Origin of the sequence: Natronobacterium haloterrestre, from assembly GCF_900112205.1 — an archaeon.
In the GTDB taxonomy this organism is placed as follows: domain Archaea; phylum Halobacteriota; class Halobacteria; order Halobacteriales; family Natrialbaceae; genus Natronobacterium; species Natronobacterium haloterrestre.
Map to the genome: position 1 here is coordinate 57,672 of NZ_FOKW01000004.1, position 56,336 is coordinate 114,007.

At 66.9% G+C, this 56,336-nt stretch carries 56 protein-coding genes (2 of these 56 cut by a window edge); 25 read left to right on the forward strand and 31 right to left on the reverse strand.

What is annotated here, in order from left to right:
- The 4 genes from BM113_RS09220 to BM113_RS09235 form a co-directional block, all read right to left on the reverse strand.
- Nucleotides 1–261, reverse strand: the 5' portion of a protein-coding gene (locus BM113_RS09220; protein ID WP_089787324.1) for an LUD domain-containing protein. It extends 246 nt beyond the left edge of the window; 261 of the gene's 507 nt are visible here — the first part of the coding sequence; the start codon lies at nt 259–261; the stop codon falls past the left edge of the window.
- Nucleotides 262–499: 238 nt separating this feature from the next.
- Complete coding sequence (locus tag BM113_RS09225; RefSeq protein WP_089787325.1) at nt 500–1,054, reverse strand: GMP synthase subunit A; 555 nt, start codon at nt 1,052–1,054, stop codon at nt 500–502.
- Between the two features lie 74 nt (nt 1,055–1,128).
- Nucleotides 1,129–1,776 (reverse strand): class II aldolase/adducin family protein, encoded by a 648-nt coding sequence (locus tag BM113_RS09230; protein ID WP_089787327.1) that lies wholly within the window; start codon nt 1,774–1,776, stop codon nt 1,129–1,131.
- A complete protein-coding gene (locus BM113_RS09235; protein ID WP_089787329.1) occupies nt 1,773–2,474 on the reverse strand; it encodes an HAD family hydrolase in 702 nt (233 codons plus the stop codon). The genes BM113_RS09230 and BM113_RS09235 overlap by 4 nt, the downstream gene beginning before the upstream one ends.
- Before the next feature lie 152 nt (nt 2,475–2,626).
- Here BM113_RS09235 and BM113_RS22280 point away from each other — a divergent pair, with 152 nt between their 5' ends.
- Nucleotides 2,627–2,764 carry a hypothetical protein gene (locus tag BM113_RS22280; RefSeq protein ID WP_177209139.1) on the forward strand — a complete coding sequence of 46 codons (138 nt, stop codon included), beginning with the start codon at nt 2,627–2,629 and terminating at the stop codon, nt 2,762–2,764.
- A gap of 205 nt (nt 2,765–2,969) precedes the next feature.
- Here the strand turns inward: BM113_RS22280 and pan1 are convergent, their stop codons facing one another.
- Entirely contained in the window at nt 2,970–4,187 is a 1,218-nt protein-coding gene (pan1, locus tag BM113_RS09240; RefSeq protein ID WP_089787331.1) for a proteasome-activating nucleotidase Pan1, read from the reverse strand.
- A 72-nt stretch (nt 4,188–4,259) separates the two neighbouring features.
- Nucleotides 4,260–5,144 (reverse strand): alpha/beta hydrolase, encoded by an 885-nt coding sequence (locus tag BM113_RS09245; protein WP_245758011.1) that lies wholly within the window; start codon nt 5,142–5,144, stop codon nt 4,260–4,262.
- 165 nt (nt 5,145–5,309) lie between these two features.
- On the opposite strand from BM113_RS09245, the gene BM113_RS09250 reads away from it, so the two are divergent.
- The 3 genes from BM113_RS09250 to rad50 all read left to right on the forward strand — a co-directional run bounded on the left by BM113_RS09250 (nt 5,310) and on the right by rad50 (nt 9,704).
- Nucleotides 5,310–5,588 carry a MarR family transcriptional regulator gene (locus tag BM113_RS09250; RefSeq protein ID WP_007142490.1) on the forward strand — a complete coding sequence of 93 codons (279 nt, stop codon included), beginning with the start codon at nt 5,310–5,312 and terminating at the stop codon, nt 5,586–5,588.
- A gap of 94 nt (nt 5,589–5,682) precedes the next feature.
- Nucleotides 5,683–7,014 (forward strand): DNA double-strand break repair protein Mre11, encoded by a 1,332-nt coding sequence (gene mre11 / locus BM113_RS09255; protein WP_089787333.1) that lies wholly within the window; start codon nt 5,683–5,685, stop codon nt 7,012–7,014.
- Nucleotides 7,011–9,704, forward strand: coding sequence for a DNA double-strand break repair ATPase Rad50 (rad50, locus tag BM113_RS09260; RefSeq protein WP_089787335.1), 2,694 nt, complete (start codon nt 7,011–7,013; stop codon nt 9,702–9,704). The genes mre11 and rad50 overlap by 4 nt, the downstream gene beginning before the upstream one ends.
- 18 nt (nt 9,705–9,722) lie before the next feature.
- Here rad50 and BM113_RS09265 read toward each other — a convergent pair whose 3' ends face one another.
- From BM113_RS09265 to BM113_RS09320, 12 genes are all read right to left on the reverse strand, one after another.
- On the reverse strand, nt 9,723–10,256 hold the full coding sequence (locus tag BM113_RS09265; protein ID WP_089787337.1) for a DUF7346 family protein: 534 nt from the start codon (nt 10,254–10,256) through the stop codon (nt 9,723–9,725).
- Nucleotides 10,253–10,798, reverse strand: a complete 546-nt coding sequence (locus tag BM113_RS09270) for a DUF7322 domain-containing protein (protein ID WP_089787862.1) — start codon at nt 10,796–10,798, stop codon at nt 10,253–10,255. Before BM113_RS09270 ends, BM113_RS09265 begins: the two co-directional genes overlap by 4 nt.
- Before the next feature lie 45 nt (nt 10,799–10,843).
- Nucleotides 10,844–11,032, reverse strand: a complete 189-nt coding sequence (locus BM113_RS09275; protein ID WP_089787339.1) for a DUF7331 family protein — start codon at nt 11,030–11,032, stop codon at nt 10,844–10,846.
- Between the two features lie 294 nt (nt 11,033–11,326).
- On the reverse strand, nt 11,327–11,683 hold the full coding sequence (locus BM113_RS09280; RefSeq protein ID WP_089787341.1) for a hypothetical protein: 357 nt from the start codon (nt 11,681–11,683) through the stop codon (nt 11,327–11,329).
- A gap of 209 nt (nt 11,684–11,892) precedes the next feature.
- Complete coding sequence (gene ppk1, locus BM113_RS09285; protein ID WP_245758012.1) at nt 11,893–14,280, reverse strand: polyphosphate kinase 1; 2,388 nt, start codon at nt 14,278–14,280, stop codon at nt 11,893–11,895.
- 1 nt (nt 14,281) lies between these two features.
- The gene (locus tag BM113_RS09290) at nt 14,282–14,974 is read right to left on the reverse strand and encodes a metallophosphoesterase family protein (RefSeq protein ID WP_089787344.1); all 693 of its coding nucleotides are present in this window, start codon (nt 14,972–14,974) and stop codon (nt 14,282–14,284) included.
- 162 nt (nt 14,975–15,136) lie between these two features.
- Nucleotides 15,137–16,147 (reverse strand): phosphate uptake regulator PhoU, encoded by a 1,011-nt coding sequence (locus BM113_RS09295; protein WP_089787346.1) that lies wholly within the window; start codon nt 16,145–16,147, stop codon nt 15,137–15,139.
- Nucleotides 16,148–16,150: 3 nt separating this feature from the next.
- The gene (gene phoU, locus BM113_RS09300; RefSeq protein ID WP_089787348.1) at nt 16,151–16,819 is read right to left on the reverse strand and encodes a phosphate signaling complex protein PhoU; all 669 of its coding nucleotides are present in this window, start codon (nt 16,817–16,819) and stop codon (nt 16,151–16,153) included.
- 2 nt (nt 16,820–16,821) lie between these two features.
- A complete protein-coding gene (gene pstB, locus BM113_RS09305; RefSeq protein WP_089787350.1) occupies nt 16,822–17,688 on the reverse strand; it encodes a phosphate ABC transporter ATP-binding protein PstB in 867 nt (288 codons plus the stop codon).
- Between the two features lies 1 nt (nt 17,689).
- Nucleotides 17,690–19,459, reverse strand: coding sequence for a phosphate ABC transporter permease PstA (gene pstA / locus BM113_RS09310; RefSeq protein WP_089787352.1), 1,770 nt, complete (start codon nt 19,457–19,459; stop codon nt 17,690–17,692).
- Nucleotide 19,460: 1 nt separating this feature from the next.
- Nucleotides 19,461–20,435 carry a phosphate ABC transporter permease subunit PstC gene (gene pstC, locus BM113_RS09315; RefSeq protein ID WP_089787354.1) on the reverse strand — a complete coding sequence of 325 codons (975 nt, stop codon included), beginning with the start codon at nt 20,433–20,435 and terminating at the stop codon, nt 19,461–19,463.
- Nucleotides 20,436–20,609: 174 nt separating this feature from the next.
- Entirely contained in the window at nt 20,610–21,641 is a 1,032-nt protein-coding gene (locus BM113_RS09320; RefSeq protein WP_089787355.1) for a PstS family phosphate ABC transporter substrate-binding protein, read from the reverse strand.
- Between the two features lie 384 nt (nt 21,642–22,025).
- Between BM113_RS09320 and BM113_RS09325 the strand changes: the two genes are divergently transcribed.
- The 5 genes from BM113_RS09325 (at nt 22,026) to BM113_RS09345 (ending at nt 26,790) form a co-directional block, all read left to right on the forward strand.
- Nucleotides 22,026–23,021 (forward strand): phosphate signaling complex PhoU family protein, encoded by a 996-nt coding sequence (locus BM113_RS09325; RefSeq protein WP_089787357.1) that lies wholly within the window; start codon nt 22,026–22,028, stop codon nt 23,019–23,021.
- Between the two features lie 162 nt (nt 23,022–23,183).
- Entirely contained in the window at nt 23,184–24,446 is a 1,263-nt protein-coding gene (locus BM113_RS09330) for a hypothetical protein (protein ID WP_089787359.1), read from the forward strand.
- Between the two features lie 115 nt (nt 24,447–24,561).
- Complete coding sequence (locus BM113_RS09335) at nt 24,562–25,050, forward strand: SRPBCC family protein (RefSeq protein WP_089787361.1); 489 nt, start codon at nt 24,562–24,564, stop codon at nt 25,048–25,050.
- A gap of 64 nt (nt 25,051–25,114) precedes the next feature.
- On the forward strand, nt 25,115–25,741 hold the full coding sequence (locus BM113_RS09340) for a nitrous oxide reductase accessory protein NosL (RefSeq protein WP_089787363.1): 627 nt from the start codon (nt 25,115–25,117) through the stop codon (nt 25,739–25,741).
- A gap of 56 nt (nt 25,742–25,797) precedes the next feature.
- On the forward strand, nt 25,798–26,790 hold the full coding sequence (locus tag BM113_RS09345) for a DMT family transporter (protein WP_089787365.1): 993 nt from the start codon (nt 25,798–25,800) through the stop codon (nt 26,788–26,790).
- Nucleotides 26,791–26,838: 48 nt separating this feature from the next.
- Here the strand turns inward: BM113_RS09345 and udk are convergent, their stop codons facing one another.
- Nucleotides 26,839–27,588 (reverse strand): uridine kinase, encoded by a 750-nt coding sequence (gene udk / locus BM113_RS09350; RefSeq protein WP_089787367.1) that lies wholly within the window; start codon nt 27,586–27,588, stop codon nt 26,839–26,841.
- A 136-nt stretch (nt 27,589–27,724) separates the two neighbouring features.
- Between udk and BM113_RS09355 the strand changes: the two genes are divergently transcribed.
- Both BM113_RS09355 and msrA read left to right on the forward strand, forming a co-directional pair.
- A complete protein-coding gene (locus tag BM113_RS09355; RefSeq protein WP_089787369.1) occupies nt 27,725–28,423 on the forward strand; it encodes a 2,5-diamino-6-(ribosylamino)-4(3H)-pyrimidinone 5'-phosphate reductase in 699 nt (232 codons plus the stop codon).
- Nucleotides 28,424–28,478: 55 nt separating this feature from the next.
- Entirely contained in the window at nt 28,479–29,012 is a 534-nt protein-coding gene (msrA, locus tag BM113_RS09360; RefSeq protein ID WP_089787371.1) for a peptide-methionine (S)-S-oxide reductase MsrA, read from the forward strand.
- Between the two features lie 42 nt (nt 29,013–29,054).
- Here the strand turns inward: msrA and BM113_RS09365 are convergent, their stop codons facing one another.
- Entirely contained in the window at nt 29,055–29,429 is a 375-nt protein-coding gene (locus BM113_RS09365) for a winged helix-turn-helix transcriptional regulator (protein ID WP_089787373.1), read from the reverse strand.
- A 164-nt stretch (nt 29,430–29,593) separates the two neighbouring features.
- Between BM113_RS09365 and BM113_RS09370 the strand changes: the two genes are divergently transcribed.
- Both BM113_RS09370 and BM113_RS09375 read left to right on the forward strand, forming a co-directional pair.
- Nucleotides 29,594–30,622 (forward strand): NAD(P)/FAD-dependent oxidoreductase, encoded by a 1,029-nt coding sequence (locus BM113_RS09370; RefSeq protein ID WP_089787374.1) that lies wholly within the window; start codon nt 29,594–29,596, stop codon nt 30,620–30,622.
- 210 nt (nt 30,623–30,832) lie between these two features.
- Entirely contained in the window at nt 30,833–32,272 is a 1,440-nt protein-coding gene (locus BM113_RS09375) for a cupredoxin domain-containing protein (protein ID WP_089787376.1), read from the forward strand.
- Nucleotides 32,273–32,311: 39 nt separating this feature from the next.
- Here the strand turns inward: BM113_RS09375 and BM113_RS09380 are convergent, their stop codons facing one another.
- Nucleotides 32,312–34,177 (reverse strand): glycoside hydrolase family 15 protein, encoded by a 1,866-nt coding sequence (locus tag BM113_RS09380; protein ID WP_089787378.1) that lies wholly within the window; start codon nt 34,175–34,177, stop codon nt 32,312–32,314.
- 246 nt (nt 34,178–34,423) lie between these two features.
- Here BM113_RS09380 and BM113_RS09385 point away from each other — a divergent pair, with 246 nt between their 5' ends.
- From BM113_RS09385 to BM113_RS09420, 8 genes are all read left to right on the forward strand, one after another.
- Nucleotides 34,424–35,509 carry a guanosine monophosphate reductase gene (locus BM113_RS09385; RefSeq protein WP_089787380.1) on the forward strand — a complete coding sequence of 362 codons (1,086 nt, stop codon included), beginning with the start codon at nt 34,424–34,426 and terminating at the stop codon, nt 35,507–35,509.
- A gap of 322 nt (nt 35,510–35,831) precedes the next feature.
- Nucleotides 35,832–36,242 carry an urease subunit beta gene (locus tag BM113_RS09390; protein ID WP_089787381.1) on the forward strand — a complete coding sequence of 137 codons (411 nt, stop codon included), beginning with the start codon at nt 35,832–35,834 and terminating at the stop codon, nt 36,240–36,242.
- Nucleotides 36,239–37,945 carry an urease subunit alpha gene (ureC, locus tag BM113_RS09395; RefSeq protein ID WP_089787383.1) on the forward strand — a complete coding sequence of 569 codons (1,707 nt, stop codon included), beginning with the start codon at nt 36,239–36,241 and terminating at the stop codon, nt 37,943–37,945. The genes BM113_RS09390 and ureC overlap by 4 nt, the downstream gene beginning before the upstream one ends.
- 94 nt (nt 37,946–38,039) lie before the next feature.
- Nucleotides 38,040–38,420: an urease subunit gamma gene (locus tag BM113_RS09400; RefSeq protein ID WP_089787385.1), complete on the forward strand. Its 381-nt coding sequence runs from the start codon at nt 38,040–38,042 to the stop codon at nt 38,418–38,420.
- Complete coding sequence (gene ureG / locus BM113_RS09405; protein ID WP_089787387.1) at nt 38,420–39,040, forward strand: urease accessory protein UreG; 621 nt, start codon at nt 38,420–38,422, stop codon at nt 39,038–39,040. The genes BM113_RS09400 and ureG overlap by 1 nt, the downstream gene beginning before the upstream one ends.
- Nucleotides 39,037–39,975: an urease accessory protein UreD gene (locus BM113_RS09410; protein ID WP_089787389.1), complete on the forward strand. Its 939-nt coding sequence runs from the start codon at nt 39,037–39,039 to the stop codon at nt 39,973–39,975. Before ureG ends, BM113_RS09410 begins: the two co-directional genes overlap by 4 nt.
- On the forward strand, nt 39,975–40,580 hold the full coding sequence (gene ureE / locus BM113_RS09415; RefSeq protein ID WP_089787392.1) for an urease accessory protein UreE: 606 nt from the start codon (nt 39,975–39,977) through the stop codon (nt 40,578–40,580). Before BM113_RS09410 ends, ureE begins: the two co-directional genes overlap by 1 nt.
- Nucleotides 40,564–41,286, forward strand: a complete 723-nt coding sequence (locus BM113_RS09420; RefSeq protein WP_089787394.1) for an urease accessory protein UreF — start codon at nt 40,564–40,566, stop codon at nt 41,284–41,286. Before ureE ends, BM113_RS09420 begins: the two co-directional genes overlap by 17 nt.
- Before the next feature lie 73 nt (nt 41,287–41,359).
- Here BM113_RS09420 and BM113_RS09425 read toward each other — a convergent pair whose 3' ends face one another.
- Complete coding sequence (locus tag BM113_RS09425; RefSeq protein ID WP_089787396.1) at nt 41,360–41,785, reverse strand: winged helix-turn-helix domain-containing protein; 426 nt, start codon at nt 41,783–41,785, stop codon at nt 41,360–41,362.
- Between the two features lie 169 nt (nt 41,786–41,954).
- On the opposite strand from BM113_RS09425, the gene BM113_RS09430 reads away from it, so the two are divergent.
- The gene (locus BM113_RS09430) at nt 41,955–42,509 is read left to right on the forward strand and encodes a DUF8170 family protein (RefSeq protein ID WP_089787398.1); all 555 of its coding nucleotides are present in this window, start codon (nt 41,955–41,957) and stop codon (nt 42,507–42,509) included.
- A 36-nt stretch (nt 42,510–42,545) separates the two neighbouring features.
- On the opposite strand, the gene BM113_RS09435 is transcribed toward BM113_RS09430, so the two are convergent.
- The 6 genes from BM113_RS09435 to BM113_RS09460 all read right to left on the reverse strand — a co-directional run bounded on the left by BM113_RS09435 (nt 42,546) and on the right by BM113_RS09460 (nt 50,965).
- A complete protein-coding gene (locus tag BM113_RS09435; protein WP_089787400.1) occupies nt 42,546–43,520 on the reverse strand; it encodes an aldo/keto reductase in 975 nt (324 codons plus the stop codon).
- Between the two features lie 233 nt (nt 43,521–43,753).
- Nucleotides 43,754–44,233: a hypothetical protein gene (locus tag BM113_RS09440; RefSeq protein WP_089787402.1), complete on the reverse strand. Its 480-nt coding sequence runs from the start codon at nt 44,231–44,233 to the stop codon at nt 43,754–43,756.
- Entirely contained in the window at nt 44,230–46,704 is a 2,475-nt protein-coding gene (locus BM113_RS09445) for a penicillin acylase family protein (RefSeq protein ID WP_089787404.1), read from the reverse strand. Before BM113_RS09445 ends, BM113_RS09440 begins: the two co-directional genes overlap by 4 nt.
- A 91-nt stretch (nt 46,705–46,795) precedes the next feature.
- Entirely contained in the window at nt 46,796–47,989 is a 1,194-nt protein-coding gene (locus BM113_RS09450) for an ABC transporter permease (protein ID WP_394327715.1), read from the reverse strand.
- Nucleotides 47,979–50,003, reverse strand: coding sequence for an ABC transporter permease (locus BM113_RS09455; protein ID WP_089787406.1), 2,025 nt, complete (start codon nt 50,001–50,003; stop codon nt 47,979–47,981). Before BM113_RS09455 ends, BM113_RS09450 begins: the two co-directional genes overlap by 11 nt.
- Complete coding sequence (locus BM113_RS09460; RefSeq protein WP_089787408.1) at nt 50,000–50,965, reverse strand: ABC transporter ATP-binding protein; 966 nt, start codon at nt 50,963–50,965, stop codon at nt 50,000–50,002. Before BM113_RS09460 ends, BM113_RS09455 begins: the two co-directional genes overlap by 4 nt.
- Nucleotides 50,966–51,120: 155 nt before the next feature.
- Between BM113_RS09460 and BM113_RS09465 the strand changes: the two genes are divergently transcribed.
- Nucleotides 51,121–51,618 carry an SRPBCC family protein gene (locus BM113_RS09465; protein ID WP_089787410.1) on the forward strand — a complete coding sequence of 166 codons (498 nt, stop codon included), beginning with the start codon at nt 51,121–51,123 and terminating at the stop codon, nt 51,616–51,618.
- A gap of 72 nt (nt 51,619–51,690) precedes the next feature.
- A complete protein-coding gene (locus tag BM113_RS09470) occupies nt 51,691–52,041 on the forward strand; it encodes a winged helix-turn-helix transcriptional regulator (RefSeq protein ID WP_089787413.1) in 351 nt (116 codons plus the stop codon).
- A 47-nt stretch (nt 52,042–52,088) separates the two neighbouring features.
- On the opposite strand, the gene BM113_RS09475 is transcribed toward BM113_RS09470, so the two are convergent.
- The 3 genes from BM113_RS09475 to BM113_RS09485 form a co-directional block, all read right to left on the reverse strand.
- The gene (locus BM113_RS09475) at nt 52,089–53,552 is read right to left on the reverse strand and encodes a YjiH family protein (protein ID WP_089787415.1); all 1,464 of its coding nucleotides are present in this window, start codon (nt 53,550–53,552) and stop codon (nt 52,089–52,091) included.
- Between the two features lie 123 nt (nt 53,553–53,675).
- Nucleotides 53,676–54,122, reverse strand: coding sequence for a UPF0179 family protein (locus BM113_RS09480; protein WP_089787417.1), 447 nt, complete (start codon nt 54,120–54,122; stop codon nt 53,676–53,678).
- Nucleotides 54,123–54,260: 138 nt separating this feature from the next.
- Nucleotides 54,261–54,695, reverse strand: a complete 435-nt coding sequence (locus tag BM113_RS09485) for a DUF5820 family protein (RefSeq protein ID WP_089787419.1) — start codon at nt 54,693–54,695, stop codon at nt 54,261–54,263.
- Between the two features lie 676 nt (nt 54,696–55,371).
- Between BM113_RS09485 and BM113_RS09495 the strand changes: the two genes are divergently transcribed.
- A protein-coding gene (locus BM113_RS09495) for a PrkA family serine protein kinase (protein ID WP_089787423.1) crosses the window boundary here: on the forward strand, nt 55,372–56,336 show its beginning. Its footprint extends 1,108 nt past the window's final position; 965 of the gene's 2,073 nt are visible here — the first part of the coding sequence; it begins with the start codon at nt 55,372–55,374; its stop codon lies beyond the right edge, outside the window.

Here is a 56,336-nt window from a genome sequence, read left to right on the forward strand (position 1 = left end):
GATCGCGACCGTTCCGTGCTCCGCGACCGCGAACGCTGCCGGCGTCACGCCCGTCACGGCGTCCTCGAGTTCCGTGGGTGTCGGCTCCGCGGTCACGGCGTCGGGCAGCGAAACCCCCTCGAACGGGAGCGCGGTACCGACTGCGGGATCGTCGACCGCCGCGCCGATCCGCTCGCTCGCGGCACTGGCCGGCACGACCTCGCTCGTGACTTCGAGGGCCGCGAGCGAGCGTTCGAACCGACCGATCGTATCGGTCGTCATTACGAACCGAATGCCGGCGGACGAGCAAGACGCTGGTGGTCACTGCCGATGTTACCGCCGGAAGACGAAACCGAGAACCGAAACGAGAGAGCGAGGGCGAGAGTGAGAGAAAGTGAGAGCGAGGGCGAGGGCGAGGGCGAGAGTGAGAGAAAGTGAGAGCGAGGGCGAGGGCGAGGGCGAGAGTGAGAGAAAGTGAGAGCGAGGGCGAGGGCGAGAGTGAGAGAAAGAGAGTGCGTCCTCAGGCCGATTCGCAGATCTCGAGGAAGTTCTCGAAGATCTCGTCGCCTTCCTCGGTGTGGGCGACCTCGGGGTGCCACTGGACGCCGTAGAGGTCGCGATCGGTGTCGCTCATCGCTTCGACCCCGCAGACGTCGCTCGTGGCGGTCAACTCGAACCCGTCGGGGAGTTCCTTGACCTCGTCGGCGTGGCTCGCCCAGACCCGCGTTTCCGGATGCAGGGAGCCGGTCAGCGGGTCGTCCTCGTCGACGATGTCGACGGTGACGTCCGCGTAGCCGCCGTAGTCGCCGCCGCCGACCCGGCCGCCGAGTTCCTCGGCGATCAACTGCATGCCCAGACAGATCCCCAGCACGGGGACGTCGGCCTCGAGGTAGTCGGGGGAGTGGCCGATCCGATCCATATCCGGGCCGCCCGAGAGGACGACGCCGTCGGCGTCGACGTCTTCGGGTGGCGTCTCGTTGTCGATCAACTCCGTGTCGACGCCGAGGTCGCGAAGCGCCCGGCGCTCCAGATGCGTGAACTGTCCGTGGTTGTCCACCACGACGATTTTCGTCATTACGGGTCCATAGCCAGTCACCCGGTAAAAACGACCCGGAACGTGCTCTCGATCGATCGCGACCGCGGCGTCGGCTACTGCCCGTAGGACTCGAACTTCTCGAGGACCGTCTCGAGTTGCTCGTCAGAGAGCGTCTGTGGCTCCAGCCCTGCGGATCGGCTCTCGAGGTAGAGCCGAGCCAGGCTCTCGACGTGGTGGGTGTTCTCGAGGGCGGTCGGGAGGTCCGGCGCGGTGACGACGAGCCCGTGGTTCTCGATCAGCGCGGCGGTGGAGTCGGCCTCGTCCATCGCGGCGACGATGTTCGCCGCGAGGTCGTCGGTCCCGTAGGGCGCGTAGTCGGCGACGGGAACCCGCTTGCCGACGGCGACGATCATGTAGTGGATCGGCGGGAGCGGCTCATCGGCGACGGCCAGCGCGGTCGCCCACGGCGAGTGGGTGTGGACGATCGCGCCGACGTCCTCGCGCCGGTAGATGGCGCTGTGCATCGGCACCTCGCTGCTCGGGGCCATCTCGCCGGCCACTCGCTCGCCGTCGGTCCCGACCACCGGCACGTCCGCGAGATCGAAAGCGTCGTAGGGGACGCCGGTCGGGGTGATCGCGAAGGCGTCGGCGTCGTCGCCCTCGCCGCGGACGCTCAGGTTCCCCGTCCGGGCCGGCGTGAGATCGGCCAGTTCGGACGCGTGCTCGACGACGGCTCGTCGCTCGGCCTCGAGTCGTGTCATAGTACCCGCTCCGTTAGCTCCTCGAGGGTATCTATCCTGTGGTCGGGTTTCCGACGACCCGCGAGGTCCTCGTCGCCGACGTCGCCGTTGAACAGTACCGTCTCGATCCCGACCGCGTTCGCGCCGACGACGTCGGAGGCGACGGAGTTGCCGACCATCACGGCCTCCGAGGCCCGCCGGTCGAGTCGCGCCAGCGGCAGCGTGTACATGACCGAGTCGGGCTTCTCGCGGCCGACCTCCTCGGAGGTCAACAGCAGGTCGATGTCGTCGGCGATGCCCAGCCGCTCGAGTTTGCGCAACTGGATCCGCGTCGTGAGGTTCGTCACGATCGCCACGTCGATCCCGCGCTCCCGGAGCGTCTCGAGGGTCGGGATGGTTCCGGGGAACGGTTCCATCGCCTCCAGGAAGCCGTTCCAGTACGCGTCGCCGAGCGCGAGCGCGTCCGCCGGCTGCGGCCGGCCCGTGCGCTCCTCGAGCGCGTATTTGAAGTACAGCAGGCGTTCGTGCGAGGCTGCGGTGCCAGAGAGGTGACGCTTGACCTCGCGACGTCCGGTCTGGTAGAATTCCTCGAACCCCGCGTCGTCGAACTCGTAGCCGCGTTCCCGGGCCGCTTCCTTCGCGGCCTCCTTTCCGGCGCGGTTGCACGGCGGGTAGGGGTAGAGCGTGTCGTCGAGGTCGAAGAGGACGGCAGTCGCCATACGACGGTCGTCGGCCGCGACGGAAAAACGAGTGTCGGTCCCGGTGCTGGACTCGAGAGTTGAAGTCCCCAGGGGGCGTTCGAAGCGGAAACTCGGCGCGTGCGGTCCCCGGTTCCGGTACGTTTATGCGTCAGTCACCGGAGAATACGCGTATGCCAGTCGATCTGAGCGAGTTCGACCACCCGTCGTGGATCACCGCAGCGGGGATGGGCGTCGGCTATCTGCTGATCCTCGCGGTGCTGACGATCGCGCTGTTTCTCGTCCCCTGGCTGGTGTTCGGCGCGCTGTAGCGCCGTCCGATCCGGGACAAACCCTCGAACGTCGACCGTCGTCCCTTATTCGTCGTCGCCGCCAGCCCTTCTCGTCGTCTCCTTTGTCTTTCGCCACGCGTCCTCGCGGAATCAGGACTACGATCGTGGGTGCGTCGAAGAAGGGTAGATCCGAAACCGCGAACCGAACCGAGGTCGACCTCCCGTTATCGAGCGGTCTGGGTCCTTACGCGAACGTCTTCGAAACGTCCGCGGTGTCGTCGGAGTCGGCCTGGACCTTGTCCCAGGCGTCGTAGAAGTCCTCCATCCGGATCTCGGTGCGGTCGTCGCGGATGGCGAACATCCCCGCCTCGGTACAGACGGCCTTGATGTCGGCCCCCGAGGCTTCCTCGGCCTCCTCGGCCAGTTCCGCGAAGTCGACGTCGTCGCTGACGTTCATCCCGCGGGTGTGGATCTCGAAGATGATCTCGCGACCCTCCGCGTTCGGCTTGGGCACCTCGATGAGGCGATCGAACCGGCCGGGACGGAGGATGGCGCGATCGAGCATGTCGAATCGATTCGTGGCGGCGATGATCCGGATCTCGCCACGTTCCTCGAAGCCGTCCATTTCGCTCAGGAGTTGCATCATCGTCCGCTGGACCTCGGCGTCGCCTGAGGTCTTCGACTCCGTCCGCTTCGCGGCGATGGCGTCGATCTCGTCGATGAAGATCACGGCGGGCTCGTGCTCGCGGGCGACCTTGAACAGGTCACGGACGAGCTTCGCGCCCTCGCCGATGAACTTGTGGACCAGTTCCGAACCGGCCATCTTGATGAAGGTGGCGTCGGTCTGGTTCGCGACGGCCTTCGCGAGCATCGTCTTCCCGGTCCCCGGCGGGCCGTACAGCAGGACGCCGCTCGGCGGGTCGATCCCCACGTCGTCGAACATGTCGGGGTTCTTCAGCGGCATCTCGACGGTCTCGCGGACCTCCTGCATCTGGTCCTCGAGGCCGCCGATGTCCTCGTAGCTGACGTCCGGACTCTCGGTGACTTCCATCACGCGGGCGCGGACGTCCGTCTCGCTCGAGAGGCTCTTGACGATCGACAGGGAGTTGTTGACCGCCACCCGGTCGTCGGGATCGAGGTCTTCCCGCATCTCTTCGGTGACCTCGGTCAGCGCTTCCTGGTTGTTCCCGTGCTGTTTGATGATGACGCCCTCGTCCGTGATCTCCTGGACGGTGGCGACGAACAGCGGGGACTGTTTGAGCTTCTTGTTCTCGTGAGTCAGTCGCTCGAGCTTCTGTTGGTACTTGTTGTTCTCGGCGTTCGCGTCGAGGAGTTTGTCGCGCATCTCCTCGTTTTGGGCCTCGAGGACCTCCAGCCGTTCCTCGAGTGCCTGAATCTTTTCCTGTTGGGACGCCTCGTCCTCGTCGTACGGGAGGTCGACGTCGTCCACAGTGTCGGTCATCATCGTTGCTTTGGGTGTTGGCTCATAAGAGACTTCGGGTCGGGACACCCCGCGTGGCGGACTGACCGCCCACTATGGAGGTATACGTGTCCGTATCGCGGTGAATCCGGGGGGATTGACGGTCGTTTTTCCCGTCGGTTCCAGCGTCGTTTCTCGAGCGTGGCACGCCGGTTCGACCCGGACGGAGGGCGGAGGAGGAGGAAGAGGAGAGGAAGACCGCGACGCCTCGGAGTGTTCGACGACCCAGGGGACGACGACCTCGGCCAGCCGATCGTGTGCCTCGTCGTAGGGTATCGACGCGGGTCGGTCCCCGCGCTGGCCGTGATAGGAGCCGAACTGCGTGTGGTTCATCCCCCGTATCTCGTGGCTCTCCGCGGTCGGCGGGAGCTTCGCTCGACTCTCACGGTACGCCTCGCGGTCGAGAACGCCGTCCGCGCTTCCGGTCACGCTCAGGACGGCCATCGACCGGTCGCTCACGTCGGCGTCGCAGTAGGAGGCAAACAGCAGGAGGCCACGAACCTCGTTCGACGACGCGTACTCGCAGGCGGCGACGCCGCCGAGGGAGTGGCCGCCGACGAACCAGGTCCGCACCTCGGTCCGTTCCGTCCGGATATCGGCGGCGGCGTCCGTATCGAGCAGCGCGACGTTGAGCGGCATCTCCGGGACGACAACCGTTACGTTTGCCTCCGTCACGAGCGGGGCGAGGGAACTGTAGTAGGCGTCCGGCGCGACCCGTGCGCCCGGGTAGAAGACGAGGCCCACGCTCGAGGTCCCGTCAGCCGGCTCGAGCGTGGTCACCCCGTCCTCCCTCGTGACTGAGACCCGTGGATCGTCCTCGACCGCCTCGATCGACGACTGCGAGCCGTGGTACGGGACGGAGAAATAGGCCGCAACGCCGCCAACGACGAGCACGACTCCCACGAGTACGACGATCGCGACCCGTTTCCACGAAGGCATACGCGGAGAGGGACGCCCCTTCGTCAAAACAGTTCGCCCGCCGGGACGGTCCGAGAACCGACCGATCGCCGCGGCTGCTCGAGTTCGAGCCACGCTCGCTCAATAACCGACATGCATTAGACGAAACAGAAAATATTATCACTCCGTATTCGATATGGGTATACGATGAGTGCATCAGAGCCTGTTCGACAGGGGACCGACGACGCCGACGAGCGCGGAACCTGGGAGGACGTGCGCGACCTCCCGCCCAGCGCCAAACTGGTCGCGAAGGTGCTCGAGTACAACGACACGATGACCCAACAGCAGATCGCCGAGGAGACCCTGCTGCCCTCGCGGACGGTCCGCTACGCGCTGAACCGTCTCGACGAGGAGAACGTGGTCGACTCCCGATTTTCCTTTGCGGACGCTCGCAAGCGGCTCTACACGCTCGATATCGACTGTTAATTCTTCGCCCGGCCCGGAGCGTTCGCCTCGCTTTACTTTCAGTCCGGTCGCAGAACTCCTATAGGGGCCGGTCTCGAACGATCGGTAGAAATAGATGACGCGGGTGATACACACGGGCGACACCCACATCGGGTACCAGCAGTACAACGCGCCCGAGCGACGGCGGGACTTCCTCGAGGCCTTCGAGGCCGTGATCGAGGACGCGATCGAGGACGACGTCGACGCAGTGATCCACGCCGGCGACCTCTTTCACGACCGCCGGCCGACCCTGGTGGACCTCCAGGGTACCGTCGACGTCCTCCGTCGGCTCGCCGACGCCGACATCCCCTTCCTCGCCGTCGTCGGCAACCACGAGGGGAAACGGGACGCCCAGTGGCTCGACCTCTTCGCCGACCTCGGACTGGCAACCCGGCTCGGGGCCGAGCCCGAACTGGTCGGCGACGTCGCCGTCTACGGCCTGGACTTCGTCCCGCGGTCCCGCCGAGAGGACCTCGAGTACGAGTTCGCCGCCCCGCCCGAGGCGGCCGAGTACGCGACCCTCGTGAGCCACGGCCTGTTCGAGCCGTTCCCCCACGCCGACTGGGACACCGAACGGCTCCTCGAGGGGTCGACGGTCGAGTTCGACGCCGTCCTCCTGGGGGACAACCACCATCCCGACACCGCCGAGGTGAACGACACCTGGGTCACCTACTGTGGCTCGACCGAGCGGGCCAGCGCCAGCGAGCGGGAGGACCGGGGATACAACCTCGTGACGTTCGAGGACGACGCCGTCGGAATCAGCCGGCGCGGGCTCCCCTCGACCCGCGAGTTCGTCTTCGTCGACGTCTCCCTCGAGGAGGGCGAGGGGATCGACCGCGTCCAGGAGCGGGTCCGCCAGCACGACCTCGAGGACGCCGTCGTCATCGTGACGATCGAGGGCGAGGGGAAGCCGATCACCCCCGCAGCGATCGAGGAACTCGCGATCGACCGGGGCGCGCTGGTCGCCCGGGTCAACGACCGCCGCGAGTTGCCCGACGAGGACGAGGAGGTGTCGGTGAGCTTCGCCGATCCCGACGAGGCCGTCCGCGAGCGGGTCCGCGACCTCGGGCTGAGCGACGCCGCCCTGGAGATCGACGGGACGGTCCGCGACGGCGAGGTCGCGGACTCGAACGTCCGCGAGTCCGTCGAACGCCGGGTTCGGGAGTTGCTCGAGGACGACGAGTCGGCCTTCGCTCCCGCGCCGGATCGGGAGCCCGACGACGAGGAGGTGACGACGGTCGCGGACCAGTTGTCGGGCTCGGAGTCGGGATCCGCGGAGGGGGACGACGTCGAAGCCGACGCGGACTCCGAACCCGAACCCGCGGCCGCCTCGGGCGACGACCCGGACGACGACGCACCCTCGGGCGGCGAACCCGTCGAACACGCCTCGCTGGGTGATTTCGAATGAGGGTCGACCGCGTCCGCCTGCGTAACTTCAAGTGCTACGGCGACGCCGACCTCTCGCTCGAGCGCGGCGTCACCGTCGTCCACGGCGTCAACGGCAGCGGCAAGTCGACGCTGCTCGAGGCCGTCTTCTTCGCGCTGTACGGCTCGAAGGCCCTGGACGACCGCACGCTCGACGACGTGATCACCACGGGCGAAGAGGAGGCCGAGGTGGAACTGTGGTTCACCCACGACAGCCGGGAGTACCACGTCGAGCGCCGGCTCAAACTCCGGGGCGACCGCGCGACGACGACCAAGTGCGTCCTCGAGACCCCGTCGACGACGGTCGAGGGCGCCCGCGACGTCCGCCGCGAGGTCACCGAACTCCTGCGGATGGACGCCGAGGCGTTCGTCAACTGCGCGTACGTCCGCCAGGGCGAGGTGAACAAGCTCATCCACGCCTCGCCGGGCGACCGCCAGGACATGATCGACGACCTGCTCCAGTTGGGCGCGCTCGAGGACTACCGCGAGCGCGCCAGCGACGCCCGCCTCGGCGTCAAGTCGGTGCTGGACGGCCAGCGCGAGGTGCTGGAGGACGTCCGCAAACAGGTCGAGCGGAAAGAGGAGAAAGGGCTCCACGACCGTCTGAACGAACTCGAGTCCCAGCGCGGCGAGGTCGACGAGGAGATCGACCACTACGAGAGCCAGCGCGACCAGGCCCGGGAGACGCTCGAGGCCGCGACGGACGTCATCGAGCGCCACGCCGAGACCCGCGAGGAGATTTCGGACCTCGAGGAGGCGATCGAGGAGCTTCGATCGAAGATCTCCGAGACCGAACAGCAACGCGAGGACGCCAGGGAACGGATCCGCGAACTCGAGGCCGAGCGCGAGGAACTGGCCGAGGAGCGGGCCGACCTGCTCGCCGAGGTCGAGGCCGACGCCGACCTCGAGCCGAACGCGGCCACCGACGCCGTCGAGGAGTGCGTCGGGGACCTCGAGGCCCGCGACGAGGACCTGCGGGACGACCTCGAGGACGTCCGCGTCGCGATCACGGAGACCAACGGCGAGATCGAACGGCTCCGTGAGGAGGCCGACGACCTCGAGGCCCAGGCCGCCGAGGCCCGCGAGGAGGCAGGAGACCTCGCCGAGCGGATCGAACGCGACGAGAGCGACATCGAAGACCGCGAGGGGAAACTCGACGAACTCGAGGAGGAGATCGAGTCGATCCGCGACCGGTTCGAGACGGCACCGGTCGCGTTCGGCGAAGCTGGGGCCCACCTCGAGGACCTCGAGGCCGAACGCGAGGAACTGACCGAGGAGATCGGCGACGTCACCGCCGACATCCGGGCCGCCGAGAACGCCATCGAGGAGGGCGAGCGCCTGCTCGAGGAGGGGAAGTGTCCCGAGTGCGGACAGCCCGTCGAAGACTCGCCCCACGTCGACGTCCTGGAGGACAAACGCGAGGAACTCGCGGCCCTCGAGGATCGGCTCGCGGACCTCGAGGACGAACGCGACGACCTCGACGAGGGGATCGACCGCGCCGAGGACCTGCGCGAAGCCGAGCGCCGCGTCGACCGCCTCGAGGAGAACCGGGACAACGTCGAGCAGTTGCTCGCCGAGAAACGCGAGAGTCTCGCGGAGCGACGCGAGCAGCGCGAAGAACTGCTCGAGGACGCCGAGGAGTACGAAGCCGACGCCAGGGAGGCCCGCGAGGAGGCCGACGACCTCGAGGACGACGTCGAGGAGAAACGCGCCGAACTCGGCGAGATCAACGCCGAACGGAGCGAGATCAAGGAGTCGCTCGAGACGCTGCGTCGCGTCGTCGAGATCGACGACGAGCGCGACGACCTCGCCGGGGAGATCGAGAACTGCCGCGAGCGACGGCAAAACTGGCAGCAACTCAACGACGAGCGCCGCGAGACGCTCTCGAACAAGCGCGACCGCAAGCGTGATCTCGAGTCGGAGTTCGACGAGGAACGCGTCGAGACCGCACGGGAGGACAGGCGAAACGCCGAGGAGTACCTCGAACAGGTCGACGAGAAACTCGAGGAACTCGAGGAGCGGCGGACGAACCTCCAGAACGCGATCGGCGCGGTCGAACGCGAGATCGAGGAACTCGAGGAGGACCGCAAGCGCCTCGAGACCCTCGAGGAGCGCTGTGAGCGGCTCGAATCGCTGTACGACGAGGCCGAGACGCTCCAGACGACCTACGGCGAGTTGCGTTCCGAACTGCGCCAGCGCAACGTCGAAACCCTCGAGCGGCTGCTCAACGAGACGTTCGATCTGGTCTACCAGAACGACTCCTACGCGTCGATCGAACTGGACGGCGACTACCGGCTGACGGTCTACCAGAAGGACGGCGAGGCTCTGGAACCCGAGCAGCTCTCGGGCGGCGAGCGGGCGCTTTTCAACCTCAGCCTGCGGTGTGCGATCTACCGCCTGCTCGCGGAGGGCGTCGAGGGAACGGCCCCGATGCCGCCGCTGATCCTCGACGAGCCGACGGTTTTCCTCGACTCGGGACACGTCACGCAACTCGTCTCGCTGGTCGAGTCGATGCGGGACCTCGGTGTCGAACAGATCGTCGTCGTCAGTCACGACGAGGAACTGGTCGGTGCCGCGGACTCGCTGGTCCGGGTCGAGAAAGACGCCACGTCGAACCGCTCGCGCCTCGAGCGCGGGGAGCCGCCGGAGGCGGAACTGCTCGCCTCGGACTAAAAGGGACGGTGAACGCCGTTACTCGTCGTGAATCGTTTCTGGGCCGGGTTCGTCACCGTCGGGGTTCGGCTCCGCGTCTCCCCTCACAGCGTCGTCTGTGTCTTCGCCATCGGAGTCCGTACCCGGCCGAAGCACCTCGAGCGCGCGCCGACACTCCTCGGTGATGCGATACCCGCGCTCGGCGGCGACGCCCCCCTCGACTTCCGTCTCCTCGAGCAGTCCGGCGGCCGCGAGCACGGTCACGCGCCCGTGCAGGTCGCTCTCGCAGAGGGCGTACGAGTCGAGCAACTGCCGGACGCCCATCGGCCCGCGATCGGCGAGTTCGATCAGCAGACCCAGCGTCTCCTCGTCGTGCACGTTCGTGAGCAGGGTTCGGACGGACTCGTCGACCGTCGCGGCCGCCGTCTCGAGGCCGGACCGATCGACGAACTCGAGGCGGTCGTTCCGGATGTAACACTCGTCGCCGGTCGCGGGGTCGCGAACCAGACTCGCGCTCTCGGAGCGTTTCAGAAGCAGGTATCGGTTGCCGCGGTCGTCTCGAACTGTTTTCATGGGTCGTCGGATTGGGGTGCGTCGTCGGTGTCGCCCGTCTCGCTCGTTTCGCTCGTCTCGCTCGTCTCACTTGTCCCGGATCGGTGCTCGCCGCCGTTCGTCGCCCGTTCGGGTGCCCGACCGTCGATCGGCTCCTCGGCTCGATCGGGCGTCGGTCCCGAAGACTCGGGACCGTCGTACGACCGGTAGCGATGGACCGCAAAGCCCAGGAGGACGATGCCGCCGGCGACCAGCCAGCCGCCGTGGCTCGTCGGTCCCTCGAACAGCAACAGGAGAAGCCCGACCGACAGGGCGAGAAGCGCCGCGTTGACCACGAGCACGACGGCCCAGAACGTCTTCGCGAGTTCGGGCGGGACGTCCATCTCGTCGGTCGAGACTTCGGGGATCGGCGGCCCGATGTGCTCGTTCGACTCGTCGCTTGGCTCGGCATCGATGTCGGGGATCGTCAGGGAGTCGCCCTCCGGATCGCGAAACTCCGCCTCCGGATCGTACTCCTCTGGCTCGTCGGGTTCGTGGTCGCTCTCGCTCCGGTCGAATCCCACAGTCGCCACGAGGGCAACCGGGAAGAAAAGGATTCGCGTTCGAGTTCAGGCGAGGTCCTCGAGAGTTAGGGTCCGCGAGGTTTCCACCCATGCGAGCGGATTCTCGGCGTCGTAGAAGACGACGCCGTCCTCGGTCTCGTAGCACTCGATCGTCTCGGTTCCAGCGGGTGCACTACTCGGTTCGCCTCGATCCGTCGTTTCGTCGTCGTTCACACGGGTGGACACGTCGATCACCTCATGTCGTGTTATGTGTTACCACACTATATGTCTTGTTGCACCCGCAATCACCGCCGGTCGATCGCCAGTCGTCGCCAGGAACGGTGAAACGCCCGAATTTACGGCTTCACGGCGGGGCGACGGCCATGGTACCGACGGTGCCGAAGGACTCGGCACGAAATCGACACGCTATCGAAATCGTAAATAGCCGATCGGTCCCGTCAGCGATCGGCGTGAGACGCAAAGCGGCTGCCGGTGGGCGACGACGTGCGAGGGGTCCTCCGAGTACGAGACGGGTCGACTCCGTGCTCTCTATCGGCTACCCGACCGGTCCTCGTCCCCTGCCGCGTCGCGTTCCGTGAGCAGCGCATCGACGATGGCGCTTTTTCTGTGGCTGACGAGCAGGTGTTTGTAAACGTCGCTTTCGTTCCGGTCCCGGTCCCGATCCCTCCCGGGACCAGTACCCCCGAACGCGCATAACGGGCACCGCGGGCTCGAGTGCCCTTCGAGGTCGGTCTCCGGATCGGTCCGCTCGCGGCGGTCGTCTCGAGTGTCATCAGTAGCGGTGTCTCGGGGTTGCCGATGGGCAGGCGTCTGGTCGGCGACCGTGAGCGCGTCCGTCTCGACGTTCGGTCCGTCACGGCGGGACTGCGGGGGATCGGATGCCATCTCGAGTGAAGAGACGAAGTGCCGACACAAGGCCGTTGCTAGGAGGGGTATCGAACCCCATCGACCGCCCCGTACCGGTACGTAGCCGTTGGGTCCGGTCCCGGCCGGTCGACGTCGATCGGAACCCGACCGCTTCGCGGCGCGGCTATGACCGTGACCGGGGGTCCACAACGGGTTCGACTCCCCGCGAACCGGGAACCCCGCCCAGGTCAGTACGATTCGCCGTCGCGCGCCCGCTCCATGAACGTCTCGTGAACGTCGACGGATTGGCCGTCCGCCGACGTCGTGGCGCGGTGATAGCTCCCGTCGGCCGCCATGCACCACCTGTTTTCCGTATCCGCGAGCAGCGTGTCGATGATCGTCTCGAGTTGTGACTGTAACGCCGTATCGCGGATGGGTGCCACCGCTTCGACACGGTTGTCGAAGTTCCGCTCCATCCAGTCGGCCGATCCGATGTAGTAGCGTTCCTCGCCACCCGCATGGAAGTAGTAGATCCGGGAGTGTTCGAGGAAGCGGCTGACGACGCTGTGGACGTCGATCGTCTCGCTCACTCCCTCGAGGTTCGGTCGGAGTCGGCAGATGTCCCGGACGATCAGGTCGATCTCGACGCCGGCCATCGACGCCTCGTAGAGTTCTCGGACGAACGCCGGATCCTCGAGGCGGTTGAGTTTGAGGACGATCCGGGCCGGTTCGCCGTTGCGCGCTCGTCGAGCCTCGTCCCGGACGAGGTCGACGAACCGCTCGCGCATGTTGCCCGGCGCGACCAGTAGTTCCCGGTACTCCTGGTGCATCGAGTGTCCGGTGAAGTAGTTGAACAACCGAACCAGGTCCTGGCCGATGTCGCGGTCGGCCGTGAGCAAGCCGAGATCTTCGTAGCGTTTCGCGGTCTCCGAGTGGTAGTTTCCGGTCCCGACGTGGGAGTAGAGGCGGACGCCGTCGGCTTCCTCGCGAACGACAAGCGACGTCTTCGTGTGCGTTTTGTAGCCGATCGTCCCGTAGGCGACGTGGATGCCCTCCTCCTCGAGTTTCTTCGCCCACTCGAGGTTGTTCTTCTCGTCGAACCGTGCCTTGAGTTCGACCATGACGGCGACTTGCTTGCCGTTTCGCGCGGCCTCGATCAGGCTCTCGACGACCCGGGAATCGCTCGCGGTTCGGTAGATCGCTGCCTTGATCGCCAGCACGTCGGGATCGTTCGCCGCCTCCTCGAGGAACCGCTGGACGCTTCCCTCGAACGAGTGATACGGATGGTGGACGAGCACGTCCCGTTCCCTGATGGTCTCGAAAACGCCCTCGGCGTCGCTACGGTCGTCCAGCCGCGGGTGGGGCTGGGGGGTCCAGTCAGGCAGACTCAGTTCCTCTCCGTCGTCGCCGTCCGGACCCGCGTCCTCGGCCGCGGCTATCAGTTCGGTCACGTCCCGATAGTCAAGCGGACCGTCGAGGTGGAATATTTCCCGGCTCTCGAGGTCGAGTTCCCGAGTCAGTATCTCGAGGATCCGGTCGGGGGCGTCGGGTTCGATTTCGAGGCGAACGGCGGTCGCGAACCGTCGCTCTTCGAGGACCTCCTCGATCATCTCGATCAGGTCCTCGGCGACGTCCTCGTTGCGACGGACCTCCGCGTTGCGGGTCACGCGAAACAGTGCGGTGGCGACGATTTCGACGTCGGGGAAGAGGAGATCGAGGTTCGACCGAACCAGGCTCTCCAGGCGCACGTACCGGTCGTCGTCGCCGACGCGAACGAACCGGACCTGGTTTCGTGGGAGTTTTACCCGGGAAAACGTCGCCTCCGCGCCGGGGTGTTCACGCGTGAGAACCGCAAGCGAGAGGCTCTGGTTGGAGATGAAAGGAAACGGGTGGGCCGGATCGAACGTCAACGGTGTCAGGGTCGGCAACACCGAACGCTCGAAGTAGGTTCGGAGGTCGGACCGTTCGGTCGCCGAGAGGTCGTCGTACTCCACCACGCGGATCCCGGCATCGGCGAGGGCGGGTCGAACCTCCTCCCGGTAACACCGGCTCTGGCGCTCGAGGAGCGATCTGGCTTCCTCGAGGACGTCGATCCACTGTTCGATCGGCAACCGCCCGTCCGGCGTCTCGTCGGTGACGCCCGCGGCGATCTGCTGTTTCAGGCCGCCGACGCGCTTGCGGAAGAATTCGTCGAGGTTCCTCGTGAGGATTCCGAGGAACTTCACCCGCTCGAGCAGCGGGTTGGCGTCGTCGAGGGATTCGGACAGGACGCGCCGCTGGAACGCGAGTTCGCTGAGTTCCCGGTTGAGGTAGTAGCGCGGATCCGACAGGTCGACTTCGTCTGTGGAACCGTCGGACTCGAAGTCGGTGTCGGGGTCCCCTTCCGAATCGATCGCAGACTCGTTTTCGCACTCGAGGTCGAGGTCGGAGACAGGAACCCCATCCGGGTCCGAATCGGGATCGGGCCCGTTCCGTGATTCCGTCCGAGAACGAAAGTCGAACTCGAGGTCGCCAGTCGAGTCGGATTCCCCGGGATTCGAATCGTCGCCGTCCCCGTCGTCGGCCGTCTCTACGCTCGATCGATCGCTCCCGTCGCGGTCCCCGCTCCCGTCGGGCTCCGAATCGCCGTCGGTCATCTTACCCATCAGACTGACCGACGATTTTGTCCGCCGATCGATCCTGGTACTCGCTGCCGGGAACGCTGAGAAACTCGTCCCGACGGACGTCGTACGCGGTGAGACGGCCGCCGTAGACACAGCCGGTATCGAGGCCGACGGCCCACTCCCGTTCGATGGGGTCGGCGAGCACCGTGTGCCCGAAAAACACCCGCGGCGGTCCCTCGTACTCCTCGAACCAGAACGGGCCGTCGTACCCGTCACCGTCGGGCGATCGCATCGTCCGTACGTCGTCGCCGGCGTGTGCGACCAGGGCCCGATCCGGGTCGACACCACCGTGGACGACCAGCCCTCCGTCCCAGGAGATCGCCGTCGGAAGCGACGCGAGGTAGGTCCGATCCTCCTCGTCGAGTTCCGGCAGTTCGGTCTCGCCGGCGAGGAGTTTCTGTTCGTTGTTCCCACGGATGGACATGAGCCGCGGCGAAGACTCGACTCGCTCGAGCACGGCCGCGCTCTCGGGCCCCTTGCGGACCAGATCGCCGACGAACACCGCGAGGTCGTCGTCGTCCAGCGAGAGGGTCGACAGCAACCTCTCGAGCGCCTCGAGACAGCCGTGGACGTCACCGACGACGTACACGTCGTCGTAGTTCGCGAGGTCGATACGCTGGTGATCGAACGATAGGGTGCCGTCGGACGTCGGTGCCGTAGTCGTCACGTGTTCTCCCTCGGCGGTTCACACAGAATCAGATAAATCGTTTATATGATCCCAACGTAACGATATATAGCCGTACGCAGGACTGCGGACCTGACGCGTCTCGGATCGTTCTCTCAGGTCGCCTCGGTGCGAAAAAGCCGCTCGGTCTCGACCGCATCCGCGCTACTCGCCGATCGTCGATTCCGCCGTCGCCCGGGCGACGTTGCCGCCGATCTCGGCGGTCCGTTCCAGGCTCCGGAGCACGGCCCCGTAGAGGAACGCGTCCGGTCCGCCGCTATCGTACAATCGCCGGTCGACCTCCGACACCGACCGCCTGACGTCGGAACGGGCCGAAAGCGCTCGCTCCGTTTCGCCCGAAAGCGCCAGTTCGACGACGCGTCGCGCGTCGCCGCCGACCGTCTCGAGGCGATCGGCCAGCTCCGCCTCGGGTGGCGACGATTGCCGGGCCGGGACCTCCGCGATCCGTTCGGCGTGGTCCGCGACCCGTTCGAGCTGGCGGGCGATCCGGTACTGTCGGAAGGCGGCGGTCCGATCCGTTCCGAGGCGATCGATTTCGTGAACGTCCTCGAGTCCGCGGTGGAAGCCCCGACTCACGAACGCGAAGAGGCGGTCGACGTCGTCGTCGCGGCCGATCACCTGCCGGGCGAGGTCCTCGTCGCCGTCCCGGACGGCGCGGACGGCGTCCTCGTGCATCTCGAGGGCGAGCTGGCGGGCCTGGGCCACGGTCTGGGGGAGCGACACCTCGCCGACGTCGAGCACGCTCGAAGCCGTGATCGCGTCCGCCGCGACCGTCTCGATCTCCATCCCGACCAGCCGACCGATCGCCCGTTCCAGGGTGCGACGCGCGTCCGGTTCGAGCGCGTCCGCGTTCTCGATCGTGATCCGGTCGTAGCCGGCCAGGTAGGCCGCACGTGCACGCTGAAGAACTGATTCGTCGTCGATCGGTTCGGCATCGATGGTGACGGTCCGGTCCCGGCAGGAGACGGTTCCCGCGGCGGCCACGAGTCGGTCCTCGAGGGGGTAGAGGTACATCGAACTGCCGGACTCGAGGCCCTGTTCGGTGGCCCACTCCTTGGGCAGCGAAACCACGAACGTCGAGTTGCCGGCGATCTGGACTTTTCGCTCGACGGGGGCTCGGACGTCGTCGGTGTCCGGGATTCGGTTCGCGCTCATCGATCAGAAGATCAGTTCGTCGTCGTTCTCGACCATGTACAGCGTCCGTGCGGCGATGTTGACTGCGTGGTCGCCGACCCGCTCGAGGTCCCGAATCGTCAGCAACATCCGCTCGACGTCGTCGAGCAGTGCGTCGTCGGGGGCGATCACCGCCTCCGTCTCGAGCAGGTCCCGGACGACGACCTCGCTCGCCCGTTCACACAGGTCGTCTATGCGTTCGTCCTTCGCGGCGACGTCGTACGCCGCGTCGACGTCGTCGCTCGCGTAGGCAGCCATCGCCGCTTCGAGCATATCGACGGTTTCAGTCCCGATGTGGCGGATGTCGATGTCGGGATAGCGGTCGCGGTCCGCCCATCTGGTGTACTTGCCCAGATTCGTCGCGAGGTCGGCGATCCGCTCCAGGTCGGTGATGATCTTGAACGAGGCGGCGATAAAGCGCAGATCCCCTGCCACCGGCTGCTGGAGCGCGAGCAGGTCGATACAGTCGCCCTCGAGTTCGAGGTACAGTTCGTTGATCTCGTGGTCGCCGGTGATCACGTCCTCGGCGAGGGCCTCGTCTTTCGTCTCCAGGGCCTCGAGCGCTTTCCGAAGCCGCAGACAGACGACGTCGCTCATCTCGAGGACGTCCTCGCGGAGTCGCTCGAGTTGCTGTTGATAGTCGTTCCGTGACATGGTTATCCGAATTTACCGGTGATGTAGTCCTCGACACGGTCGTGGTCCGGGTTCTCGAAGACCTTCGCGGTGTCGTCGAACTCGACCAGTTCGCCGCCGGTGAGGAACACGGCTGTCCTGTCCGAGATGCGCGCGGCCTGTTGCATGTTGTGGGTGACGATGACGACCGTGTACTCCTCGGCGAGGTCGTCGATCAGATCCTCGACCTTCGCGGTCGCGATCGGGTCGAGCGCCGACGCCGGCTCGTCCATCAGGATGACTTCCGGGTCGGGCGCGATCGCACGGGCGATACAGAGCCGCTGTTGCTGGCCGCCCGAAAGGTCCAGTCCGCTCGAGTCGAGCTGGTCTTTCACCTCGTCCCAGAGGGCCGCACTGCGCAGGGCCCGTTCGACCGCCGCGTCGAGGTCGACCTCGCCGGCTCGGCCCTGGACGCGAAGGCCGTAGGCGACGTTGTCGTAGATCGACTTCGGGAACGGGTTCGGCTTCTGGAAGACCATGCCGATCTTCCGTCGCAGGGCGACCGGATCGATGCCCTGGTCGTAGACGTCCGTCCCGTGAAACCGCAATTCACCGTCGACCCGACAGGCATCGATCCCATCGTTCATTCGGTTGATACACCGAAGGAACGTCGACTTCCCACAGCCCGACGGACCGATTATCGCGGTGACGCGGTTTTCGGGAATCTCGATGTCGACGCCGTCGAGGGCCCGTTCCTGGCCGTAGTAGACGTCGAGGTCCCGTGCGGTCACGACCGTCCGTGGGGACTCCGTCGGTCCACGGTCCCGGGACTCGCCCGTCTCGATGGCGGTCGAAATGATCGTCTCCGTCTCTTCCTCGCTCGACGTGTCGGCTTTCCCGTTTGTAGCCATGTTACACACCTGATTCGTACTTGTTTCGCAGGATGATCGCGGTCGCGTTCATTCCAAGCAGGACGATCAACAGCGTCACGACGCCGGCCGCGAGGACGCCGTATCGGAACTCCGCTTGCGGGAAGTCGGACCAGACGAAGATCTGCATCGGCATCGCGCTGATCTTGCTCCAGATCCCGTTCGGTGGGCTGAAGACGGTGTGTGCCGCGCCGATCATGATCAGCGGCGCTGTCTCGCCGATCGCGCGGCCGAGCGCGAGGATCGTCCCCGTGAAGATGCCCGGCAGCGCCTCGGGGAGGACGACGTTCTTGGTCGTCTGCCACCGCGTTGCCCCCATCGCGTACGACCCCTGTCGGAGGTGATCGGGGACCGAGCGGATAGCCTCCTGGGCAGAGATGACGGTGATCGGAAGGATCAAAAGCGACAGCGTCAACGCTGCGGTGACCACCGAACCGAAGCCGAGGCCGAGCAGGTTGGCGAACAGGCCCAGACCGAGCAGCCCGTAGACCACCGAGGGGACGGCGGCCAGGTTCGCGATGTTGATCTGGATCAGGCGAGTGGTCGCGCCGACGACGCCCGATTCGACCGTGTACTCCTCGAGGAAGACCGCGCTTCCGACGCCGAGAACGAACGACAGCAGCGCCACGAAGGCGATGACCAGCACGGATCCGACGATCGCCGGATACAGCCCCGCTCGTTCCGGCATTCTCGAGGGACTGCTCGTGACGAACGAGGCGTCGAGCCACGGATCGGGTGCCGGGAAGCCGAAGCTCTCGGCGATGAGGGCTCCGGCGAGTGCGCCCCCGACGAGCAACACCGGCAGGAACAGCCCGACACGGCCGGTGTCGGAGGCGACTACTCGCCGCCCGAACATGACGGTCGGAACGCCGGATCCGAGCAGGACCAGCAGTGCGTGTTCGGACGAAACGCCGAGCGAACCGGCCGCGAGACTGCCGCCGCCGATCAGCGCGAACGCCGCGACGCCGGCGATTGCGGCAGTCTGCTTCGTCTCTCCGTCGCGCTGGGCGGTCAATCCGGCGATGATGGCCGAGACGGGGACGACCAACGTCCAGACGTAGATCAGCCAGGCGGTCGGGTAGACGTCGACAGGCCCGCGCAGGACGGACGCAGCGACGAAGCCGACGAGCGCCACCGGAACCGGAAGCAGTGAGACCGGGGAAGACGGGTTAACGCGACTGTAGGCGAGGACCCCGACCGCGGGGAGAACACCGAGCGTGTACGCCAGGAACCAGAGGCGTTCGTCGAAGACTGTAAAGAGGATGATCAACGAGAGCCCGAGGGCGGTGCCGCCGAGGACTCGCCCGACGAGGCCGAACCCAGTGCGGCCGATCGGCTCCCGACTGCCGACGAAGACGACGTATGCCGTCACCGGGGCGACGACGACGAACAGATACGCGACCTGCCAGGTGAGCCGCGGAATCGGGCGGACGAACGATTCGACGACGGAGAACGTCAGCGCCATCGCGACGAGTCCGCCGCCCAGTGCGAACGCCGTTCGCCGGATCAGCGATCTATCGTTCGCGCTGTAGAGACAGAAGCCGATAAGCGGGAGGACGAGCGTAACGTAGTAGGTCAACAGCCACTCCGGACTCGCATTGACGAGGTCGAAGGCGTCGATAGCGACGTAGATCAACAACACACCCAGTGCGACGATACCCGTAACCGACGCCCCCAGCGAGAGGTATTCGAAGACGGTTCCCTTGAGTCGGCTCACTCGGCCGAACGTCGGTTCTGATCGTTCGATCGACATATCAGTATTCCTCCCTGTATCGGTTCGCGACCAGGTCACTGACCACGTTCATTACCAGCGTGACCGCAAACAGCGTCAGTCCGAGCGCGAACATCGCATCGTACGGAAGCGACCCACCGGTGAGGTCGCCACCCGCGATCTGGACCATCGCGACCGTCATCGTCATCCCGGGATCGAGGAGCACGTCGCCGGGGTGAACGTACGGTATCCCCGCCAGGCCGTCTCGGACCGCGGGGAGGTTCGCCTGTGCACCCATGGCAACGACGACGACCATCGTCTCGCCGATCGCACGCGAAATCGCGAGGATGTACGAGGAGGCGATACCGGAGATCGCCGCCGGGACGACGATGCCGGTCGACACCTCGAACTTGGTCGCGCCGAGCCCGTAGCCGGCCTGTCTGAGCTCGTCAGGCACCGCACTCATCGCGTCCTCGCTGATAGAGGAGACCATCGGGATCGTCATGATGCCGACCATCAGCGACGCCGAGAGCGCGTTGAACGTACTGATCGAGGGAAATAGCGTCGCTTTCAGCGCCGGGGTGACGTAGACGAGCGCGAAGTAGCCGTACACGACGGTCGGAATCCCCGCCAGCACCTCGAGCATCGGCTTGAGGATCGACCGGGCACGGGGAGTGGCGTACTCGCTCAGGTAGATCGCCGTCAGCGTCCCGATCGGAAGCGCCACGAACGCCGCGGTCGCCGTCACGACGAGCGTCCCGACGAACAGGGGGACGGCCCCGAAGTCGGAGCCGCCTCCGGTCGGGTTCGGACTCCAGTGGAGTCCGGTGAGGAAATCGGCGATCGAAACCTCACTGAAGAACGCAACCGAGTCCGACAGCAACGTCAGGAAGATGGCGATCGTCGTCAGTACGGTGATGAGCGCACACACGACGAAGAACCCTCCGTACGTTCGATCTCTTATCCGCTCTATACCTTGCGACCGCTCGAGGTCGGGCGAGGCCGACGCATCGCTCACGGTCGTTCACCTCTGCCTCGAATCTGCATCGATTTCGCTGCGTTTCTAAACATACTCTTTCTCTCGATCATTTCCTAGAGTGGGTCAGCCAGTGATATTTCGAACCGACGTAGGCTCCGCCGGAAAAACGATGGATGGATACGAACCGTTCCCCGGGTCATCGACGGCAGGCGTTCACTGAGCCTGGCTGATCGCGTCCTCGAGCTTGTCTTCCTGCTCCTGCTTGACGTCTTGCGTAGCCGGGACGTACCCGACCTCCTCGGCGACGAGCTGTTCGTTGTCGGTCTGGTCGACGAAGTAGCGGGCGAACTCGGCGATGTGCTCCTCGGCGAGCGACGAAATCGAGGGGTAGGTGTAAATCTGGCGCGACAGTGGACTGTACTCGCCCGAGGCAGCCGTCTCGAGGTTCGGCTCGACGGGGCCGTTGCCGTTGTCGATCGCGACTGCGGTCACCGTATCGGGGTTCTGATAGTAGTACGCGAAGCCGAAGTACCCGATCGCGTACTCGTTGCCCTGAACACCCTGGACGATAGTGTTGTCCTGTTCCGTCGCCTGGTAGTCGTCGGTGTGACCGCGGTCCTCTCCCTGAACGTTCTCGACGAAGTAGTCGTACGTACCGGAGGTCTCGTCTGCACCGTACCGGTCGATCGGCTCGTCGGGCCACTCGTCGCGGACGTCGTTCCAGGTTTCGGCGGCGTCGGCCTCCCAGATCTGGGCGAGTTCCTCGACGGTCATCTCGGTCGCGAAGTCGTTGTCGTTGTTGATAACGACCGTCAGCGCGTCCGTCGCGGCGACCAGTTCGATGTACTCGACGCCGTTTTCGGCACAGTGGTCCTCCTCTTCGGGCTTGATCGGCCGGCTCGCGTTGTTGAAGTCAGTGTTGCCGGGACAGAAGTGGTTCTCGAAGCCACCGCCGGAGCCGGTCGAACTGATGTCGATCGAGACGTCGTCGTGTTCTCGCTCGAACTCCTCGGCAACTGCGCTCATCAGCGGGAAGACGGTACTCGAGCCCGCAATGTTGATTTCTCCCGAGAGGCCGCTGCCGCCGCCATTGCTCCCGGTGTCGGTCTCGGCACCGGATCCGTCGCCGTCTCCCGTCTCCTCTTCGGTACAGCCCGCAAGTGCGACGGCCCCCGCGCCGCCGGCCGCCGAAATGAATCGTCGTCGCGATACACCGATACCGGACTGGGACGTGTCGTCCGTCATCACCTGAGCACAATCAGGACACGTATAAAGAGGATGCTAATATCTATATACCCTGCCGGCTACGACAATAGAGTACTATTTTCGACAACGTAGTTATCGATATCGAAACCGATCGGCCGATATCCACCGTCGATCCCGTGTTTCGACGGGAAACGCACTCCTCGTGGCTTTTCCAGCCAATCCATGTCCCGCGGATGCACGTCTCGCTCGACAGTTAACGTCTCTTATGGGGCAGTACCTTCATGGATATACTAATATATACTCCTATATACTAGTATGATTAGTACGTTCGAAAACGGACCTCGATCGGGACAAACGCGGGATAAATGGACTCACTCAATAGATTCTGGTGGATTTATATCCTCCCTGGCGAAACGTTCGGCTATGGAGACTCGTAAGGTCCAGGTGACCGGGGGGTCGACGTACACGGTCTCGCTTCCGAAAGAATGGGCGACGGAAAACAGCGTCTCGAGCGGCGATACCGTCGAGATCTATTCCGAGGACGACACGCTGCTGGTCACGCCGCGAAGCGACGCCGACCACCAGGAAGGCACGCTCGACGTCTCCACGCTCGAGGGCCAACGCCTCACCCGGGCCGTGCTCACGATGTACGTCAGCGGGTTCGACGTGATCCGGCTCCAGGCCGGCCGGATCACGACGGAACAGCGCCGGGCGATCCGGTCGGCGATTCAGGGCCTGATCGGCGTCGAAGTCGTCGAGGAGACGACTGACGGCGTCGTCATCCAGGACCTGCTGGACTCGGCGGAGCTGTCGATCGTCAACGCCGTCACGCGGATGCGCCTGATCGCGACGTCGATGCTCGAGGACGCGGTGACGGCGCTGGTCGAGAACGACGACGACATCGCCCACGACGTCATCGAACGCGACGACGACGTCGACCGGCTCTGGCTCGTGGTCTCACGGATCTTCCGCGCGACGCTTCGCTCGCCCGGCGCGGCGGAGGAACTCGGGGTCTCCCGCGAGGACTGTTTCGACTTCCACTCTAGCGCCCGTCAACTCGAGCGCGTCGCGGACCACGCCGTCAAGATCAGCCAGCTCGCGCTGAAACTCGAGGAGATTCCCGAGGACGTCGCGGATGCACTGCTGGAACTCCACGCCGACGCCTCCGAAATCCTCGAGAAATCGATGGATGCGCTGTTCGCCGAGGAAAGCGGCGAAGCGACCGAACTGGGCCACGACGCGCTCGAGTCGGTGCTCGGGATCGACGAGCATACGCGCCACATCGACGACATGCTCCGCGAACAGGAGTCCGTCCAGGCCCAGTCGCTCGGGCTGATTCTCGATTCGCTCTCTCGAAGCGCCGACTACGGCGGGAACGTCGCCGAGACGGCCCTGCAGAAGGCAGCACCCAGCCCGTAGGCCCGCGCTCGAGGCCGGCGACCTCGTCCGTACGTCGCAGTCCCTCTCCCGAGCGGTCCGTACCGATACTCGTGGGGGCGTCCGACTAATTATAAATTTTCCAATATATTGAACACGGGTGAGCGGCGAGACTCGAGCACCGGCACCGCGCCGGAGATACCCATGAATCGCCGCGAACTGCTGTCGACGGTCGTTCGGTTCGGAAGCGCCTGTCTCGGCCTGCCGGGGCTCGCCTCCTCCGGGGACGCCGACCGGACCGTGCCGGGAGTCGACCGATCGCCGCCGGAGTACCCGCGGCTCAACCGAACCGGGATCGATGCGACCGTCGTCGAGCGGTCTCCGGAGTCGGTCGCCGTTCGGCTCCGGTCGTCAGACCCCGTGGACGTCGTCCCCGTCGCGTACGAACGCCGGTGTCAGACCGGGCGGGTCGTCGCCACCACGACGGGACCTCGGCTCCGATCGACCGACGGACTCGAGCGCACCCTCGCCTTCGAGTTCGACGGACGAGCGGGATCGATCGATGGCCTCCGCGACCGGCCGCTGCTGTACGAGATTCGGGTACGGCCGGCCGGCGAACCTGGCACCGACGATCGATATCTCTGTGAGTCCGATCCGCTCACGCGGCGCCCCTCGATTCCGTTTTTCCCGGGACTGCGCGATAGCCTGCCGAAGCCGACCGCGCCCGACCGCCTCCCGGGCTTCGCGCGATCCGAGCGGGAAGGGACCTACGTCGCGCGGTTTCGGTGGCGCGGAGTCGACGACGCCCCCCAGGAACTCGAGTACGCGATCGGCAAGTCCGCCTACCGCCGTGGTCGCCGCCGGGGAGGCAGGTACGTCCGGACGTTCCTCGAGTCGCGTTCGAACCCGTACGCCCGCCACCTCGTGGACCGGTTGCGGTCGATTTCGTCGTCCCGGGAGTCCGTGGGGGAGCACGGGAATAGCGACGAGACCGAGAGGGTGGGTTCCCGAGAGCCGTCGGAACGTCGTCACCTCGAGACCGCCGTCCGGTTCGTCCAGTCGCTCCCCTACGCCGCGGACGAGACGACGAAAGGCGTCCACGACTACCACCGGACCGTCGAGGAGACGCTCGTCGACGGCCGAGGCGACTGCAAGGACGGGACCTACCTGCTCGCGGGGCTACTCTCCCAGGCTCCTTTCGAGTACGAGACCGCCCTCGTCTTCATGCCGAACCACGTCGTCCTCGGGGTTGAGCGGTCGGCACTTCCGGATCCCTACGGTGACTGCGAGACGGTCGGGGAGAGTCCGTACGTCCCGATCGAGACGACCGCCGAACGACCGATCGGTCGCGTCCGTGATGATCCAATCGTCGCCATCTTCGGGCCAGGGTACGGGTTCGTCGATCCCGGTTCGGCCGGAGCCGTGCTCGAGGAACAGGCTCGGCTGTTCTCGGCTCACTACGGCTGACGCAGGCGGGTGAAACCGAACCCACTCGAGCCAAGACGGGGCGAGCGTCGCGGTCAGCCCTCAGCGAGCGGGACGCGGCCGTGACGTTTTCACCGTCCGCCGCGTATCGCCGTCCATGGCGACCTACGAGCGACGGACGACCGTCCGGGCCCCGCTCGAGGAGGTCTGGGAGTTTCACTCCCGGATCGACGGCCTCGAGGCGGTAACGGCCGACTGGATGAACCTCCGCGTCGAGGCCCTGCTGGGGCCGGACGGCGAGCCGGACCCGGACGTTCTCGAGGTGGGGACCGAGATCTCGCTTTCGATGCAACCGTTCGGCGTCGGGCCGCGCCAGCACTGGACCTCGCTCATTACCGAGCGCGAGCGGGGCGACGGCTCCGCGTACTTCCGGGACGAGATGGTTCATTCGCCGTTCGCGTTCGAACGCTGGGAGCACACCCACGCGTTCTACGCCGACGGCGATCGGACGGTCCTCCGCGACCGCGTCGAGTACGAACTTCCGCTGGGTGCGCTGGGAGAAGCCGCGTCCCCGCTGTCGGGCGTCGGTTTCGAGGCGATGTTCCGCGATCGTCACCGCCGGACGAAGGCCCACCTCGAGTCGTGACGGGCAGCGGGCCGTTCGACGGACGGACCACACCCGTTTTGTCCGGACGGGTCGTATGACGGGTATGATCGGGAACACGAGCGGAGCGGTCGATCGCCGTCGGCTGCTCGGCTTGCTCGCGGCCGGGACGACCGCCGGCGTCGCCGGCTGTCTCGGGGGCGACGGTGGGGGCGAGGATAGGGACGACTCCGCCGGCGATGACGAAGACGACGACCACGTCTACGACCGGAACGCGTTCTCCCACCCCGGCGAGGAGCCGGTCGAGTTCACCGAGAGCCAGCGCTGTCCGGTCTGTACCATGACGCCGCTGCAGTATCCCGACTGGCGGTGTCAACTCGCCCACGAGAACGGCGACGGCGTCGCCTTCGACACGCCCGGCTGTCTGTTCGCGTACTACGCGTTTCTGCCGATCGATTCGCCCGTAGTGGCCGGCTGGGTGACCGAATACGAGCAGCGCGAACTCGTCGACGCGACCGAAGCCTACTACGTGGTCGTCACCGACGACACCGCCGAGGAAGCCGACGACGACGTGATGAAACTCAACCCGCGGCCGTTCGCCGACCGCGAGGACGCCGTGGCCTACCTCGCGGAGTGGGAGGCCGAACCGCTGACGGAGGACGACGTGATCCGACTCGAGGACGTCGACCGGGAACACGCGGAGATCTACCGCGGGAACCGGCTCCCGAACTGACCGAGGGATAGGTCGGTTCCGGAAAGCGTTTGCCGTCCCGCGGGCGTTCTGCTGACGTGAGCGGAACCAGGGTCGGGATCGGATCGGATCTCGAGGCCACACCGTGCGTCGCGCTCGCTTTCGCGGTCTTCGCGGCGAGTACGAGCGCCATCCTCGTCCGCTGGAGCGGCGCCCCGAGTTCGGTGGCCGCGTTCTACCGAGTCCTGTTCACGACGGCAATGGTCGCACCCGTCGCCGTCCTGCGGTACCGCGGGGAGTTCGCCCGCCTTTCGGTCCCCGACTTCGGGTTCGCCGTCGTCGCCGGGGTCGCGCTCGCGATCCACTTCGCAGCCTGGTTCGAGAGCCTGAACCACACGAGCGTCGCCGCGAGCGTGACGCTCGTCCAGACCCAGCCGATCTTCGTCGCCGTCGGGGCCGCGCTCGTCCTCGGGGAGCGGGTCTCCCGGGAGACCGTCGTCGGCATCGCCGTCGCGATCGTCGGCGCGGCCGTCATGTCACTGGGTGACGCCGGCGAGGCACCGATCTCCGACGCGACGGTCTACGGCAACGCCCTGGCGCTGCTCGGCGCTATCACCGTCGCCGGCTACGTGCTCGCGGGCCGGTCGATCCGTCAGCGCGTCTCGCTGTTTCCGTACGTGACCGTCGTCTACACCGCCTGTGCGGCGACGCTGGCGGTCCTCGTCGGCGTCCAGGGTCACGACTTCGTCGCCTACCCGGCCCGCGAGTGGCTCCTCTTTTTCGGGATGGCCCTCGGACCCGGCGTCTTCGGCCACACCGTCGTCAACTGGGTGCTGAAACACCTCGAGTCGGTCGTGGTCAGCGTCGCCTGGCTCGGCGAGCCGGTGGGGTCGACGATCCTCGCGCTCGTCCTGCTCGCGGAGGTCCCCGACGCGATCACGCTGGTCGGCGGCGCGGTGGTCCTCGCGGGGATCTACGTGACGACGATCGAACGGGAGCGCCGGAAAGGAGTCGATCCCGGCGGCGAAGGGACGAGTGCGGGCGCTGAAACCGATGCGGAACCGGAGCCTGATCCGGAAACCGATCCCTGAGACGAACGAGCGGAGAGAAAAGACCGGACTACGGACGACCGACTGGGGTCAGTTCGTCGACGAACCGTCGATGATCGCGTCGCCCTCGCGGTCCTCGTCCCGCTCGCGGTCGCGGCCGAGGCCACGATCGAGGTCCAGTTCCAGTTCCGTTTCCCCTTCCAGTTCGCGCTCGCCACCCTCGTCGTCGGTCAGTTCGGCGTCGATCTTCTCGAGCAGCAACTCCAGGGCCGACCGGTTTGCCCCCTCGGGGATGATGACGTCCGCGTTCTTCTTCGTCGGTTCGACGAACTGCTCGTGCATCGGCTTGACCGTCTCCAGGTACTGGTCCATGACGCCCTCGAGGTCCCGGCCGCGGTCGACGACGTCGCGCTCGATCCGGCGCAGGATGCGGACGTCGGCGTCGGTCATCACGTAGATCCGCAGGTCGAGCATGTCGAGGATCTCCTCGTCGTACAGCGAGAAGATGCCCTCGACGACGATCACGTCCGTCGGCTCGACGGTCACGCGCTCGTCCTTGCGGTTGTGGATCTCGAAGTCGTACTGGGGCATCTCGATTGGCTGGCCCATCAACAGCGTGTCCAGTTGCTCGCGGAGCAGTTCCCACTCGAACGCGGAGGGGTGGTCGTAGTTGACCTCGGCGCGTTCCTCGTACTCGAGGTGGGAGAGGTCTTCGTAGTAGTTATCAAGCGGGATCCGGGTGACGGGTTCGCCGACCTCCTCGGCGAGCGTCCGCGCCACGGTGGTCTTGCCGGCCCCCGTGCCCCCGGCGATCCCGATGACGAACGACGGGATACTCATCACTCGAGCCTGGGTACGGGCCGTAATCAATCCCCTGAAACGCGGTCGGTCTCGCGGGTCGGGCGCGCGGGTCGGGCGCGCGGCCGTCGGAGCGCGAACGCGGTGCCTTCTTTATCGTTCGTGCGCAGCCCTCGGTATGCACGTCGTCGTCAACGCCGCCGTGAGTGCGGACGGCAAGCTCTCCTCGAGGCGGCGCGAACAGATCGCCATCAGCGGCGAGGCCGACTTCGACCGGGTCGACCGGCTCCGGGCCGACAGCGACGCCGTCGTCGTCGGGGTCGGGACCGTTCTCGCCGACGATCCGAGTCTCACGGTCAAGGACGCCGAGCGGCGGGAGCGGCGACGCGAAGCCGGCAAGCCCGGAAACCCCGCGCGAGTGGTCGTCGACTCGAGGGCTCGCACCCCGCCGGACGCCGAGGTCGTCAACGACGCGGCGACCACCTACGTCTGCGTGAGCGAGGCCGCACCGGTCGACCGCCGGCTGGCGCTGTCCGAGCGACCGGCCACGGAACTCGTGACCGCCGGGGAGGAGCGGGTCGACCTCCTGCCCGCCTTCGCGGCGTTGCAGGAGGCGGGGCTCGAACGGCTCATGGTCGAGGGCGGCGGCGAACTCATCTTCTCGCTGTTCGAGGCGGGGCTGGTCGACGAACTCCGGGCCTTCGTCGGGCCGAAAGTGATCGGCGGCCGCGACGCGCCGACGCTGGCCGACGGCGAGGGATTCGTCGAGGAGTTCCCCCGGCTCGCACTCGAGGACGTCGAACGGATCGACGAGGGCGTCCTGCTGAGCTGGCGGGTGGAGCCGGACACGACGACGAACGACGGGAGCGAACCCTGACCGCTTCCCGCGACGTCCCGTCACATCTTTCCTCGCCGGGCCCGTCCACTCGAGCATGGAACGCGCCACGTTCGGCGGCGGCTGTTTCTGGTGTGTCGAAGCGGCCTTCGAGGAACTCGAGGGCGTCGAATCGGTGACCTCCGGCTACGCCGGCGGCCACGTCGAGGACCCGACCTACGAGGAGGTCTGTTCCGGCAAGACCGGCCACGCGGAGGTCGTCCAGCTCGAGTACGACCCCGAGGCCGTCGCCTACGAGGACCTGCTCGAGGTCTTCTTCACGATCCACGACCCCACGACGAAGGACCGCGAGGGTCCCGACGTCGGCTCGCAGTACCGCTCCGCGATCTACGCTCACGACGAGGACCAACTCGAGACCGCCCGGCGGTTCGCCGAGGAACTCGAGAACGAGGGTCTCTACGAGGGGATCGTGACCGAGATCGAGCCGCTCGAGACGTTCTACGAGGCCGAGGAGTACCACCAGAACTACTTCGAGAAGAACCCCAACGACGCCTACTGTACGATGCACGCGGCCCCGAAAGTCGAGAAGGTCCGCGAGAAGTTCGACGGGAAGGTTACGGCAAGCGAGTAGTCGGGCCGTCGCGGCGTCGGTGCCGATCGGTCGTTCGACGAGTTACGCGAGCGACCCGTCCGGGTCGGACGCCTCCGAAAGGTGTTCTTTCCCCCACTCGGTCATCGCTTCGATCACCGGTTCGAGCGATTCGCCCAGGTCGGTCAGCGAGTACTCGACCCGGACCGGTTTCTCGTTGACGATCTCGCGGTCGACCAGTCGCTTCTCCTCGAGGTCGTCGAGCACCTCCGAGAGCACCTTGCTCGAGATGCCGCCGACTTCCTCCTGCAACGCGTTGAATCCGAGCGGGCCGTTCGCGAGCAGTCGCTGGACGATCACCGGGTGCCACTTCTTGCCGATCAGCGTCGCGGTGGCGGTGACGGGACACCAGTCCTCTCCCGCACACCAGACCTGAAGGTCGTCAGTCGGTTCAGTCATGGGTCACCCAACGGGGCTGACGGATTTAACGTTACCTCACGTAATCCACTTACCGAGCAATAGCTTCCGGCGAACCCGGTTACCGGTTCGTAACCCGGTGTGGCGCCGGTTGGCTCGAGTTTATCACTTACGAGCCGTAATCCGGTTACGAGAAGAAACCATCAATGACGACGCCATCCATCCCCGACGAGCGCCGGTACGAAGTCGCCGTGGTCGGCGGCGGACCGGCCGGACTGACGACCGCACTGTACGCGACCCGACTCGGCCACGAGACCGCGGTCTTCGACCGTGGCGGCGGTCGCGCCGCGATGATGCAGGAGACCCACAACGTCATCGGCGTTCCCGAGTCGGTCTCGGGCGCCGAGTTCCTCGAGACGGCCGTCGACCAGCTACGGTCGTACGGCGCGGACTACCGCCAGGAGTTCGTGACCGGCGTCGACCGGCGCGACGACGAGTTCGTGCTCGAGACGACGGAGGGGACGGCCGTCGCCGACCGAGTCGTGCTCGCGACCGGTTTCTCCGACGGTCGCCCGGAGCCGCCGCTACCCCGCACCGGCCGCGGCCTGCACTACTGCCTCCACTGTGACGCCTACATGTTCGTCGACGAGTCGGTCTACGTGATGGGCCACGGAGACAGCGCCGCCTACGTGGCGATGATCATGCTGAACTTCACCGACGACGTCGATCTGCTGTTGCGGGACGACGACCCGACCTGGAGCGACGAGACCGCGACGCTGCTCGAGAACCACCCCGTCGACGTCGTCCGCGAGGAGGTCACCGGCGTCCGGAACGGCGAGGACGGCTGGCTCGAGGCGCTCGAGTTCGCGGACGGCTCGGTAAGGGAGTACGCCGGCGGGTTCGCGATGTACGGCTCGGACTACAACGACGGGCTCGCGGCGTCGCTCGGCGCGGAACTGAACGACGACGGCACGGTTGCGGTGGACGACCACGGCCGCACGTCGGTCGACGGGCTCTACGCCGTCGGCGACCTGACGCCCGGCCACAATCAGATCCCCGTCGCGATGGGCCAGGGCGCGAAGGCGGGCATCGCGATCCACAAGAACCTCCGGGAGTTCCCGAAGTCGCTCGCGGAACTCGAGGCGGAAGGCGCGGTCGGTCCAGAGGACGTCCCCGCCATCGCACCTGATCTGCGACAGCGAGCGAACGCGCACGCGTCGGCGGAAGGCGACTGAGCAGATCCGACGGTCGCTTCAGCCAGTACGAAACCAGGTGATACACTCGGTAACGTCGAGTTAGGCCTCCGGGCGGACGGCAGACGTCGCGGAGCCCAGCGGGGGTCGGTGAGACCACCTACTAAAACGTTGTGTGAATGGGTAGCTATCGCGCAACAACGATTGTCGCCTTTCTTCCTCGGACCTCCTCACCGACCTCCGTGGTAGCAAATGACAGACGATAACGAATCGAACCGCGGCGTGGCACGACGGGCCCTGCTGGCGGCCGGCGGCACGGCGACAGTCGGGGCGCTGGCGGGACGAGCGGAAGCGAGAGGGAACCGACTGGACGAACACCGGGAGACCGACGGCGACGAACTCCGTGAACCCAGCCGGGAAGTCACGGCCCGACAGGAGCCGGGGAACGCCTTCTACTGGGTGTTGCCGGGTGAACGACGGTTGAGTCCGCAGGTCTTCGGCACCCCCGAGAACCCACGGCGCGGAAGCGCCCTGCTCGAGTCGCGGATCGAACAGGCAAAGGGGTTCCCCGAACCGCTCGGCGACGCGATCCCGCAGTTGCTCGAGGACCTCCCGCCGCTCGTGGCCGCGCCGGAGGCGGCCCGCGAACCCATCGAGGACGAGGACGAGAACGAGGACGGGATCGCCCAGGAGCGGTTCACCGAACCGACGCTGTACAGCGACGAGGCGGAAGTCACCAGCGGCGCGTTCGAGATCACCTATCGAGACCGACAGCCGTACGATCTCCCCGGCGGACCCGACGCCACGACGGATTCCGTCGAACTCGAGGCGCGGTTCACCGACCCGGCGGGCAACGAGTACGAACTCAGACAGGACCACGTCGTCCAGCCGCCGATCCCGGGCTACGAGACCGGCGGCGGCGTCCTGACGGGCGGTTGGCTCCACGGGATCTCGGGGACCGGCTCGCCGCTGTTGCCGGAGGTGTATACCCACGGCGCGTCGTGGGGGGTCGGCGACGTGGTGGTCAACGGAGAGGTGGCCACCGAGGACGGGTTCCGCCTCATCCACTTCATGACGACTCAGACGGTGCGCGACGAACGTTACCGGATGGTGCTGGACGAGGAGCTGCCGCTCGCGCCGGACGAGACGATCGCCGGCCGGATCCACCACACTCACGGCGTCGTCCTGCCGATCAGGCCGACGCCCGAGGGCCCGGTCTACGACCCGGTTCCGACGGCGATGGAGCTACCGAACGGCGAGACGCAGCCGTTCATCCACGCGATGTGGGAACAGGAGGAACTCGTCGACGCCCCGTTCCAGGACTGGGAGTATCCCGACGGGAGGGACGAACCCGACGAGCAGGACGGAGACGACGCGGGGGCCGACTTCCAACTGCTCGGCGATGCCTCCGCCTGGCAGGGTGTGGCTCCCGACGCCATCGCGGGCGAGGAGAACCCGACGCTCCGGCTCGAGGCGGGGACCGAGTACGAACTGACCTGGGAGAACGCCGACGGCCTCCAGCACAACTTCTCGATCGAAGACGAGGGCGGGTCGGACCTGCAGGCGTCGGAGTTGCTGGGCGAGGAAGGGGCGACCCAGACGGTCACGGTCACGGCGACCGCGGAGATGTCTGAGTACTACTGCCAGGTCCATCCCGGGACCATGCGGGGGTCGATCGAGGTCGAGGACTGAAGACAGAGGGCTGAAGCCGACCGCGACCGGAGAACCGGCTCACTCCTCGAGGTCCGGGACCGGCTCCCCGAGTCGGATCCCCATCGGCGCGGGCCCCGGGGTCTCGTATCCCCGGACGTAGCCGAGGTAGAGGGCGCTGTTGACGATCCCGATGTGGCTGAACGCCTGGGGGTAGTTCCCGAGATGGGCGCCGCTCTCGGGGTCGAGTTCCTCCGCGACGAGGCCGAGCGGGTTCGCGTACTCGAGCAACGTCCCGAACCGGGAGGTCGCTTCCGCGACCCGACCCGAGAGCGCGAGCGCGTCGATCAACCAGCAGGAACAGAGCACGAACGCTCCCTCCTCGCCCGGCAGGCCGTCGTCGCCGTCGTAGCGGGACACGAAGACGTCGTCCGCGACCAGTTCCGCCTCGATCGCCTCGATCGTCCCCTGGATCCGGTCGTCGTCGAACGGCAGGAAGCCGACGATCGGGAACAGCAGGGCCGTCGCGTCGAGGGCGTCGGACCCGTAGGACTGGACGAACGCACCGAGATCCTCGTCGTACCCGCGCTCGAGAACTTCGGTCCGGATCTCCGCGCGCGTTTCCCGCCAGGCGTCCAGCGGCGCGTCGAGGTCCCCGTCGGTCGCGATCGCGATTCCCCGGTCGAGCGCGGCCCAGCACAGGACCTTCGAGTGGACGAAGTGGCGGTCGCCGCCCCGGACCTCCCAGATGCCCGCGTCCGGCTCGGCCCAGACCTCGCGGACGTACTCGACGATGTCGCGGATCCGCGCCCACTCGTCGTCCGCGAGCGTTCGCCCGTGACGGCACATTTCGTCGACCGCGAGCAGAAGTTCGCCGTAGACGTCGTGTTGGCGTTGCTCGACGGCCCCGTTGCCGATCCGGACGGGTCGCGATCCGCGATACCCCTCGAGGTGGGTCAGTTCCCGCTCCTCGAGGTCGGACTCGCCGTGGAGGCCGTACAGGGGCTGGATCGCCGCCGGCTCGTCCGCCTGGCACAGGTCCATGAACCAGTCGAAGTAGTCGTTGGCCTCGTCGGCCGTACCGAGGTTCAGCAGCGCCTGGACGGTGAACCCGGCGTCGCGCAGCCAGTTGAACCGGTAGTCCCAGTTGCGGACGCCGCCGACGTCCTCGGGCAGTGACGCCGTCGGCGCGGCCGCGATCGCGCCGGACTCGGCGTGAGTCAGGAGCTTCAGGACGAGTTCGGAGCGAACGACCTCGTCGTGCCACGGGCCCGCGAACGTGCAGTCGTCCGCCCCGCAGGTGTGCGCCCAGTCGGTCCAGAACCGGATCGTCCCCTCGAGCGCGGCCTCCGGGTCGGTGCTCGCGTCCTCGGCTCCCGTACACCGCAGCAGGAACCAGGCGTCTTCCCCCGCCTCGAGCGACAGGTCGCCGGCGATCCGGCCGTCCTCGGTCGCGAGGTCGGTCGGCGCCTCGAGCAGGACCCGTTCCTCCGCGCCCGCGGCGAGAACCCCGACTCCATCCTCGACGGGTTCGATCGTCGGCTCCGCGCGCCCGTAGTCGAACCGCGGCTCGAGGTCGACCTCGAGTTCGGCCCGTCCCTCCGTGCAGGCGACCTTCCGGTAGAGTACCTTCTTCGGGTCGTCGACTCGACCGGCCGGCGGCATGAAGTCCGTCACCGTCGCCGTGCCGCCTTCGGTGCGGAAGGTCGTCTCGAGGACGTTCGTGTCGCCGACGTACCGACGTTCCGACTCGAAGGCGTCGGTGGGTGCCACCCGAAACCGGCCGCCGCGGTCGTGATCCAGGATCGCCGCGAAGATCGTCGGCGACTCGAGATGTGGAAACGGGAACCAGTCGATCGACCCGTCCGGCCCGACGAGCGCACACGTCTCGAGGTTCCCGACGACGCCGTAGGATTCGATCGGCGGGTACGCTTCGGAGTCAGTCATCGATACCACCCGGTACGACGGGGACGTCGAACGCGAAGCGATCGAGGGGCGGATCGGGACATGTCGTCGGGTTCGACGACGAACAGCAAAAAGGCGAACCCCTCCTGTGCCCGAACTGAACGTCCGGAAAGGCGAGAGCACGCAGTCGCCGCGCCGAGCCCTTTCGGTGTCCCGACCGGAACGACCGACCAATGGGGCAGAAATCCGACGAATTTATTTTCGTAGACAACCTCTTTTTTGAGGGTCATGAACGAACTCAGGACGGGACTCAGTTACGGAGACGTACTGCTGGTTCCGCAACGATCGCCCGTCGATAGCCGCAGCGACGTCGATCTCTCTACGAACCTCACGCCGAACATCGAACTCGAGACGCCGCTGGTTTCGGCGGCGATGGACACCGTTACGGAGAGCGAACTCGCGATCGCGATCGCCGAGAGCGGCGGGATCGGGACGATCCACCGGTTCCTCACGGTCGACGAGCAGGCCGCGGAAGTCGAGACGGTCGCCGACGTCGGTCACCCCGTCACGGCGGCCGTCGGCATCAACGAGGATTACGTCGACCGGACGGCGGCGCTGCTCGAGGCCGGCGCATCGGCGATCGTCGTCGACGTCGCCCACGGCCACCTCGAGCGGGCGCTCGATGCGACGGCGGAGCTCCGATCGGAGTTTCCGGATGCCGAACTGATCGCGGGCAACGTGGCGACGCCGGACGGCGTCGAGGACCTCTACGAAGCGGGTGCCGACAGCGTCAAGGTGGGGATCGGCCCGGGATCGCACTGTACGACCCGGAAGGTCGCAGGGGCAGGCGTCCCGCAGTTGACCGCGATCGACGACTGCGCCGAGGTCGCGCGGGATCTGGGCATTACCGTCGTCGCGGACGGCGGGATCCGGACCTCGGGGGACGCGGTCAAGGCCCTGATGGCCGGCGCGGACACGGTGATGATGGGCAGTCTCTTCGCGGGGACCGACGAGGCACCCAGCGAGATCGTCACGGTCGACGGCGTCAGGTACAAGCGATCCCGCGGGATGGCGACGACGGCGGCCGCCGAGGACCGCGACGACAAGCCCGAAAACGTCGACGCCGACGAGGGCGTCGAGGGGCTGACGCCGTACAAGGGACCCGCGGCGGACGTCGCCGAGGAGTTCTGTGCAGGTATCCGGTCCGGCCTCTCGTACTGCGGCGGGCACACGATCCCCGCGGCCCGCGAGAACGCGGAGTTCATCCGCGTCGCGGCCAGCGCCCAGGAACGCGAAGGTGCACACACCGACGACGAGTGGGAGACCGTCAGCGTCGATAGCGTCGGCGAGGCGGCGACGAACGCCGACGACTGACCGCGTTCACGGCCCTCCCGTTTCGCAGTGGCCGAGTCCCGAGTCGCCCCGTCCTGATCGAGCGTCCCGGTCGGGACCGCTGTCCCCGGCCACGCGCTCTCGAGGGTGTCCATTCGACCGACACACACGCCGATCAGGAGGAGTGACAGGAGGAATGCCGAGAAGGACGAGCTATTTCTGGACGGAATAACACGAATCGGAGATCCGCTGGGCAAGTATTGGCGCGCAGTGGAGTACTTACATCGTTCGTCTCCTTATCCCGGGTCATGATGACACATATCAGACTCGAGGGTGCCGACCGCCCGGTCGGCGCGGTGGTGGGATGACGAACCTCGTGCCGGGAGAACTTGACCCCGCAGGCGACCCGGTCCGGATCAACGAGGGGCGACCGACGGCGACCGTCACCGTCGAGAACACCGGCGATCGACCGGTCCAGGTCGGCTCGCACTTTCACTTCTTCGAGGTCAACCCCGGCCTCGAGTTCGACCGCGAGTCGGCCTACGGGATGCGACTGGACGTTCCCGCCGGAACGGCGGTCCGGTTCGAACCCGGCGTCGAACGCGACGTCGACCTCGTCGCGATCGGCGGCGACCGTATCGTCCGCGGGATGGCCGGCCTCGTCGAGGGCGAACTCGACGACGACGCCGTGAAAGAGCGAGCGCTGGAACGGGCTCGAGAACGGGGCTACATCGCGGAGTCGGAGCCTGATACGAGCGGAGGCGACCGTCCGTGAGCCGCGACCTCCCCCGGTCGGAGTACACCGACCTGTTCGGGGCTACCGAGGGCGACCGGCTACGGCTCGGCGATACGGACCTGTTCGCGAGGATCGAAAGCGACCACGCCGTCCCGGGCGAGGAGGCCGTCTTCGGCGGCGGGAAGACGATGCGGGACGGGATGGGAATGCAGTCCGGCGTTACGCAGGCCGAGGGAGCCCTCGACTGGGCCGTGACGAACGCCGTGATCGTCGACCCCGTCCTCGGCGTCCGCAAGGGCGACATCGGCGTCCGAAACGGGGAGATCGCCGGCGTCGGGAAGGCCGGCAACCCCGATACCATGGACGGCGTCGATATGGTGATCGGCCCGAGCACGGACACGATCCCCGGCGACGGGCTGATCGCGACGCCCGGCGCGCTCGACATTCACGTCCACTTCAACAGCCCGCAACTCGTCGATCACGCCCTCGGCTCCGGCGTGACGACGATGCTTGGCGGCGGCTTCGGCGGCGGCGCGACGACCTGCACGCCCGGACCCGAGAACGTCAAACGGTTCCTGCAAGCCGCCGAGGCGTGGCCCGTCAACGTCGGCCTCTACGGCAAGGGCAACAGCAGTCGGCCCGCGGCGCTACGCGAACAGATCGAGGCCGGCGCGTGCGGCATGAAACTCCACGAGGACTGGGGGTCGACGCCCGCCGCGATCGACACCTGCCTCGAGGTCGCCGACGAGGAAGACGTCCAGGTCTGTATCCACACGGACACGCTCAACGAGTCGGGCTTCGTCGAGCACACGTTCGATGCGATCGACGGGCGCGCGATCCACACGTTCCACATCGAGGGCGCCGGCGGCGGTCACGCGCCGGACGTCCTCGAGTTGATCGGCCACGAGCACATGCTGCCGTCCTCGACGAACCCGTCGATGCCCTACACCGAGAACACGTTCGACGAGCACCTGGACATGGTGATGGTCTGTCATCACCTCAACCCCGACGTCCCCGAGGACGTCGCGTTCGCCGAGTCCCGGATCCGGGCGGAGACCATCGGCGCGGAGGACGTGCTCCACGACACCGGCGCGATCAGCATGATGACCTCCGACTCCCAGGCGATGGGACGCATGGCGGAGGTCATCAGCCGCACGTGGCAGACCGCCCACAAGATGAAGGGCCAGCGCGGGCCCCTGCCGGCCGACGAGGGGACGAACGCGGACAACGCCCGCATCGAACGCTACGTCGCCAAGTACACGATCAACCCGGCGATCACCGCCGGGATCGACGACTACGTCGGCTCGCTCGAGCCCGGAAAGCTCGCGGACGTCGTCCTCTGGGAGCCCGGCTTCTTCGGGATCAAACCGGAGGTCGTCCTCAAGGGCGGGTTCCCGGTCTGGTCGCAGATGGGGGAGGCGAACGGCTCGCTGATGACCTGCGAACCGGTACTCGGCCGCGAACGGGCCGGCGCACAGGGTCGGGCGAGACACGGCCTCTCGGTGACGTTCGTCAGCGACGCGGCGAGCGAGAACGACGTGGGCGAGGCCTACGACCTCGAGACGCCGGTCCGGCCGGTCAGCGACACGCGGGAGGTCCGGAAGTCCGACATGCTACACAACGACCACTGCCCGGACGACATCGAGATCGACGCCCAGACGTTCGAAGTGAAAGTCGACGGCGAACACGTCACCTGTGACCCGGCAGCGGAAGTGCCGCTCGCACAGCGATACCTGCTCTGACTCCGATCATGTACCACACCACACCCACCACGGACGTACCAGCACCGACGAGCCGACCACCCGCTCGCTCGAGCCACCGCGCGGGGGTGAGCCGATGGGTATGAACCTCTCCCCGAAGGAGATGGAACGACTCACGGTGTTCATGGCGGCCGAACTCGCCCGCCGGCGGAAGGACCGGGGCGTGAAACTCAATCACCCCGAGACGGTCGCGTACATCTCCGACTGGGCCTGCGAGGCCGCCCGCGAGGGGAAATCCGTCTCGCGGATCCGCTCGGAGGCGACACGACTGCTCACCCGCGAGGACGTCATGGAGGGCGTCCCGGAACTGGTCGACATGATACAGGTCGAGCCCGTCTTCCCGGACGGCACGAAACTCGTCACCATCCACGACCCGATCCGGGCCGACGACCCGGGCCAACTCGAGACGGCCGATCCGGCCCCGGATGCGGACCTCGAGACGGAGGGGAGCCGCTGATGGGGTACCGAGACGTCGCCAAGGTCGGCCTCGGCGGCCCCGTCGGCTCCGGGAAGACGGCGCTCGTCGAACGGCTCGTCCCCGAACTCGTCGCTCGTGACTACGAGGTCGGCGTCATCGCCAACGACATCATGACCCAGGAGGACGCCGACGTCTTCCGGGAGTCGTTCGCGGACCTGCTGGCCCCCGACCTCGTCGCGGGCGTCGAGACGGGGGCGTGTCCGCACACCGGCATCCGGGAGGACCCCTCGATGAACCTCGCGAAGATCGACGAGTTCACCGAGCGCCACCCCGACCTCGACGTCGTCCTCGTCGAGAGCGGCGGCGACAACCTCGCCGCGACGTTCAACCCCGAACTCGCGGACTACTTCCTGTTCGTCATCTCGGTCGCGGAAGGCGAGGACATCCCCCGCAAGCGAGGGCCCGGCGTCACCCAGGCCGATCTGCTCGTGGTCAACAAGACCGACCTCGCGCCCCACGTGGACGCCGACCTCGAGGTGATCGAGGACGACGCGGCGGCCGTTCGAGGGGACGACCCGTTCGTCTTCACGAACTGCAAGGACGGGGCGGGCGTCGACGCCGTCCTCGAGCACGTCGAACGGGAGGTGCTGTTCGCGTGAGCACCGATTCGCGTCCTGCAGCGGCCGACCGCCCGCCGATCCCGCCCGCCTTCGAGGCCTACGCCGACGAACCGCTCGCACAGGCCCCCGCCGCCGGCCCCGGAAAGAACGGCCTGCTCGAGGCCACCTTCGCCCGCCGCGGAGACGGCCCGACCCGGCTCGTCCGGGATCGGGTCGCGGTCCCGTACCACCTGACTGGCACCCTCGAGACCGACCCCGCGCCGGGACTGACGACCCTGGTCGCCCAGGAGCCGACCGGCGGCGTCGCCCAGGGGGATCGCCACCGGATCGCGCTGGACGCTCGAGCCGACGCCCGCGCTCACGTGACGACCCAGAGCGCGACGAAGGTCCACAGCATGACCGACAACTACGCCCATCTCGACGCCACCTTGCGGGTCGAGTCCGGCGGCTACCTCGAGTACCTCCCCGGAGCGACGATCGTCAACGAGGGCGCGCGCTGTCTCCAGACCGTGACGGTCGACCTCGCCGAGGACGCCTGCGCCGTCGTCGCCGACGTCCTCGTCCCGGACGGGTTGAGCGATCACGAACCGTTCGGTTTCGACCACTACCACGCGCGCCTCGAGGCCGAACGCGACGGGCGACTGGTCTGTGCCGACGCCGTCGACCTCCGACCCGACGAGCGCGACCCGCGGGACCCCGCAAGCGTCGGCGAGGGCGGCGTCGTCGGCTCGCTGTACGTCTTCGCGCCTCCCTCGAGCGTCGACGGGCTCCTCGCGGACGTCCGCGACCGGCTCCCGGATCGCGACCGCGACGCCGTGGAGGCCGGCGTCTCGACGCTCCCCCTCGAGTCCGGGGTGATCGTCCGGCTGCTCGGCCGCCGCGAGGCGGACGTGACCGAAACGCTTCGGGCCGCGTGGGACGCCGCGCGGCGAACCCTGCTGGGGGTCGGCGCACCCGCCGACCGGCGATACTGATGGAGCGAATCGACGGCATCGTCGGCAACGTCCACGCCGACGACGACCTCGCGGCGGCCCGCGACGCCCACGACGAGCGGGGCACGCTCGAGCGGGTCGTCGTCGACGCGGACGAGCGCCGCCGGTCGCGGTTCCGGGCGACGACCGACGCCGGGACGGACGTCGGCGTCGTGGTCGATCGCGCCGCGGTATCGGCGGGGGACGTCCTCTTCCTCACTGACGAGCGGATGATCGTCGTCGCGTTCGAACCCCGGGACGTCCTCGCCGTCGACCTCCCTCCGGCGACCGACGAACGGCTCGAGGCGGCGGTCGAACTCGGCCACCGGATCGGCAACCAGCACTGGGATCTGGCGGTCGAGGACGGCGTGGCGTACGTCCCGCTCGCGGCCGACCGCCACATCGTCGAGCGGGTGGTGGCGGACGTGGTTCCGGGATCGGCGGTCGGCGAGACGACCGTGGAGGCGGATCTGTTCGTCACGGACGCCGACGGAGCGAAGGCAGGGTACGACCATGGCGGTGGGCACGAACACGGGCACGAGCACACCCACGACCACGATCACGGCGACGGCGACCACTCACACACCCACCATGACCACGACCCCTGACCCCGACGCGGGGGCGTTCCTGACCGCGCTTCGCCTCTCGGACTCGTTCCTGCCAGTCGGCGGCTACACCGCCTCCTACGGCCTCGAGCAATACGTCAACGAGGGCCGGATCGAGGACGGCGACGACCTCCGGGAACTGCTCGCGGCCTACCTCCGGCGGATCGTCGGTCCCTGCGAAACCGTCGCGCTGGCGAACGCACACGCCGCGAGCGGGGCTGGCGATCTCGAGGCCCTGCTCGCGGTCGACGAACGGCTCCACGCGGTGACGATGCCCCGAGAGTTCCGCGAGAGTTCGACGAAAGCGGGGGCGAAACTCTGCGAGTTACTGGTGGGCGACACGACCGACGGGGACGGAAACGGCGACCTCGAGAACGCGTTCGCCGACGCGGTCGCGACCGACGCCACGCCCGGCCACTACCCGGTCGTCTACGGCGTCGTCGCACAGCGACGTGGCCTCTCGCGACGCCAGGCGTGTCTCTCCCACGCGTACTCGTTCGTCACGGGGCTGCTCGGCGCGGCCCAGCGGCTCGGCCGGTTCGGCCACACGGAGATCCAGGCCGTGCTCGAGGCGCTCGAGCCGGTCATCGCCGAGGTGTGTACGCGACACGTCGACGACGAACCGACCGCGATGGCCTCGTTCGCGCCGCTCGCGGAGATCATGGGCATGCGCCACGAACGGGCGGGCCGGCGGCTGTTCATGAGTTGAGTTTCCGTTTCCGGGTTCGTTGGCGGAGATTTCCGATTCCGTTTCCGATAGCCGGAGATCGCGGGCGACGCCGTCACTCGCGGTCCGGCCGCGGCGCGTTCTCGTATTTGATCATCTTCTCCGGCTTGTCCGAGATCGTCTCGTAGATCCGCTGGAGCGTCTCCTCGGCCTCGAGCAGGTTGTGCGCCTCGAGGAACGCCCGGCCCTCGTCGGTCAGACCGTAGAACTTCCAGGGGTAGCCCTGGCGGCGCTCGTCTTCGGGCAGGGTGACCTCCTCGACGATGCCCGCCTCGATCAGCTTCTGGACGTGCTTGTAGACGGTCGCCTCGCTCACGCTCGGGTTCAACTGCTCGAGTTCGTACATCGAGGGCAGTTGATCCGGGTGCTGGAGGATGTTGCTCACGATGGCGAAGCGGGTCTCCTGTGTGACGAAGTGGAGGAGTTCGCGGGTCTCAGCTTCCGTCTTCGATCCCCCACCGACGCCCGCGTCGGTACTCATGGGGCTACGTACGGAGCCGACCGCCAAGTAGTTTACCCTGGAGTAAACCACTCTGGGGTAAATTACTCTCGAGCGGGCTGGCGGTTCGACCAGCCCCGATCCGGCGGAAACTTTCGGAAACGGAACCAGTGGGGTAAATGCTATTTCCGTACCGTCTGAACGTAACTCCATGACCGACGAGTCGCCGCCCGTTCCCGACGACGTCCTGACGAGCGTCACCGACCGTCTCGAGGACGAGGAACTCTCCCTGGCCGACAACGAGGAACTGCTTACGGCCCTGAGCGACCTTGCGCCGCTGTACGAACGCGAGCGGTCGTACTTCGTCCTCGGGAACTACGACCCCGAGCAGCGCCGCCGCCTCGAACTCGTCGTCGACCGCCTCGAGCGCCGGGAGGACACGTACGCCTTTCTGATGTCCGACGTCCGGGGCGGCTGGGACAACGGTATCCAGAAGTTCTGTCTACTCGCGGACATGGTCACCCACGTCGTCGGCGTCGCCGAACGGGAGCCGAGCGGCTTCCTCGTCGAGCAGGGCCTGCTCGTCGGCAGCGAGGAGTACTTCGACAAGAGCTACGTGCTCAAACGCACCTATCCCGACGCCGACGAGGACCATCCCTACGGCTGGATGGAAGACGCCGTCTTCGAGTTGCTCGAGGCCGAAGACCGGCTCTACGAGTGGCGGACCGAGGACGACCTTCTGGAGGCGGTCGAACGGATCCCCTGACACGGCCGTCCGGCGCTCGCCCGACCCGACGCCCGCTCAGGAGTGACCCGACACCGGCACCGGCTCGTAGGGCTCCTCGAGGTAGGCGATGTCCGAGGCCGACAGCGAGATCTCGAGCGCTTCGACGGCTTGCTCCAGGTGCTCGACGCTCGTCGTCCCGACGATCGGCGCGTCGACCCAGTCCTTGTGCAACAACCACGAGAGGGCGATCTGGGCCATCGTCACGCCCTTCTCGGCGGCCAGTTCGGCGACGCGCTCGTTGATCTCCCGGCCGCCGCCCTCGCGGTAGGGGTGGTCGTACAGGTGTTCCTCGGTCTCGCCGCGGGTCGTCGCGTCGATCTCCTCGTGTGGACGCGTGAGGAAGCCTCGAGCGAGCGGCGACCACGGGAGGACGCCGACGTCCTCCTTCTCGCAGAGGGGCAGCATCTCCCGTTCCTCCTCGCGGTAGACGAGGTTGTAGTGGTTCTGCATCGTGACGAACCGCTCGAGGCCCAGCCGATCGCTGGTGTACAGCGACTCCGCGAACTGGTGGGCGCACATGGAGGACGCGCCGACGTACCGGACGTGGCCCCGACGGACGGCGTCGTCCAGTGCCCGAAGCGTCGTCTCGATCGGCGTGTCGTCGTCCCAGCGGTGGATCTGGTAGAGGTCGATCGTGTCCATCCCCAGCCGTTCGCGGCTGGCTGCGAGTTCCTGCTCGATGGCCTTCCGCGAGAGCCCGCCCGAGTTGGGGTCGTCCTCGCGCATCTGGAAGTACCCCTTCGTCGCGACGACCGACTCCTCGCGGTAGCCCTCGAGGGCGTCACCGAGGATCCGCTCGGATTCGCCTTTCGAGTACATGTTGGCCGTGTCGAAGAAGTTGATCCCGAGGTCGATCGCTCGCTCGATGATCTCCGTGCTCTCCTCCTCGTCGAGGACCCACTCGCGCCAGTCGCTCGAGCCGAAGCTCATGCAGCCGAGGCAGATCCGACTGACCTCCATGCCGGTCGAACCGAGCGTCGTGTACTCCATGGACGGCCGTAGGAGGACCGGGTAGAAAACGATGGGTGTCCCGGCGATCGGTCGCTCCGCTCCGTTACGTTTTAGTTCGCCAGTTCAGTATTGAGTACTGACGTATGGCGGACGAACACAACGACCGAGACGCGAACCGAAACGACGACGGAGGCATCGTTTCGCGAATCAAGAGCGTCTTCAGTCGCGACTGATCGTTCGTTCGGCCGCCACCGGCCGAGTGGGTTCGTTTTTTACCGAACCAACCTGACCAGCGACCCGAATACCGGGAGCCCGAGCGCCGCCCCGACCGCCACGTAGACGATCGGCGTCGTCCCCGCCGCGACGGCCGCCGAGTCGCCGAGGGTCGCCGCGAAGACGGCGAGCACGAGGACGCCGAAGCCGAGTCCCCCCAGCACGGCCCGCTTCGTCGTCGGGGAAACGAGTCCCACGAGCGCGCCCGCGGCGATCAGCCCGAGCCAGTGGAGCCACGACAGCGCGAGGCCGACGGCGACCGCGGCGAGGAGCGCGACGGCGTGGACCGTCGAGTCCGTGCGGACCCGCTCGAGGACGTTCTGGTGCCGCCGATCCGAGGGTCGCGTCCCGACGTTTTCCTCGCGGGTGCTGTCGTCGGTTGCGGGTTCGACGTTCCCGTTCCCGTTCCGGTTCCCGTCGGTCCCGCGTTCGCTCTCGTCGGTCGGCTCGTCCGCGGCCGACGAGTCGCTCGCGGTCATTGCGATCCCTCCACGTTCGCCGCCTCGAAGACGACGTCCGGGTCGCCATCGTCCACCGAGCGGTCCATCGGCTTCTGCTCGCCGTCGAGCCACGCCTCGAACTGGTCGTCGTAGTGCTCGGAGAAGTAGTCGCCCGAGTTGCCGCCGGGGAGGATCGCCGTCGCGTCCCCGCCCGGTTCGACGACCATGCGCCAGCTAGAGCCCACCGCGGAGTCGACGCGGTAGTTCTTGACCGTCGCCGCCGAGCCGTCGGCCGGCCGATCATCGTAGTCCAGAAACGGGGCCTCGACGCCGAAGGGATGCTCGATCGGGCCGGTCGTGTTCCGGTCGCCGTAGGTCTCCCACCTTTCCCCGTCGATCTCCGCGAGCGCGGCCTCGAGGGCGTCGACCATGCGTTCGGCCCGCGACCCGTCGAACCAGTCGCTGTCGGCGGGCAGCGTCGCGAGCACCCAGTCGTTGGGATAGTACGACTCGTCGAGGTCGGCGTCCTCGAACGCGGGTTCGAAGACCTCCCGGCGGAAGCTCTCGAGCCAACGGTCGAAGACCAGCGCCGGAGACGAGTCCCGTTCCATGCGGTAGTCCCAGTCGGCGAGCGCGTCGGCGGCGTCCTCGAGGTCGGCCGAAGCCCCGTCGTGGTTCGCGACGGCGTCGACGAGGTCCGGGACCAACTGCGCGGCGCGGCCGTCGTAGGTGTCGTCCTGCAACTCGCGGTGGAAGTCGTGGTCGGCCGGCTCGCCGGATTCGAGGCGCTCGTCGAGCCGTTCGTAGATCCGGGCACCCCGGTACGGCGTGGCGTATGCGACGCCCACGTAGTGGCTGGGGTCGTCCGCGACGCGCTGGTTCGCCGTCACGAGGACGTCTGGGTCGATCGCGTGGGGTTTCTCCTCGAAGGGGACGAACCCGTCCCACGAGGACTCGCCGAACGGGGTGAACCCGGACCACTCGCCCTCGCCGGCGGAGCCGTCGAAGAGCCGGTTGCCCGAGACGGGGTCGCCGTCGATCCGTCTGATGGGTAGTTTCCCCGTGACGTAGTACATCGTTCGCCCGTCCGCGTCGGCATAGACGAGGTTCTGGGTCGGCAGGTCGAACTTCCGGGTCGACTCGAGGAGGTCCCCGAGGCCGTCGGACCGCTCGAACTCGTAGATTGCCTCGGTCGTCCGCGTCGCGGTGTGGCCCGTCCAGGCGACGCCGACCGTCTGTCCCTCGCGCTCGAGGACGGGGCCGTGAACGGTCTTCTTGATCGTGAACGTGCGGTCCTCGCCGTCGGCGACCGGAATCGCCCGTTCCTCGGTCTCGAACGCGCGCCACTCGTCGCCGTAGCGGTACTCGTCGGCGTCGGTACTCGTGAGACGCCGGTCGGCCCCACTCGAGCCGTCGTCGCCCCGCATCTCGTACTCGTAGCAGTCCAGCACGTCCGCGCCGACGTTGGTGAACGACCACGTCCCCGTCCCGTTCGCGCCCGTGATGACGAACGGGACCCCCGGAAACGTGGCACCGCGGACCGACGTCTCCGGCGTCTCGACGTGCTGTTCGTACCACAGCGGCGGCGTCATCAGCGTGAGGTGGGGGTCGTAGGCGACGATCGGCCCTTCGCCGTCGGTGTGCTCGCCCGAGACGACCCAGCTGTTCGACCCGACCCCGGTGGGCGACTCGAACCGCGAGAGCCAGCTCGCCAGTTCCCGGTCGACGGCGTCGGTCTCGAGGGCGCCGGACCGCGAGTTCGCGGTACCGTCGCCACCGCCCCCATCACCGCCCTCGAGTCGCTCCCCATCGACCCCCTCCCGCAGGATCGGCACGTCGTGGTCCAGCCGCTCGGGATACAGCTCCTCGAGGGCGTCCTCGCCGAGCCGGTCGGCGATCACCGCCCGCCGGAGTTCCCCGAAGTTCCCCGTCAGGTCCCACGAGATCTGTTTCTCCATCAGGATCGTATCGACGGGCGTCCACTCGCGGGGCTCGTAGCCCAGCAGTTCGAACTCGAGGGGGAGTTGCTCGGTTTCCATCGCGGCGGTGACCCCCTCGGCGTAGGCCTCGACGAGCGGCCCCGCGGGGGCGTCCGCGACGCGCTCCCAGGTCGCCTCGGCGGCCCCCGCGAAGTCCATCGCCACGTGGAACGCGTCGTCCTCGAGGGTGGCCTCGCCGACGAGTTCGGACAGTCGACCGCGCATGACCCGCCGCTGCAGATCGAGCTGGAAGGCCCGGTCGAACGCCTGGACGTAGCCGACGGCGAAGTACGCGGCCGCCTCGTCGTCGGCCTCGATCGTCGGTACGCCGTACCCGTCGTACCGGACGGTAGCGTCGCCATATGGGTTCTCCACCGACCCCGACAGCTCCCTGTCCGCGGCGTCCCACGCCGACCCCGACAGCGGCGCAAACGACTCGAGGAGTTCGCTCGCGCCACTGACGGTCAGGCCCCCGACGCCGGCGGCGAGCGCGCCGGCGAGTAGCCCTCGACGCGTGGTGTCATTGCTCACGATTACCGTCCCCTACGTCTCTCCGATCCTACATAACTCTGCTGTCGCCGCGGTCCGATCGCCGCCTCGCGCCGTCGGGCCCGAAAACGGGCTACAGGTCCGCCGGATCGACCCGTTCGACCGTCGCTCGGACCGCGAAGAACGCGCCGACGCCCAGCGTCCCGTAGAGCGCGAGCAACAACCACGTCGTGCCCGTCGCGCTCCCGAGTCCGAACTTGGCGACGGTGTTCGCCGGGTGCTCGGGCAGGAGCGTCGACACCACCAGCGCGCCGACGATAGCGACCGAGTACAGCAGCTGGGCCTGCCTGCGATCCGGCGCGACGAGGGCGACGACCGTCCCGAGGCCGACGACCAGCAGGGCCAGCGCGGCGACCAGGCCGACCAGCGCGACCGGGTGGGCGACGGTCGTCCCGTTGACCGCCAGCAGCGCCAGCCAGGCGACCGCCTGGACGGGCGCGAGCGCCGTCGTCGCCGCGAGCTTCGCGTCGACGACGTCGCCCAGCGACAGCGGCGTCACCCGCAGCAACTCGAGCGTGCCCCGTTCGCGTTCCTCGACCAGCGAGTCGACGACGATCGAGCCGCTGATGAACGCCGGCAGGAACAGCAACAGCGGCAGGAGGATCGTGTACGTGAACCCGACGTACGGGCTCGCGTCGACCTCGTCGGGGACCGACAGCGGGAGCGACTCGAGCCGGTCCGCGTTCCCGACGCGTTCGGCGTGTTCGACGGCCTCGAGCGTCTCCCGGAGCTGGACGACCAGCAGGGTCGTCTCGATCCCCTCCTCCGGCGCAGCGACGTCGACGAGCAATCGTCCCTGGTCGTCCCTGGTGGTCTCGAGGACGGCGGCCGCCCGTCCGTTCTCGAAGCTCCCGTAAGCCGCTTCACGGGTGTCGTATCTGACGGTATTCAGCCCCTCCTGTTCGTCGGCCGCAGCCTCGAGCACGGCGCGGTCCTCGCCGACGATGGCGACGTCGATCTCCTGACCGCCGAGCCCGTCGGGATCGTACATGGAGACGAAGCCGACGACGAGAAACGAGGAAAACGCCGCGATGAACAGCTGGATCGCGATCGCGAGCACGATCGTCTTTTCGGAGCGTAGGGAACGCAGTTCCCGGCGGACGACGGCCAACCGTGGGCCGAACCGGGACTCGCGACCGCCGCCGGTCGCGGCTGCGTGTTCCGGCGGCTCCGGCGGGTTCGGTCCCCGCTGGATGGAGTCCGCCGAACTGCCAATGTCGTGGCCCGTCTCGCTCGAGTCGCCTCTAGACGATCGATCACGCGACAAGGAGGATCACCCCGAGGTTGTAGCCGACGTGAACGGCGGTTGCGACCGCCAGCGCGACGGCGTAGCTCGTTCGACCGCGGGTCGCGCCGGCCACTGATACGACCGCCGTCACGACGTGGAGGACAAGCGGGGCGAGCACGATGCCCGCGAAGACGAACGGGCCGTCCGCGACCGCCGGGGCCGCCGTCTCCGGCCCGAACGCCGCGACTGCGCCCTCGAATTCCTGAAGGCCGACGAGCTGGACGATCTGTGTCGCCTTCTCGGCGACGAAGAACGCGCCACCCGAGAGCGTCCCGAGAACCGCGGCGACCCCGAGCGTCGGTTCGAACCGCGCCCGGCTGAAGCCGGCGTAGACGTGGATGCTCTTCGCGACCTCCTCGAGGACCGCCGCGACGACGAGGATGATCGGGACGGCCGCGAACGGCGGCGCGGCGAAAAGCAGTGCGACTGCGAGCAACTGGGCCGCGAAGACGAAGGGGAGAAACACGACGGAGAGGACGGGAACACTGCGTTTCCCTCGAACCCGGACCGCGATCGCGTCGACGACCTTCGACGGCACCGGCTTCTGGGCGAACATGTCCTCCTCGCGGTAGGTACCGATCCCGAGCAGAAAGAGCACCGCGGCGGTGAGATACGCCGGGCCGGTCGAGACGAGGTACGCGCCGAGCGTCGGCGTCTCGCCCTGGAGGTCCATCACGACCAGCGTCAGCGGCGAGATCAGCGCGATCGGAGTGACGTCCGTGAAGATCGCCGGGATGAACGCGTAGGTCGTGAGCCCGACGCTGATCGCGACGGTGACGAAGGTCAGTTCCTTGAACGACCGCGCGAACATCGCGCCGGAGAACGTGGCCGCGAGGAAGAGCAGGGCGACCGGGAGGGTGGCCGCCACCGACAGCGGCCCGCCATCGATGGCGACCGTAATCGCGACGACGATCGCGACGAGTGCGCCGAGGTACGGCACCGTCTTGCCCGCGACGATCTCGCGGCTCGAGGCCGGCGAGACCAGCAGGAGTTCGCCCCGGCGGTTGATCCGCTCGTCCATGATCGTGCTCCCGTAGGCCTGGATGACGAAGTTCATCGGCACGACGAACAGGAACGCGAGGACCAGCGACCGGAACGGAAACGGCGGCGAGAGCGTGCTCGGCGACCCGGGAACCGAAACGGCCCCGTCCGAGGAATCCGCGACGCTCGGCGTCTCCTCGAGGCCGGTCGCGTCACCGTCGGAATCGCTGCCCGCGTCGCTGCTTTCGCTCTCGCGTTCGTCTCCGTCGCCGTCGCCGCTCGAGTCAGTGGCCCCCGGAGAGTCGTTCTCTGTGCCGTCGCCATCGGCCCCGGCCTCCGTCCCGTCCCCGTCTTCCTCCTGGGTGTCGGCCGCCTCGCCGTCGTCACTGCCGCCGTCCGGGTCGTCCGGCGTGTCGTCGCCGTCTGCCGTATCGCTGTCGCCGTCGCTCGAGGGCTCGATCGCCCCCTCGAAGCTCCGGTCCTGGTAGTCGATTTCGACGAGCACCGGATAGGCCGCCGCCTCGTCTTCCTCCTGGGCCATCAGCCCCTCGTTGTACCGATCGATCGCGTCCCGGAAAGCGTCGTAGGCGGCCTCGCCGTTCCCCCCGACGTAGCCAATCTGCCCGTCTTCGATCACGACGTCGACGTTCGGGTCGTCGGCGCCGTAGACTCCATCGAGTCCGTCCTCGTGGAGCGGCACCGTCCTGAACTGGTCGCTCGCGGCCGCGACGTCGTAGTACGGATCGTCTTCGTCGACGCCGACGACGTAGATCTCGTCCTCGAGGCCGAGTCCCTCGTCGGCGACCGAGAGTCCCACGGTCGCGACCGCGATGGCAACCACGGCGAGGACGAAAAGCGTCTTCCGGTCGACGGTCCCGGTCGTCCGCGAGACCTCCCAGCGGGCGACGCGAGCGGTTCTCGAGGCGGACTCGAGAACGCCCCGGGCACGTCGTCCGAGGGCACCGGGACGGTCGCCGCGGTCGCCTTCGCCGGGCCGGTGATCCTCGCTCACGTATCGACCACCTGCTCGCGCTGCTCGTCGGCGCGTTCCTGCTCCGCTTTGCGCCGCCGTTCGGCGTTCTCCGCGTCGCCGCTTGCCACCTCGAGGAAGACGTCCTCGAGGCTCGGCGCCTCCGTCTGGATATCGGTCACGCGACCGCCCCGTTTTTCGACGGCCGTCCTGATCGACTCCACCGCGTCCATGTCCGTGACGACGTGGCGAACCCCCTCGTCGGTGGGTTCGGCCGAGGCCCCCGCGACCGCATCGCTCGCGTCGACCGTCGCGTACACGTGGTACTCCGTCCCGCCGTGGTCGTCGCGGATCCCCTCGAGGGTGCCCCGGGCGACGATCCGGCCGTCGTTCATGATGACGACCCGGTCGCAGACGCTCTCGACGTGATAGAGGTTGTGCGCGCTGAAGACGACCGTCTTGCCCTCCTCGCTCAACTCCTCGGTGAACTCGATCACGTGGTTGGTCGTCAGCGGATCGAGCCCGGAAGCGGGTTCGTCGAAGATGAGGACGTCGGGATCGTTGATCAGCGCGCGGGCGATCGCGACCTTGCGTTTCATTCCCTTCGACATGTTGCCGATCCGGCGGTCACGGTGTTCCAGGTCGAGTCGATCCAGCGACGATTCGATACGGTCGGCCGCAACGTCGCCGGGCACGTCGTAGAGGTCCGCGAAGAACGCCAGATAGTCGGTGGCGGTCATCTCCTCGTACAGCGGGGACTCCTCCGGGAGGAACCCGAGTCGGCGCTGCATCGCCCGTTCGCCGGGTGTGTGGCCGGCAACGACGGCGGTCCCCGCAGTCGGTTCGACGAGGCCCGCGAGCATCTTCAGCGTCGTCGTCTTCCCCGCGCCGTTGGGGCCGACGACGCCGAACACCTCGCCGCGTTCGATCGAGAAACTACTGCCTTCGACGGCAGTGAACCCGTCGTACTCCTTGCGAAGCCCCTCCACATCGAGTATCGCCATTCGTTGGTCGATGGACGAAGCGACTCCAGTAAAGTCTAGCGACCGGGGACAGTCGTGCGATCCGGACGGTCCGTGCTTTGCAGTTCGGGCCTCGAGTCGGATTCCCTCGACCCCCGCGGGCAACGCCCATTGTGGTTCGGAACGTAGCATCGACGATGACCCGACTTCGCCCCGTACGCACTTCGGACGGCCGCCAGCTCGAGGCCTCGCACGTGATCGCCGTCCCGGCCGACGAGGCCTGGGACCTCCTCGTCGACACGACCCGCTGGCCCGAGTGGTCCCCGACGATCCGCGAGGTGGAGGCCACCGACCGCAGGATCCGCGCCGGAACTCGAGGGCGAGTCCGCGTTCCCGGCGTGTGGCTACCGTTTCGCGTGACTCACGTCGACCAGGCCGAACGCCGCTGGGAGTGGCGCGTGGTCGGGCTCCCGGGGCCCGGCCACCGCGTCGACGACCTCGGGCCCGACCGCTGCCGTGTCGCGTTCGAACTCCCGCTCGGCGCGGCCGGATACGCGCCGGTCTGTCTCGAGGCCCTCGAGTCGATCGCGGCAGTGCTCGAAGAACCCGGCCACGACAGCGACGACGTAGAGGACGAGCGGTCCGAGGCCGGCGTCGACGGGAACGCCGGCACCGACGTCGACACGAACGCGTAGCTTCGTAACCCGATACAACCTGGTTCGGTTCCGAACTGCTATACCGTTCGAGTCCCAACCCGGAGTCAGACGATGTCACGACCCCAGACCCCGCCCCAGGAGGAACAATCCGACGCCTGCCCCGTGATCGCTTCCCTCGAGCAGATCGGCTCGAAGTGGCGACTGGCCGTACTACACGAACTGCTCGAGGGCGAACAGCGGTTCAACGAACTCAAGCGATCGACGGGCGCGAACGCACGCACTCTCTCGCGGGTGCTCGACGACCTCGGCGAGATGGGGTTCGTCGAACGACGAATGGAAGAAGATGCCCCCATCGCGACCTATTACAGCCTCACCACGAAGGGAGAGTCGCTCGAGCCGGTGTTCGACGAGATCGAGTGCTGGGCGGGTAGCTGGCTCGAGGTCGAGGAACTGAGCCCCTAAGGCGACGACTTCTCTCGGGAAAACCGACCCGCGAGGATCGAGTCCGGTTACAGCAGGCCGACCGCCGCGAGGAGATGCGTCATCGCGGCGATGATCAGGACCAGAATGACCGTCCGCATGACGAACAGGACGACGAGGTCTCGGAAGCGGATCGGTACGTCGCTGAACATATCCATCATCATCGGCGCGGTCGCCGAGAAGAAGATCAACTGCGAGATCGAGAGGACTGCGATGAAAAAGCGTGCCATCGCGTCCGCCTCCACGACCAGCAGTGCCGGAATGAACATCTCGGTGATACCGATGATCGTCGCCGGTGCGACGACCTCCGCGTCCGGGATACCGAGCAATTCGATGACCAGGACGAGCGGCCGCGAGATGACGTCGAAGACCGGTGTGTGTTCGGCCAAAACGACCGCTGCCAGGCCGATCGACAGGATCGTCCCGAGGATGAGCACGGCGAGTTTGAGCCCGTCGACGAATCCACGGACCGACGCGCCGACGATGCTGTCGCCCGTCTCCGCTTTCTCAACCGCCTCCGAGAGCCCGAACCGGACGTACTCCCGGACAGACCCGCGAAACGGCGTCTCCGGGTTCGGCTCGGCGACGTACTCCTCGGGTACGTTGCTCAGCGGCGGAATTCGGACGAGGATAATACCCGAGACCGCGATACAGACGAGATAGGCGACGAAGATAATCGGGAACAACTCGAGGAGATCGAGCGTCGCTGCGACGACCCCGACGAACCCGATCGAGACCGTCGCGAAGCAGGTGCTGATGATGTAGACGTCCCGTTTCGAGTACTCGCCGCGATCGAAGACGTTCCTGGTGACGTAGAGGCCGACGCTGTAGGAGCCAACCCAGGAGGCGACGCTGTCCAGCGCCGCGCGACCCGGTATCTTGAACAGCGGCCGCATGATCGGCCGGGCCATCGTGCCGACGAACTCGAGGCCGCCCAACTCGACGAAGAGGTTGATGAAGATAGCCCCGATCGGGATGATAACCGCGACGCTCAGGATGAGCGTCCCCCAGACGAGTCCGCCCGTCGCCGGTCCGATCAGCCAGCCGGGACCGATCTCGAGGAAAAGGACGGGTGCGAGGACGGCTCCGGCGACCCGGAACAACCAGAACCCGAGCGACGTTTCCCAGTAGGACAGCGCCAGCCGGTTCGCGATCCCATCGCTGACCGAAAGCAGGTCCCGCTTGCGGAGCTCGGCGACCGTCGTCAGTACCCCGCCGGCCAGGATGAGCCCGAGCGCGTATACCCCCGCCGCCGTCGGGAACGAATCGGTGATCCAACTCACGACGATATCGAACGGAACCGTCACCTGCCCTTCCCAGGGGACCGGCACGAGAAAGAAGACAAAGCCGATCAGGAACGCCACCCCGAACTTCGTCACCGGCCCCCGGCGGATCTCCGTCAGGTCGATGTCCTCGATCCGTTTGGGTTCCTCGACGGTGTGAATGCGCTTGGTTCCCTGCTCCTCTCCTTGCCAGGCCGCTTCGTCGAACATGTGGTAGTGTGTGATATTAACACACAAATACTGGGCGGTGCCATACGGAGACGGCTTTAGGCGACACTGGAGAATACGCCGGCTTCGAGGCGTTACGGCCCTGCTACGGGCCCAAGGAAGAACTCACTCGTCGGCATCGAGTTCGACCAGTTGCAGCGACCGATCCAGGTGACAGACCTCGTGGGGCGGATCGCCGAGGATGTCCCGGATGCGATACTCCTCGTCGAACTCGAGGCCGTCCGGTTCGCAGTACTCGTGGCTCGGACACTCGACGTACGGACAGGACCCGGGCAGGCTCGTCTTGCTGCCGGCGAACGCGCCTTTCGACGTGACGTTGGCCTCGACGGTAACTGGCTCGACCTCGACGGCCCGGACGCCGCCGTCGTGCATCGCACACTCGAGGGTCTGGGCGTTCTCGCGGACGTCGGTGACCCGGTACCTCGTGCCGGTCGAGAGATTCAGACACTGGCTGCGGTAGGGACAGCCGGCGCAGCCGTCGGCTTCCCCCTCGTAGACGAACTCGGTCCCCGGCTCCGCGAGCCGGGTGCCGACGAGCGTGACGGTCGACATGGAGGTCAGTACTCACCACGCGGGGTTAAGCCTCACGTCGCGTCGTGGCGAGGTACTCATACGGATTGCTGTAACTGTTTACCGGTGCAACCGCAGGACGGTTGCGGTTACGCCGGTAATGACTTACAGCAGTCCGTATCACTCGTCGACTCGGTCGTCCCCTTCCCTCCCCGTGAGTTCGTCCAGCTTTTCGAAGTACCGTTCCCGAGGAACCTGGTAGCAGTCGCGGTAATCGATCTCGCCGTCGTCGAACGCCCGCGCGAGTTCGCGACAGCGCTCGAGTGCCTCCCCCCTGGTGGAGAACCGATCGGCGCCCTCGACGGTGACGTCGGGCTCGAGGTAGAAGGTGACGAACCAGTCGCTCGCTCCGGTCGTCGTCGGGTTCGTCCCCGGACGGCGCGTTCGCTTCCCGTGGGTCAGGTACAGCGTGGGGAGACAGGCCGCAGGGAACTCGTCGCCATCGAAGACGTCGGGTCGATAGGCGAGGACGAGGCGGCCGTCGTCGCCTCGGGACCAGACGGTCCAGGTGTCGGGGAACTCCGTCCCCGCTGGCGGCTCCGTGGGATCGCTCATGGCGGCGAATTGGCGGGGCGCGCCTAAATGGGCGTCGTCCGGCCCGTCGCGTCTCTCAGTCAGTGCAGATCGAAGGGACGTATAACGTTTCGTACCTGTAACTGTCGATGACCGAGCGCGCGCGAGCCAAACACGGCATTGCAGGCCGTCCGTTTATGCCATCGGTCGCCGAAAATGAGGTGAGATACCAAGTGACAATCCGTCGTTCTGGCAGAAATCGCCTGGAATTAACTCCTGTCAAATACCTTTTGGGGCCAAGGTTAAGTACCTGGATTACTCACTCATTAAATACTATCGGTATCCGATCGCCGGACCGATCCACTCGGCGCCCGTCCCCGGCGCAGATAACGCGAGACCGACGATCCGGTCGTCGCGCAACGAAGAGTGGTAGAAGGTCACACATGACATGGAAGACCGACGCCGACCGACGAGAGCGACCCGTCGAGAGCGTTCGACGTGTGGGCGGCGACGGGACCGTGGAGATCGGTGCGGTGCGACGACGAACCCGTCGGCCGACGATGGACTCTACACACGCCCCGCGCGACCGCGACCGCAACTGCAGTAACCGCGACAGCGACGACCGGCGGCCGCGATCCGGGCGACGTGACGGAGCCGCGAACGACCGAGGCGCGCAGGCGGACGACCGACAGGCGGGGGAGACAACTTCAACGATACCATGACCGGTGACATCGAGACACTCGAGGAGCTGAGCACTGAATACAAGGAATCGATGCCCGCTGACCTGCGGGAAACCAAGTCCTTCGACTGGTACCTCGAGGAGGTGTACGAGGACCCGAAGATCGCTCGCAACGCCCACCAGCGCGTCGCGGACATGTTCGACTACTACGGGACGACCTACGACGAGACGGAGGGGGTCGTCGAGTACCAGTTGGCGAGCGAGGATCCGCTCAACGACGGCGAGAACACGTTCTACGGGCGGGTGATCCACCAGTCGATCCACGAGTTCGTCAACAAGGTGAAATCGGGCGCGAGGCGGCTGGGTCCCGAGCGGCGCATCAAGCTCCTGCTGGGGCCGGTCGGCTCCGGGAAGTCCCACTTCGACAAACAGGTCCGCCAGTACTTCGAGGACTACACGCTGCGCGAGGAGGGGCGGATGTACACCTTCGAGTGGAAGAACCTCTGTGACGTCGTCCAGGACCAGGACCCGGCCGACGACACCGTCCGCTCCCCGATGAACCAGGATCCGCTCGTGCTCCTCCCGCTCGAGCAGCGCCAGCGAGTCATCGACGACCTCAACGAGCGACTCGACGCGCCGTACACGATCCAGAACGAGCAGTCGCTGGATCCCGAGAGCGAGTTCTACATGGACAAGCTGCTGGCGTACTACGAGGACGACCTCCAGCAGGTCCTCGAGAACCACATCGAGATCGTTCGCCTGGTCGCCGACGAGAACAAGCGCCAGGCCCTGGAGACGTTCGAGCCCAAGGACAAGAAGAACCAGGACGAGACCGAGCTGACGGGCGACGTCAACTACTCGAAGATCGCCATCTACGGCGAGTCGGACCCGCGGGCGTTCGACTACTCGGGGGCGTTCTGTAACGCCAACCGGGGTGTCTTCTCCGGCGAGGAGCTGCTGAAGCTCCAGCGGGAGTTCCTCTACGACTTCCTGCACGCCACCCA

Excerpts from the sequence above, each read along its gene's own strand:
- pstB (WP_089787350.1), bottom strand. The coding sequence starts at position 17,688 with ATGGCTACAAACGGGAAAGCCGACACGTCGAGCGAGGAAGAGACGGAG.
- ureE (WP_089787392.1), top strand. The coding sequence starts at position 39,975 with ATGGAGCGAATCGACGGCATCGTCGGCAACGTCCACGCCGACGACGAC.
- BM113_RS09365 (WP_089787373.1), bottom strand. The coding sequence starts at position 29,429 with ATGACTGAACCGACTGACGACCTTCAGGTCTGGTGTGCGGGAGAGGAC.
- BM113_RS09470 (WP_089787413.1), top strand. The coding sequence starts at position 51,691 with ATGTCACGACCCCAGACCCCGCCCCAGGAGGAACAATCCGACGCCTGC.
- BM113_RS22280 (WP_177209139.1), top strand. The coding sequence starts at position 2,627 with ATGCCAGTCGATCTGAGCGAGTTCGACCACCCGTCGTGGATCACCGCA.
- ppk1 (WP_245758012.1), bottom strand. The coding sequence starts at position 14,280 with ATGACCGACGGCGATTCGGAGCCCGACGGGAGCGGGGACCGCGACGGG.
- BM113_RS09250 (WP_007142490.1), top strand. The coding sequence starts at position 5,310 with ATGAGTGCATCAGAGCCTGTTCGACAGGGGACCGACGACGCCGACGAG.
- BM113_RS09380 (WP_089787378.1), bottom strand. The coding sequence starts at position 34,177 with ATGACTGACTCCGAAGCGTACCCGCCGATCGAATCCTACGGCGTCGTC.
- BM113_RS09245 (WP_245758011.1), bottom strand. The coding sequence starts at position 5,144 with ATGCCTTCGTGGAAACGGGTCGCGATCGTCGTACTCGTGGGAGTCGTG.
- BM113_RS09390 (WP_089787381.1), top strand. The coding sequence starts at position 35,832 with ATGACGAACCTCGTGCCGGGAGAACTTGACCCCGCAGGCGACCCGGTC.
- pan1 (WP_089787331.1), bottom strand. The coding sequence starts at position 4,187 with ATGACCGACACTGTGGACGACGTCGACCTCCCGTACGACGAGGACGAG.
- BM113_RS09460 (WP_089787408.1), bottom strand. The coding sequence starts at position 50,965 with ATGGCGATACTCGATGTGGAGGGGCTTCGCAAGGAGTACGACGGGTTC.
- BM113_RS09385 (WP_089787380.1), top strand. The coding sequence starts at position 34,424 with ATGAACGAACTCAGGACGGGACTCAGTTACGGAGACGTACTGCTGGTT.
- pstA (WP_089787352.1), bottom strand. The coding sequence starts at position 19,459 with ATGTCGATCGAACGATCAGAACCGACGTTCGGCCGAGTGAGCCGACTC.
- BM113_RS09485 (WP_089787419.1), bottom strand. The coding sequence starts at position 54,695 with ATGAGCGATCCCACGGAGCCGCCAGCGGGGACGGAGTTCCCCGACACC.
- BM113_RS09480 (WP_089787417.1), bottom strand. The coding sequence starts at position 54,122 with ATGTCGACCGTCACGCTCGTCGGCACCCGGCTCGCGGAGCCGGGGACC.
- msrA (WP_089787371.1), top strand. The coding sequence starts at position 28,479 with ATGGAACGCGCCACGTTCGGCGGCGGCTGTTTCTGGTGTGTCGAAGCG.
- mre11 (WP_089787333.1), top strand. The coding sequence starts at position 5,683 with ATGACGCGGGTGATACACACGGGCGACACCCACATCGGGTACCAGCAG.
- BM113_RS09295 (WP_089787346.1), bottom strand. The coding sequence starts at position 16,147 with ATGAGCGCGAACCGAATCCCGGACACCGACGACGTCCGAGCCCCCGTC.
- BM113_RS09325 (WP_089787357.1), top strand. The coding sequence starts at position 22,026 with ATGGAGACTCGTAAGGTCCAGGTGACCGGGGGGTCGACGTACACGGTC.
- BM113_RS09435 (WP_089787400.1), bottom strand. The coding sequence starts at position 43,520 with ATGGAGTACACGACGCTCGGTTCGACCGGCATGGAGGTCAGTCGGATC.
- BM113_RS09320 (WP_089787355.1), bottom strand. The coding sequence starts at position 21,641 with ATGACGGACGACACGTCCCAGTCCGGTATCGGTGTATCGCGACGACGA.
- BM113_RS09430 (WP_089787398.1), top strand. The coding sequence starts at position 41,955 with ATGACCGACGAGTCGCCGCCCGTTCCCGACGACGTCCTGACGAGCGTC.
- BM113_RS09335 (WP_089787361.1), top strand. The coding sequence starts at position 24,562 with ATGGCGACCTACGAGCGACGGACGACCGTCCGGGCCCCGCTCGAGGAG.
- udk (WP_089787367.1), bottom strand. The coding sequence starts at position 27,588 with ATGAGTATCCCGTCGTTCGTCATCGGGATCGCCGGGGGCACGGGGGCC.
- BM113_RS09235 (WP_089787329.1), bottom strand. The coding sequence starts at position 2,474 with ATGGCGACTGCCGTCCTCTTCGACCTCGACGACACGCTCTACCCCTAC.
- BM113_RS09370 (WP_089787374.1), top strand. The coding sequence starts at position 29,594 with ATGACGACGCCATCCATCCCCGACGAGCGCCGGTACGAAGTCGCCGTG.
- BM113_RS09425 (WP_089787396.1), bottom strand. The coding sequence starts at position 41,785 with ATGAGTACCGACGCGGGCGTCGGTGGGGGATCGAAGACGGAAGCTGAG.
- BM113_RS09355 (WP_089787369.1), top strand. The coding sequence starts at position 27,725 with ATGCACGTCGTCGTCAACGCCGCCGTGAGTGCGGACGGCAAGCTCTCC.
- BM113_RS09330 (WP_089787359.1), top strand. The coding sequence starts at position 23,184 with ATGAATCGCCGCGAACTGCTGTCGACGGTCGTTCGGTTCGGAAGCGCC.
- BM113_RS09420 (WP_089787394.1), top strand. The coding sequence starts at position 40,564 with ATGACCACGACCCCTGACCCCGACGCGGGGGCGTTCCTGACCGCGCTT.
- BM113_RS09225 (WP_089787325.1), bottom strand. The coding sequence starts at position 1,054 with ATGACGAAAATCGTCGTGGTGGACAACCACGGACAGTTCACGCATCTG.
- BM113_RS09280 (WP_089787341.1), bottom strand. The coding sequence starts at position 11,683 with ATGGCATCCGATCCCCCGCAGTCCCGCCGTGACGGACCGAACGTCGAG.
- ureG (WP_089787387.1), top strand. The coding sequence starts at position 38,420 with ATGGGGTACCGAGACGTCGCCAAGGTCGGCCTCGGCGGCCCCGTCGGC.
- BM113_RS09465 (WP_089787410.1), top strand. The coding sequence starts at position 51,121 with ATGACCCGACTTCGCCCCGTACGCACTTCGGACGGCCGCCAGCTCGAG.
- BM113_RS09265 (WP_089787337.1), bottom strand. The coding sequence starts at position 10,256 with ATGAAAACAGTTCGAGACGACCGCGGCAACCGATACCTGCTTCTGAAA.
- BM113_RS09230 (WP_089787327.1), bottom strand. The coding sequence starts at position 1,776 with ATGACACGACTCGAGGCCGAGCGACGAGCCGTCGTCGAGCACGCGTCC.
- BM113_RS09340 (WP_089787363.1), top strand. The coding sequence starts at position 25,115 with ATGATCGGGAACACGAGCGGAGCGGTCGATCGCCGTCGGCTGCTCGGC.
- rad50 (WP_089787335.1), top strand. The coding sequence starts at position 7,011 with ATGAGGGTCGACCGCGTCCGCCTGCGTAACTTCAAGTGCTACGGCGAC.
- BM113_RS09375 (WP_089787376.1), top strand. The coding sequence starts at position 30,833 with ATGACAGACGATAACGAATCGAACCGCGGCGTGGCACGACGGGCCCTG.
- phoU (WP_089787348.1), bottom strand. The coding sequence starts at position 16,819 with ATGTCACGGAACGACTATCAACAGCAACTCGAGCGACTCCGCGAGGAC.
- BM113_RS09440 (WP_089787402.1), bottom strand. The coding sequence starts at position 44,233 with ATGACCGCGAGCGACTCGTCGGCCGCGGACGAGCCGACCGACGAGAGC.
- BM113_RS09400 (WP_089787385.1), top strand. The coding sequence starts at position 38,040 with ATGGGTATGAACCTCTCCCCGAAGGAGATGGAACGACTCACGGTGTTC.
- BM113_RS09475 (WP_089787415.1), bottom strand. The coding sequence starts at position 53,552 with ATGTTCGACGAAGCGGCCTGGCAAGGAGAGGAGCAGGGAACCAAGCGC.